This is a genomic window from Microbacterium sp. SYP-A9085 (assembly GCF_009649635.1).
In the GTDB taxonomy this organism is placed as follows: domain Bacteria; phylum Actinomycetota; class Actinomycetes; order Actinomycetales; family Microbacteriaceae; genus Microbacterium.
Genome location: NZ_WJII01000004.1, coordinates 113,872 through 171,542, shown reverse-complemented (window position 1 = coordinate 171,542; position 57,671 = coordinate 113,872). Strand labels below are relative to the sequence as shown.

Sequence of the window (57,671 nt, the reverse complement as noted above, 5' to 3'; positions counted from 1 at the left end):
CATCCTCGTGAACAATGCCGGCATCCAGCGGGTCGCCCCGATCGTGGACTTCGATCCAGACGCGTTCCGGCTCATCCAGCGACTCATGGTCGAAGCGCCGTTCCTGCTCATCAGGGCAGTGCTGCCGGGGATGTACGACCGGGGTTGGGGCCGCGTGGTCAACATCTCCAGCGCGCACGGTCTGCGCGCCAGCGCATTCAAGAGCGCGTACGTGGCGGCCAAGCACGCGCTGGAGGGCCTGTCGAAGGTGACCGCGCTCGAGGGTGCCGCGCACGGCGTGACCAGCAACTGCGTCAATCCGGCGTATGTGCGCACGCCGCTGGTGGAGAAGCAGATCGCCGATCAGGCGGCCGTGCACGGCATCGAGGAGTCGGAGGTGGTCGAGAGGATCATGCTCACCGAGACGGCGGTCAAGCGGCTCGTCGAACCTGAGGAGGTCGCATCGCTGGTGGGCTGGCTGGTGGGGCCGGCATCGGGCATGACCACCGGAGCCTCGTACACGATCGACGGTGGATGGACAGCTCGATGAGCCGTCCCCGCCGCGAGATCGAGGTGGCCGTCGACGGAGGGATGCTTCGGGTCGGCGTCTGGGATGCCGAACGGTCCGATGCCCCCACGGCGCTGCTCGTGCACGGCGTGACATCCTCGCACCTGGCGTGGCAGCAGGTCGCGCAGCGACTTCCGGGGGTGCGGCTGATCGCTCCCGATCTGCGCGGGCGCGGTCGCAGCAACACCGTGCTCGGCGCGGCGGGCATGGCCGCCCACGCAACCGACATGGCAGCGGTGCTCGACGCCCTCGACGTCGCGCAGACACTCGTCGTCGGGCACTCGATGGGCGCCTTCGTGGCAGCGGTCCTGGCCGACCTGCACCCGCGCGCAGTCGCACGGCTGGTGCTGGTCGACGGCGGACTGCCGCTGGACGTGCCCTCGGGGCTGGACCCCGAGCAGGTGGTCGCCCACATCCTCGGTCCCACTGCCGCGCGGCTGCGCATGCGCTTCGCTTCGGTCGGCGACTACCTCGCGTTCTGGCGTGATCACCCCGCTTTCCGCAACGACTGGAGTCCCGAGCTGGAGGAGTACCTCGCGTACGATCTTGTGGACGCGGGGGCTGGGATGCTGCGTCCCGCGACGAGCTACGACACCGTGGTGGACGACACGGTCGACATGACCACCGGCACGGCCCTGCCCGACGCACTCGGGCGGATGCGACACGATGTGCGCCTGATCACGGTTCCGCGGGGGCTGCAGGACGATCCGCCGGGCTTGTACGCCCCGGATTACCTCGAGCGCGTGCTCCCCGCGTACCCCGGCGTCCGCCACCGGCGGGTCGAGGGCCTCAACCACTACACGATAGCCATGTCGCCCGGTGGCGCGGATGTGGTGGCCGGTGCCGTCGCCCACGCGTGGGAAGAGTGATGGTCAGCGACGGACCGCGGCGATCCGCGACGTCAGCTGGTGCGCATGGGCCAGCAGCGTCCGGCCGAGCTCGGACAGCCGATCGGGCCCGAAGCGGAACTCCACGCCGTTCAGGCTCAGCGCCCATTGCGGGTGCCCGTCCCGGCTGAACACGGCTGCGCCGATGCCGTAGCTGCCCTTGACGATCAGCCCGGGGTTGAGCGAGTACCCGCGCTCGGTGGTCTCGCGAAGCCGCCGGCGCAGTCGCGCCTCGTCGTGCGCGGGGCCGTACCGCTCGGCAAGCTCGGGGTGCCGCTCGAAATACGCGTCCACATCGTGGGGCGGCTGGAATGCGAGGATTGCGAGGCCCGCCGACGCCACGCCCAGGGGGAAGCGGACCCCTTCATGCAGCACGAACGACCGGATTGGGAAGCTGCCCTCCTCGTGCACCAGGCACACCGTCTCGTCGCCGCGCCGCACCGAGAGGAACGCGCTCTCCTCGGTGCGCACGGCCAGCGAGCGCACGATGTCCCGCGCAATCTCGGTGATGTCGTAGCGTGCGGCGGCTACGTTGCCCATCAGGAACAGCTCGGGCCCCGGCATCCACGTGCCGGTCCGGTCGTCCTGGTCGACCAGGCCCTCGTGGCGCAGCGCGGTCAGCAGGCGATGCGTCGTCGGACGCGTCAGCTCCGCCTGCCGGGCCAGATCGCTGACGGTCACGCCGCCGGCGCCCGCCGCCGTCACCAGGCGCAGCAGCGACGCCGCGCGGGCGATGGCCTGCGCTCCGGGTACCGCGGTCCTGGTGTCCATTATGTGAACACTAGGGCCGGGTTCATCCACATCGCAAACGGGACGGCGCCGCGACGCCTCTGCGGCGTGATGATGGAGAGGCACGCACAGATGCGCGAGGACGAGGAGGTCACGGGTGATCGACAAACAGGTGGCAAGCGCGGCGGACGCCGTCGCCGACATCCCGGACGGCGCGACGATCGCCGTCGGCGGATTCGGGCTCAGCGGCAACCCCATGGCCCTCATCGACGCGCTGCTCGCGCAGGGCACAACCGATCTGTCGATCATCTCGAACAACTGCGGCGTCGACGACTGGGGGCTCGGCGTGCTGCTGGCCGCCCGGCGGATCCGCAAGATGACGTCGTCGTACGTGGGCGAGAACAAGGAGTTCGAACGCCAGTTCCTCGAGGGCGACCTCGAACTCGAGCTGACCCCGCAGGGCACACTCGCCGAGAAGCTGCGCGCCGGCGGCGCCGGCATCGCCGCGTTCTTCACCCCGACCGGCGTCGGCACGCAGGTTGCCGAGGGCGGGCTGCCGCGCCGTTACGACGGCAACGGCGGCATCGCCGTGGCATCCCCGGTCAAGGAGACCCGCCTCTTCACTGTCGGCGGCCGGGAGCGCGAGTGCGTGCTCGAGGAGGGCATCGTCGCCGACTACGCGCTCGTGCACGCGCTGCGCGGCGACCGGCACGGAAACCTCGTGTTCAACAAGGCCGCCCGCAATTTCAACCCGCTCGCCGCGATGAGCGGCCGGGTGTGCATCGCCCAGGTCGAGGAGCTCGTCGAACCGGGCGAGATCGACGCGGACGCCATCCACCTTCCCGGCATCTACGTGCACCGCATCGTGGAGGTCGGATCCGACATCGAGAAGCGGATCGAGCGGCGCACCGTCGCTGCCCCCGTGGAAGGAGCATGACATGGCGCTGACACGCAACGAGATGGCGGCGCGCGCGGCCCGGGAGTTGCCCGACGGCGCGTACGTGAACCTCGGCATCGGCCTGCCCACGCTCGTGCCCAACTACGTCCCCGAGGACGTCACCGTGGTGCTGCAGTCCGAGAACGGCATCCTCGGCGTCGGGCCGTACCCGACGGCCGAACACGTCGACCCCGACCTCATCAACGCCGGCAAGGAGACCGTGACGCTGCTGCCGGGCGCCGCGTTCTTCGATTCGGCCACGAGCTTCGGGATGATCCGCGGCGGCAAGATCGACGCCGCGATCCTCGGGGCTATGCAGGTGTCCGAGCACGGCGACCTGGCGAACTGGATGATCCCCGGGAAGATGGTGAAGGGCCCCGGCGGTGCGATGGACCTCGTCCACGGGGCCGGCAAGGTGATCGTCCTCATGGAGCACGTCGCGAAGGACGGCTCCGCGAAGATCGTGCACGAGTGCTCGCTCCCGCTGACCGGGAAGCGGGTCGTGGACCGGATCATCACCGACCTCGCGGTGATCGATGTGACAGACGACGGGCTCGTGCTCGTCGAGACGGCGCCGGGCGTGTCCGTGCAGGACGTGTTGGCGGCGACCGAACCGGAGCTGCAGGTGGCAGCGGATCTTAAGGTGGGGGCATGAACAGGGACGACGTCGTCATCGTCGCAGCCGCGCGGACTCCGCAGGGGCGGCTGAAGGGCCAGCTGGCGGGCGTGACCGCGGTGCAGCTGGGCAGCGCCGCCATCGCCGGGGCGCTGGAAAAGGCCGGCATCCCCGCCGACGCCGTGGACGCGGTGCTCGTCGGCCAGGTACTGGCCGCGGGGGCCGGGCAGAACCCGGCGCGGCAGGCCGCCGTCGGCGCCGGGATTCCCTGGACCGTGCACGCGGGCTCCGTCAACAAGGTCTGCCTTTCGGGCCTGACCGCGGTGATCGACGCGGCGCGGATGCTGCGGGTGGGGGATGCCACGGTCGTCGTGGCCGCCGGCATGGAGTCGATGACCCGGGCGCCGCACCTGCTCGCGGGTTCGCGCGACGGATGGTCGTACGGCTCGATCGAGGTGCTCGACCACATGGCGTACGACGGTCTCACCGACGCGTACGACCGGGAGAGCATGGGCGCGTCCACCGAGCGGCTCAACGACCGGTACGAGGTGACCCGCGAGCAGCAGGATGCCGTCGCCGCGCGCTCACACCAGCGCGCCGCCGCCGCGTGGGATGCCGGCGTGTTCGACGCGGAGATAGTGCCGGTCACCATCCCGCAGCGCCGCGGCGAACCGCTCGTGGTCACCCGGGACGAGGGCATCCGCCCGGACACCACGCCTGCGTCGCTGGCGGCGCTGCGCCCGGCGTTCGCGGAGGGCGGCTCGATCACGGCCGGAAACTCGTCGCAGATCTCGGACGGCGCGTCCGCCGTCGTGCTCACCACGCGGTCGCACGCGGACGCCAACGGGTGGGATGTGCTCGCCGTGGTGGGCGCGTCCGGCCAGGTCGCGGGGCCCGACAACTCGCTGCACGCTCAGCCGGCTGAGGCCATCCGCACGGCCCTGCGCAAGCAGGGGATCACGGTGGAGGACCTCGACGTCGTCGAGATCAACGAGGCGTTCGGCGCGGTGGTCGCGCGGTCGCAGCGCGAACTCGGCCTGGACGACGACGTCGTGAACATCCACGGCGGCGGCATCGCCATCGGGCATCCGATCGGCGCGAGCGGCAACCGGCTCGTCGTGCACGCTGTGCACGAACTGACCCGGCGCGGCAGCGGCACCGCCGCAGTCGCGCTGTGCGGAGGCGGCGGTCAGGGCGACGCGCTCATCCTCACCCGCTGAGCGCCCTCAGCGCTCGAGGCGCCGCTTCAGGTACTTCTTCTCGTGGCCGGCCACGGGGGAGTCGGCCGGCGCGAGGTGGCCCGTGCCGGCCCGGCGCACATCGATGATCGAGCCGACCGCCAGCGCGAGCGTGATGGCCCAGCTGAGCCATCCCAGGCCCGCCCGCCACGTGAACCGCTCGCCGTCCCGGAGGCCCCGCAGCAGGGTCATGCCCCCCATCACCGCCCCGATGATGCCGGTGCCGAAGAGGTACTTGCGCATCCGTCCACGCTAGCGCGAACGCCGCGCGGCGTCTTCCCCCGGGTGTCCGGGGGAAGCGCGCTGTTAGCCTGAGAGCACCGCGATACCGAAGGCAGGCGCCCAGATGTCCCATGCAGACCTCGTCGTCGTGGCGAACCGACTTCCCGTGGATCGGGACGACGAGGGCGGGTGGCGGCCATCCCCGGGCGGGCTGGTCGCCGCGCTCGAGCCGGTCATGCGCCACGCCGATGGCGCGTGGGTGGGATGGCCCGGCCAGCCGGATCTGCACGTCGACGAATTCGACTTCAGCGGCATGCACCTGGTCCCGGTCGGCCTGTCCGAGCACGAGGTCGCGGACTACTACGAGGGCTTCTCGAACGGGACCATCTGGCCCCTGTACCACGACGTCATAGCGGCGCCGCGATACCGCCGGGACTGGTGGAACGCGTACGTCGAGGTCAATCAGCGGTTCGCCGACGCCGCCGCCCGCGCGGCCGCACCGAACGCGACGGTGTGGGTGCAGGACTACCAGCTGCAGCTGGTCCCGCAGCTCGTGCGCGCGCAGCGGCCGGACGTCACGATCGGCTATTTCCATCACATTCCGTTTCCGGCATACGGCCTTTTCTCCCAGCTTCCGTGGCGTCGTCAGGTCCTGGAGGGGTTGCTGGGCGCGGACGTGATCGGATTCCAGCGCACGGCCGATGCCAGCAACTTCGCCCGCGCCGTGCACCGGCAGCTGCGGTACGAGACGCGCGCCAGCGGCATCCGGGTCCGCAACGAGGACGGCACGCAGCGGCTGGCGCTGGCCAAGGCGTTCCCCATCTCCATCGACGCGGCCGCATATGTCGAACTCGCCCAGCGCGACGACATTCGCCGTCGCGCCGCCGAGATCCGCGCGGAACTCGGCAACCCGGAGAAGATCTTCCTCGGCGTCGACCGGCTCGACTACACGAAGGGCATCCGGCACCGCATGGAGGCCATCGGCGAGCTGTTCGACGAGGGACGGCTGTCCGTGGAACGGGCGACCCTGGTTCAGGTCGCCAGTCCCAGCCGGGAGCGGGTCGATGCGTACGCCCAGCTGCGCGACGAGATCGAACAGGTCGTGGGCCGGATCAACGGCACGCACGACACCATGGAGCACACCGCAATCCGCTACCTGCACCAGGCGTTCCCGCGGGAGGAGATGGTCGCCCTGTACCTCGCGGCCGACGTCATGCTCGTCACCGCCCTGCGCGACGGGATGAACCTCGTCGCAAAGGAGTACGTGGCCAGCCGCACCGACAACCAGGGAGTGCTCGTGCTCAGCGAGTTCGCCGGTGCCGCCGATGAGCTCAGCACCGCGATCCGCGTGAATCCGCACGACATCGAGGGCATGAAGGACGCGATCATGGATGCCGTGGAGATGCCGCCGACCGAACAGCGCAAACGCATGCGAAAACTCCGTCATCGGGTCCAGGAGCATGACGTGGTCGCGTGGTCCCGCGGGTTCCTCACCGCCCTGGCACGGTCGCGGAAGGCGAACGCCTCGTGACGGCGCGCGCCAGCGCGCTCGCGCGGATGGCGGGCGCGCACCGACTGCTGGTGGCCGTCGACTTCGACGGCACGCTGTCGCCGTTGGAGAACGAGCCGATGGCGGCCCGGATGCTGCCGGCCGCTCGCGACGCGGTCACGGCGCTCACCGCCCTGCCGCGGACGTGGGTCGCGCTCGTGTCCGGCCGGAGCATGTCGGACCTGCGGGTGATCGCCGAGCATCGCGACGGCTCGCCCATTCTTCTGGCCGGCTCGCACGGCGCCGAGTACTGGACGCCCGATGACGGCGCGGTCGAACCGGACGAGGACCCCGCGGACATCGTCCTGCGCGACCGCCTGCGCGCGGCCGCGCAGGAGGCCACCCGACATCTGCCGGGCGTGTTCATCGAGCCGAAGACGTTCGGCTTCGGCGTGCACACGCGCCGGGCCTCCGCCGCGGACGCACGTACCGCGGACGACGCCGTCGACGCCCTCGTGGCCGCCGGCGCTCCGCACTGGCGACGACGGACCGGGCACAACATCGTCGAGTACGCGTTCCGCGACGAGGGCAAGGACACCGCGGTGCGGCACCTGCGCGATCTCACCGGTGCCGACACCGTCCTGTTCGCCGGTGACGACCTGACCGACGAGGACGCGCTGCGCAGCCTTCCCGCGGGCGACGTGGGAGTGCACGTGGGTGTCGGCCAGGCCACCGCGGCCACCGTCGTGGTCCCCGACATCCCCGCGTTTGCAGCGTTCCTGGACGAGCTGGTGACCCTGCGCGCAGCCGCGGCCCAATAGACTGCGACCATGTCTGACTCGCGGACCACGATCGATATCAAGCCGCGCAGCCGCGTGGTGACGGACGGAATCGAGGCGACCACCTCCCGCGGAATGCTGCGGGGGGTCGGGATGGGCGACGGGGACTGGGAGAAACCGCAGATCGGGATAGCGTCCAGCTGGAACGAGATCACGCCCTGCAATCTGAGCCTGGACCGGCTCGCCCAGAGCGCCAAGCACGGCGTGCACGCCGGCGGCGGATATCCGCTGCAGTTCGGCACCATCTCGGTGTCCGACGGCATCTCGATGGGCCATGAGGGCATGCACTTCTCGCTCGTCTCGCGCGAGGTCATCGCCGACTCCGTCGAGACCGTCGTGATGGCCGAGCGCCTGGACGGCACCGTGCTGCTGGCCGGATGCGACAAGTCGATCCCCGGGATGCTGATGGCCAGCGCCCGCCTGGACCTCGCCAGCGTCTTCCTGTACGCCGGGTCGATAGCTCCCGGCTGGGTCACGCTGTCCGACGGCACCGAGAGGGAGATCACGATCATCGACTCCTTCGAAGGGGTCGGGGCGTGCATGGCGGGCCGGATGAGTGCGGAGGACCTGCACCGCATCGAGTGCTCGTTCGCCCCCGGCGAGGGCGCCTGCGGCGGCATGTACACCGCCAACACGATGGCCTCGGTGGCCGAGGCGCTGGGACTGAGCCTGCCCGGTTCCGCGGCGCCGCCTTCGGCGGACCGGCGGCGCGACTTCTACGCCCGGCGTTCGGGGGAGGTCGTCGTCGAGCTGCTGCGGCAGGGGATCACCACCCGCGACATCCTCACCATCGAAGCGTTCGAGAACGCCATCGCCCTCGCGATGGCCCTCGGCGGCTCCACGAACGTCGTCCTGCACCTTCTCGCCATCGCGCACGAGGCCGAGGTCGAGCTGAGCCTGCACGACTTCAACCGGATCGGCTCCCGGGTCCCGCACGTGGCCGACATGAAGCCGTACGGCCAGTTCGTGATGAACGACGTCGACGCCCACGGCGGCATCCCGGTGATCATGAAGGCGATGCTCGACGAAGGGCTGCTGCACGGCGACGCGCTGACCGTTACCGGCAAGACGCTGGCCGAGAACCTCGCGCAGCTGCAGCCGGGACCGGTGGACGGCACCGTGATCCACTCGTTCGACAATCCCATCCACGCGACCGGCGGGCTCACGATCCTGCACGGCTCGTTCGCGCCCGACGGCGCGGTCGTGAAGACCGCCGGGTTCGACGCCGCCGTGTTCGAGGGACCTGCCCGCGTGTTCGAGCGCGAGCGCGCCGCGATGGACGCGCTCGAGGCGGGCGAGATCCACGCCGGCGACGTCGTGGTGATCCGCTACGAGGGTCCCAAGGGGGGGCCCGGGATGCGCGAAATGCTCGCCATCACCGCCGCCATCAAGGGCGCAGGCCTCGGAAAAGATGTATTACTCTTGACAGACGGTCGATTCTCCGGCGGCACAACCGGCCTCTGCATCGGCCACATAGCACCCGAGGCGGTGGACGCAGGTCCTATCGCCTTCGTGCGCGATGGTGATCTGATACGGGTCGATATCGCGGCTCGCACTCTCGACCTACTCGTCGACCCGTCCGAGCTGAGCTCCCGCTCAGTGGGGTGGGAGCCGCTGAAACCGCGCTACACCCGAGGCGTCCTGGCCAAGTACTCCGCGCTCGTGCGCTCCGCTGCGCTCGGGGCCGTCACGGGGTAACGGCCGCGTAGAAGCCCGTCAGTCCGCTCGATCGAGAAAGCATCACCATGCCCGCAGACACCACTGCGGCCGTTCCCCGGCCGCCCGCCCGCACCGCCTCGGCGCCCGTGCTCACAGGTGCGCAGGCGGTCGTCCGCTCCCTCGAGCTGCTCGGCGCCACGGATGTCTTCGGCATCCCCGGCGGCGCCATCCTGCCCGTCTACGACCCGCTGATGGATGCCTCCGGCATCCGGCACATCCTCGTGCGCCACGAGCAGGGCGCCGGACACGCCGCCGAAGGCTACGCGTCGGCATCAGGCCGCGTGGGGGTCGCCATCGCGACTTCCGGCCCGGGGGCCACCAACCTCGTCACCGCGATCGCCGACGCCTACATGGACTCGGTGCCGCTGCTGGCGATCACCGGGCAGGTGTTCAGCACGCTGATGGGCACCGACGCGTTCCAGGAAGCCGACATCGTGGGCATCACGATGCCGATTACGAAGCACTCCTTCCTCGTCAAGCGTCCCGAGGACGTGCCGGTCGCGCTGGCCGCCGCGTATGAGATAGCGTCGACCGGCCGGCCCGGCCCGGTGCTCGTGGACATCACGAAGGATGCGCAGCAGGCCGAGGCCCCGTTCATCTGGCCGCCCAAGATCGACCTGCCCGGCTACCGGCCGGTGACGAAGGCGCACGGCAAGCAGATCCAGGCCGCGGCACGGCTCCTGGCCCACGCCCGCAAGCCCGTCCTGTACGTCGGCGGCGGCGTGATCCGATCCCGGGCCTCGGAGGAGCTGCGCCGGCTCGCCGAGTCGACCGGTGCGCCCGTGGTGACCACGCTGATGGCGCGCGGTGCGTTCCCCGACTCGCACCGGCAGCACCTCGGGATGCCGGGCATGCACGGCACCGTCCCCGCGGTGCTCGCGCTGCAGGAGGCGGACCTCATCGTCGCCCTCGGCGCCCGGTTCGACGACCGCGTCACCGGGAAGGCGGCGCTGTTCGCCCCCGGCGCGACGATCGTGCACGTGGACATCGACCCCGCCGAGATCTCGAAGATCCGCGTCGCCGACGTGCCGATCGTCGGCGACCTGAAGGACGTTCTCGTCGACCTCGACGTGGCGTATCGCGCGGTCGCGGAGACCGACGCGCCCGAGATCGAGGACTGGTGGGCGTACCTGGACGGGATCCGCGAGGAATTCCCGCTCGGGTTCGCGCCGACCAGCGACGGCCTGCTCTCGCCGCAGTACGTCATCCAGCGCATCGGCGAGCTGACCGGCCCCGAGGCGGTCTACGCGGCCGGCGTCGGACAGCACCAGATGTGGGCGGCGCAGTTCATCAAGTACGAGCGCCCGAACGCCTGGCTCAACTCCGGGGGCGCCGGCACGATGGGTTACGCGGTCCCGGCCGCCATGGGCGCGAAGGTCGCCGAGCCCGACCGCGTGGTGTGGGCGATCGACGGCGACGGATGCTTCCAGATGACGAACCAGGAGCTCGCCACCTGCGTCATCAACAACATCCCGATCAAGGTTGCGATCATCAACAACTCGTCGCTGGGCATGGTACGGCAGTGGCAGACACTGTTCTACAACGGCCGCCACTCGAACACCGACCTGAATACGGGCCACGACACGATCCGGGTGCCGGACTTCGTCAAGCTCGCCGACGCATACGGGTGCCTCGCGCTGCGGGTCGAAACGGCGGAGGACGTCGACGCCGCCATCACGACGGCACTGGAGACGAACGACCGACCCGTCGTGATCGACTTCGTCGTCTCGGCCGACGCCATGGTGTGGCCGATGGTCCCGCAGGGGGTCAGCAACAGCTACATCCAGTACGCCCGCGACCACGCCCCGGCGTTCGAGACCGAAGACTGAGGAGGAGGAAGACATGCCCAACCACGTGCTGAGCCTCCTCGTGGAGGACAAGCCCGGTCTGCTGACCCGGGTCGCCGGACTTTTCGCCCGCCGCGGCTTCAACATCTCGTCCCTCGCCGTCGGCGTCACCGAGGTGCCCGGCCTGAGCCGGATCACCGTCGTGGTGGACGTCGAGGAACTGCCGCTGGAGCAGGTGACGAAGCAGCTGAACAAGCTCATCAACGTCATCAAGATCGTCGAGCTCGAGTCCGACGCGTCGGTGCAGCGCGAGCATGCGCTGATCAAGGTGCGCGCCGACAACACGAGCCGGTCGAACGTGATCGAGGTCGTGAACCTTTTCCGCGCCTCCGTGGTCGACTACGCCGCGGACGCGCTCGTGATCGAGGCCACCGGCGACCAGGGCAAGCTGGACGCCCTGCTGCGCGCGCTCGAGCCGTTCGGGATCAAGGAGCTCGCCCAGTCCGGGCTGCTCGCTATCGGCCGGGGCGGCAAGAGCATCACCGAGCGGGTGCTGCGCGGCTGACACCCCATCGCGCCGTCCGACCGGCGCACGAAGACGAAACGACACAACCAAGGAGAATCCCACATGACCACAGAGATCTTCCACGACTCCGACGCCGACCTGTCCGTCATCCAGGGCAAGAAGGTCGCCGTCGTCGGGTACGGCTCGCAGGGCCACGCGCACGCGCTGAACCTGCGCGACTCCGGGGTCGAGGTCGCGATCGCGCTGAAGGAGGGCTCCACGTCCATCCCGAAGGCGCAGGAGGCGGGCTTCGAGGTCAAGACCGTCGCCGACGCCGCCGATTGGGCGGATGTCATCGTCATCCTCGCCCCCGACCAGCATCAGCGCGGCATCTACGCCGACTCGATCAAGGACCACCTGGCCCCCGGCAAGACGCTGCTGTTCGCACACGGCTTCAACATCCGGTTCGGATACATCACGGCGCCGGAGGGCGTGGACGTGGTGATGGTCGCGCCGAAGGGCCCCGGTCACACCGTGCGCCGCGAGTACGAGGCGGGACGCGGCGTCCCGGTGATCGTCGCGGTCGAGGTGGACGCCAGCGGCTCGGCGTGGGACACCGCCTGGTCGTACGCGAAGGCCATCGGCGGCCTGCGTGCGGGCGGCATCAAGACCACGTTCACCGAGGAGACCGAGACCGATCTGTTCGGCGAGCAGGCGGTGCTGTGCGGTGGCATGTCGCACCTGGTCCAGTACGGGTTCGAGACGCTCGTCGAGGCGGGTTACCAGCCGCAGATCGCCTACTTCGAGGTGCTGCACGAGCTCAAGCTCATCGTGGACCTGATGTGGGAGGGCGGGATCGCCAAGCAGCGCTGGTCGATCTCGGACACCGCGGAGTACGGCGACTACGTCTCCGGCCCGCGCGTGATCGACCCGCACGTCAAGGAGAACATGAAGGCGGTCCTCGGCGACATCCAGTCCGGCGCCTTCGCGCAGCGCTTCATCGACGACCAGGACGCCGGAGCGCCCGAGTTCCTCGGCCTGCGCGCCAAGGAGGAGACGCACCCGATCGAGTCCGTCGGCCGGGACCTGCGCGCGCTGTTCGCATGGAAGCAGCAGGACAGCGACTACACGGACGGTTCTGCGGCACGCTGAGCAGGACGTCCGCGAACGGGCCGGGGGAGTGATCCTCCGGCCCGTTCGCGTGTCATAGACTGACCGGCATGCCGGCAGACACCGATCCCCACGACGACGGGGACGCACTGCACTGGGACGGTGACGACGACCCTCGGCCCGTGCTCCCGCCAGGATGGCACGCGAAGGGGAAGGGCGCGGATCGGGTCGTCACGACCGGCGGCCCGGCTGAGCAGCCCGCCACGACCGACACGCAGACAGAGGACGAGCCCGCGCTCGGCAGCGCGGGGCTGGTGGGTGTCGGCGTGCTGGGCGGCGTCTATCTGCTGTTCACGATCGGGTGGGTCGTCGGCGGGGTGCGCCTGCAGGGCGTCGCGTCGTTCCTCGTCAGCCCGGCCGCGTCGGTGCCGGCCGTGTGGCTGGCCGTGCTCGCCCCGGCGATCTGGTTCGCGACCACGCTGTGGCTGACCCGCCGCTCGCGGACCTGGCTGCGGTTCCTCTGGCTGGCCGTGGGCGCCGTGCTCCTGGTGCCGTGGCCGTTCGCGCTTCTGGGCGGAGTCGGGCAGTGAGCGTGCAGACAACGCCGCTGCGCGGCATGCCGACGTGGCTCGCGGCCGTGATCTCGGGCGCCGCCGGACTCTTCTACGCGTACGCGGTGTGGAACGCCGTGGCGTTCCTGATCGCCCAGGCCACCGGCCCGCTGGGCCTGAACGGCGCGGGCTGGGCGCTGCTGCTGTTCGCGTCGGCGTTCCCGATTCTCGTGTTCGCCGCCGCTTTCGCGCTCGGGGTCCGCCGCCCGCCGACGGTCCTGGCGCTGCTGCTGCTGTGCGGGCTCGCGCTGGTCGCCGTGTTCTGGCTCAACGTGCTCGCCTACGCCCTCATCGGCGGGGCCAGCCTCGTCGTCGGCTGACGTCACACTGTCCGGGAGTGCGCCCGCGGCACGGTAGGCTGTGTGCGTCTCGCCCCGAAGGCGTGCGGCGCGGCATCCCCGTCATTTGCCGTCGTGCGCCGTGCGCGGCGCGCCGTCCCGAAGGGTCTGATGTGACCAAGCCCGTCGTCCTGATCGCCGAACAGCTCTCTCCCGCCACCATCGACGCGCTCGGACCGGACTTCGACATCCGCGCCGTCGACGGCACGGACCGGGGAGTCCTGCTGGCCGAGCTCGCGGACGCGGACGCCGTCCTCATCCGGTCGGCGACGAAGATGGACGCCGAAGCCATCGCCGCGGCGCCCAGCTTGAAGGTCATCGCCCGGGCGGGCGTGGGCCTGGACAACGTCGACATCAAGTCCGCCACCGCCGCCGGCGTCATGGTCGTGAACGCGCCGACTTCGAACATCATCTCCGCGGCCGAGCTGACGATAGCCCACATCCTCGGGCTCGCCCGGCACGTCCCCGCCGCCGACGCGTCGCTGACCCGCGGCGAATGGAAGCGCAGCGCCTTCACCGGCATGGAGCTGTACGAGAAGACGGTCGGCATCGTCGGCCTCGGCCGCATCGGCAGCCTCATCACCGAGCGGCTGCGCGGGTTCGGGGTACGCGTGATCGGCTACGACCCGTACGTGACCCCGGCCCGCGCCCAGCAGCTGCAGGTCGAGCTGCTGCCGCTGGACGAATTGCTGCGCCAGAGCGACTTCGTCACCGTGCACATGCCGAAGACCCCGGAGACCACCGGCATGATCAGCACGGAGCAGCTGGCGCTGATGAAGCCCACCGCGTACATCGTGAACGTCGCGCGCGGCGGACTCATCGACGAGGAGGCGCTGCACACCGCGCTCACCGACGGCGTGATCGCCGGCGCGGCGCTGGACGTCTTCACCTCGGAGCCGCCCGCCGAAGGCGGCCCCGCGCAGCGCCTGCTCAGCCTGCCGAACGCCATCGTCACGCCGCACCTGGGCGCCTCCACGTTCGAGGCGCAGGAGAAGGCCGGCATCTCGGTGGCCCGGTCCGTGAAGCTCGCGCTGGAGGGTGACCTCGTCCCGGATGCCGTGAACGTCGCCGGCGGCGTGATCGACCCGTTCGTGCGCCCCGGCATCGCCCTGGTCGAGATGCTGGGCCAGCTGTTCACCGGCCTCAGCGAGGCCGCGCTGACGAGCCTGGACATCGAGGTACGCGGCGAGCTCGCCGGGTACGACGTCAGCGTGTACCGTCTGGCGGCGCTGAAGGGCATCTTCACGAATATCGTCAGCGAGAACGTGTCGTACGTGAACGCGCCGTTGTTCGCCGAGCAGCGGGGCATCGAGACGCGGCTGATCGTGGAGCCGGACAGCCCGTTGTACCGCAACCTCACGGTGCTGCGCGGATCACTCGCGGACGGCACCGTGCTCACGGTGGCCGGGACGCTCGCCGGCACGCGGATGGTGCCGAAGGTCGTCGAGGTGAACGGCTACGAGATCGAGGTGCCGTTCGAGCGATACCACCTTGCGATCCGCTACGCGGACCGCCCGGGGCTCGTCGCCATCTACGCGCGACTGCTCGGGGACGCCGGCATCAACATCGTCGGCCTCCAGGTCGCACACCCCGACGCCGGCGGCTACGCGCTATCGGTCCTCACCGTCGATTCGCCGGTGTCCGACGAGATCGTCGAGGAGATGCGCGCCGCCGTCGGCGCCGATTTCCTCCGTCAGATCGAGATCGTCGAGGTCTGAATCCTCACACGACGTCGTCAGGGGCGGATGTCTCCTCGCGACGGACGGCGTCCCCGCTGCGCGGGTCGACGCTCGTGTGCGAGGTCGCGATGGTGCGGCGACGCCGCATGAGGAATACGAGGCCCAGGATGAACACCACGACGCCGGCGGCCATGAGGATGTAACCCACCAGCTGAAGGTCGACCCACGACACGTCGATGTTGAGGGCGAATGCGAGGATCGCCCCGATGACGAAGAGGACGATGCCCAGTCCGATGCTCATGGTTGCTCCTGTCTTCATGGCGGCCGTCTCGATCGACGCCGCACCGACTTCATCGTGCCGCGGAGTCGCGCGGTCGCGGCAGGATCTTGCCGGGGCCGTGGCGGTGTGCTAGCACCGCCGGCCGTCACCCAGCGGGGAGCGGCCCTGCCGCTGGCTAGGCTGGGGGAGGCGCGGCGTCGCCGTGCCGCAAGCAGAGGAGTGCCATGTCGCGTGTCGTGAAGCTCGCCGTCATCCCCGGTGATGGCATCGGTCCCGAGGTCGTCGCGGAGGCCGAGAAGGTGCTGGACGCCGCGACCGCCGGAAGCGATGTCCGATTCGAGAAGACACGGTTCTCGCTCGGGGCCGGCCGCTACCTCCAGACGGGGGAGACGCTCACCGACGACGACCTGGCCGCCATCGCCGCGCACGATGCGATCCTGCTCGGCGCCGTCGGCGGAACACCCGGCGACGAGCGGCTGAAGGACGCGAACATCGAGCGGGGCCTGCTGCTGAAGCTGCGCTTCGCGCTGGACCACTACGTGAACCTGCGGCCCTCGAAGCTGTACCCGGGGGCTCCCGGCCCGCTCGCCGACCCCGGCGACGTCGACTTCGTGGTGGTGCGCGAGGGCACCGAGGGGCCCTACGTCGGCAACGGAGGCGCTATCCGGCGCGGCACGCCGCAAGAGGTCGCCAACGAGACCAGCGTGAACACGGCGTTCGGCGTCGAGCGCGTCGTCCGCTACGCGTTCGCGCTCGCGCAGCGCCGGCGCCGCACGCTCACGCTCGTGCACAAGACGAACGTCCTCGTGAACGCCGGATCGCTGTGGAAGCGGATAGTGGATGCCGTGGCGACCGAGTATCCGGATGTCGCCGTGGACTACCTGCATGTCGATGCCGCGACCATCTTCCTGGTGACGAACCCCGGCCGGTTCGATGTCATCGTCACCGACAACCTGTTCGGCGACATCCTCACCGACCTGGCCGGCGCGGTCACCGGCGGCATCGGCCTGGCCGCCTCCGGGAACATCAACCCGGACGGCGCCTTCCCATCGATGTTCGAGCCCGTGCACGGCTCCGCGCCCGACATCGCCGGAGCGCAGAAGGCCGATCCCACCGCCGCGATCCTGTCCACCGCGCTGCTGCTGGACCACCTCGGGCTGCGCGACGAGGCCGCCCGCGTCACCCGCGCGGTCGAGCAGGACATCGCCGGGCGCACCGGCGCCCGCCGCACCACGACCGAGATCGGCGACGCCATCACCGCCCGGCTCCAGGCGTAACCTGAAGACAGCCGCGCCCCGCCACCCCGTTTGAAGACTGGACTCCGCCATGACCCCCTCCGCCGAATCCGCCACCGCATCGCTCGCCTTCAGCGTGCAGCACAACCCTCACGCCGCCTCGGACCGGCAGCGCGAGGAGCTTCTGCGCGAACCCGCGTTCGGCACGGTCTTCACCGACCACATGGTCACGATCGCCTGGTCAGACGCGGAGGGATGGCACGACGGGGCCGTTCAGCCGTACGCCCCGATCACACTGGACCCGGCCGCCGCCGTGCTGCACTACGGTCAGGAGATCTTCGAGGGGATCAAGGCCTACCGGCACGCGGATGGATCCGTGCATACGTTCCGGCCGACCGAGAACGGGCACCGGTTGCAGCGCAGCGCACGACGCCTCGCCCTTCCCGAGCTGCCCGTCGACGCGTTCGTGCAGTCGCTGCGGGAGCTGATAGCGGTGGACGCCGACTGGGTGCCCGGCGGCGACGACCAGAGCCTGTACATGCGCCCGTTCATGTTCGCCTCCGAGGCGTTCCTCGGCGTGCGCCCCGCGAACCGGGTCTCCTACTACGTGATCGCCAGTCCCGTCGGGGCCTACTTCAAGGGCGGCGCGAAGCCCGTCTCGATCTGGCTGAGCGAGGACTACGCCCGTGCCGGCCGGGGCGGGACGGGAGCGGCCAAGACCGGCGGCAACTACGCGGCGAGCCTGCTGCCGCAGGCCGAGGCGTACGAGCAGGGCTGTGACCAGGTGGTGTTCCTGGACGGCCAGCGCAACGTCGAGGAGCTCGGCGGCATGAACATCGTCTTCGTCCGCAAGGACGGAACCCTGGTCACCCCGGCATCCGACTCGATCCTCGAAGGCATCACGCGCGCCTCGCTGCTGGAGCTGGCCCGCGATCGCGGTCACGCCGTCGAGCAGCGCCCCGTCGCCCTGAGCGAGTGGCGCGAGGGCGTGGCATCCGGCGACATCGTCGAGGTGTTCGCGTGCGGCACCGCCGCCGTGGTCGCGCCGATCGGCACCCTGAAGGGCCACGACTTCGTCGACGAGCAGCCGACCGGGACGCTCGCGCTGTCGCTGCGCGAGGAGCTCACCGACATCCAGTACGGCCGCCGCGCCGACACGCACGGCTGGCTGGTCCGCCTCGACGGCTGACCGTGATCGCGGGCCGTCGGACCCGTGCTTGACCGCGGACCGTGCCGGGTGTAAATTCCGCGCATGGCCGGGGGAATCCTGGGGCGAACCGGTGCCATGACCATCGCGGGCGCGCTCGTATGCATGGCAGTGCTGGCGGGGTGCACGTCGCCCTCGGCGACCGGACCGGCGGCCGCGACGCGGTCACCGGGGGAGCCTTCCGCCGATTCCCCGAGCCCCACCGCCACCGCCGAGTCCGCGTGGGTCGCGTACACGACGCGGGACGGACTGGCCACCTGGAGCATGCCGGCGGACTGGACGGTGGGCCCGCCCGCTGTCGACGAGCTGGGCACGGCGACATATGACGTGGACGCACCCGGCGGAGCGACGCGACTGGTCTTCCAGGACAAGGTGATGGGCCTCGGCGGACCCGGCTGCATCCCCGGCACGAGACCGGCCTACCCGTACCAGACGCTCGATCACACCGACGTCCCGTTGCCGGTGACGCCCAGCCAGTACCCCGGTGCTGTCCCGCCGCGGGTCGCGTACGAGTCGATAGCGTTCCCCGGCCGCGTGAGCATCGGCCTGGGCATCACCGACGGACTGCAGAGCACGGACGGCACGGCCTGCGAGTTCCTGCACTACGTATCCACGGCCACCGCGGCGCGGATCATCTCCTTCGCGGCGCAGTACGCCGCCGCCGACGGCACCTGGGGTGACCGCACGTTCGCCGACCTCGATGCCGCGCAGGCCTATCGTCAGACGACGGAATACCGCACACTGGTGCGGATCCTCGCATCCCTGCAGCTGCGACCCGCCGCCGCGGGGCTGGAGGGCACGTACGACATCGTCGAGACCGCGCAGTGCGGCATCTTCGATCTGACCGGGCAGGTGCTCACCGTCAGGGCCGGAAGGGCCACGATCACCACGCCGGGGCAGACGCTCGCCGGCACGGCCGTGCAACAGGGCGCCCGCTGGGTGGTCAGCGTGTCCGGTGCCCAGTCGACGCGCGTGGACCTGACCGGCACGGTCAGCGCCGGCGTGTACCGCGGCACCGGTCGGTACGGCGGGATCCATGCCGGCGGGCAGACCGGCTGGACCTGCGACATCCCGTCGTTCACCGCCTCCCCGCGGTGAGCGTCGGCCGCGGGGCATCGCTAGGCTGGGCCGGGTGAGAATAGCGCGCTTCAGCCACCAGGACGGCATCCGCTACGGCATCGTCGACGAGACGGATCTCGTCGTCCTCGCCGGCGACCCGATGTTCGCCGGCTTCGACACCACGGGCGAGCGGATCCCGCTCGCGGATGTCGCGCTGCTGGCGCCGGTGATCCCGCGCTCCAAGGTCGTCGCGATAGCCCGGAACTACCGGGACCACGCGGCGGAGCTCGGCAACGAGGTGCCACCCGCGCCGATGCTGTTCCTGAAGCCGAACACGTCGGTGGTCGGACCGGGGGATGCCATCGTGCTGCCCCCGCAGTCCGCGCGCGTCGACTACGAGGGGGAGCTCGCGGCCGTGATCGGCCGGATAGCGAAGAACGTCCCCGCAGAGCGGGCACTGGAGCACGTGTTCGGCTACACGATCGCCAACGACGTCACGGCCCGCGACCTGCAGCGCGCGGACGGGCAGTGGTCCCGGGCGAAGGGCTTCGACACTTTCTGCCCGTTGGGCCCCGCGATCGAGACGGAGTTCGACCCGGCCGGGTCGGCCGTGATCACCACGCGCGTGGACGGGGAGGTCCGCCAGGAGGGCGCCATCTCCGACATGATCCACTCCGTCGCCGACATCATCGCGTACGCGTCCGCGGCGTTCACGCTGCTGCCCGGCGATGTCATCCTCACCGGCACACCCGCGGGAGTCGGGCCCTTCACTGCGGGACAGACCATCGAGGTCGCCATCTCCGGGCTGGGCGTCCTGCGCAACACGGCTCGAGCGGCGTGACGGCCACGGCGCCCAGCCCACTGCCCGACGCCGAACGGCTGCGGGCGATCCGCGGGCGCACGATCTGGGTCCTCTCGCTCGGGCAGGTCCTGGGCGGTCTCGCGTTCGGCGCAACGGTGTCGCTGGGTGCGGTGCTGGCGGCGCAGATCTCCGGCAGCGACGCCCTGTCCGGCTGGGCCACCGCCTCGGTGACGCTCGGCACGGCGCTGACGGCGGTGCCCCTGGCTGCGCTCGCGCGGCGCCGCGGCCGCCGCCCCGCCCTCGCGACGGGCATGCTCGTCGCCCTCGTCGGTGTGGGGATCGTCGTCACCGCGGTCGGGATCGACGCGTTCTGGCTGCTGATCGCCGGTTTCCTGCTGATCGGTGCGGGGCAGGCCGCGAACCTGCAGTCGCGCTTCGCCGCCGCCGACCTCGCAACCGACGTGTCCCGCGGCCGCGACCTGTCGATAGTGGTGTGGGCGACCACCGTGGGCGCCGTCCTCGGCCCGAACCTCGTGGGTCCGGGGGAGGTGATCGGCCGGGTCCTCGGGATGCCGGAGCTGACCGGCCCGTACGTGTTCACCGTCGTCACGCAGGGCCTCGGCGTCGTCCTCTACTTGGTGGCGCTGCGGCCCGACCCGCTGCTGCTCGCCCAGCGGATCACCGCGCACCATGCGTCCGCGGCGCGGGGAGTCGCACATCCCGACCGTCCGGGCGCCGCCCGCTTCGCGATGCTCGCGATCGCGGGGGCGCACGGCGTGATGGTCTCGGTGATGGCGATGACGCCGGTCCACCTGCTGCACGCGGGCGCCGACCTGGAGATCATCGGCCTCACCATCAGCCTGCACATCGCCGGCATGTTCGCACTGTCCCCGGTGTTCGGCTACGCCGCCGACCGGTTCGGCCGAGTGACGACGATCATCATCGGGCAGGTGCTGCTGGTCGCCGCGCTGGTCACCGCGGCGGTCGGGCAGCACTCCACGGGGGCGGTCACCGTCGGGCTGATCCTGCTCGGGCTCGGCTGGAGCGCGACGACGGTGTCTGGAGCGGCGCTCTTGACCGAGGCCTCCGCCGAGGACCGCCGCACCGGCCGGCAGGGTCGCAACGACCTCGTGATGAGCCTGGTCGGAGCCCTCGGCGCCGTCGTCGCGGGCCTCGTGCTGGCGGGGATCGGCTACGGCGGGCTCGCCCTGTGCGCGCTGGCGGTCGTGGCCGTCGTCGTCCTGCTCGCACCGTTCGGAGCGCGGCGCCGCTGATCCGGGGCCGGTCGGGGCCGCCTCGCGGCATCCGTCGCGCCGGAACTGGCACCGGCGCCCCCGTAGAATCGTAGCGACATGGCTACCGTTCATCCCCTGACCACGACCGCCGCGGGCGCCGATGTGCGCGTCCGCTTCTGCCCCTCTCCGACGGGCCTCCCGCACGTCGGGATGGTGCGCACAGCGCTGTACAACTGGGCGTACGCCCGCCACACCGGCGGCAAGCTCGTGTTCCGGGTGGAGGACACGGATGCCGCACGCGACAGCGAGGAGAGCTACCGGCAGCTGGTCGACGCCCTGACGTGGCTGAAGATCGACTGGGACGAGGGCGTCGAGAAGGGCGGCCCGCACGCCCCGTACCGGCAGTCGCAGCGCACCGAGATCTACGCGGAGGTGCTCGCGACGCTGATCGAGGCAGGCCTCGTCTACGAGAGCTATTCGACGGCTGAGGAGATCGACGCGCGCAACCTCGCGAACGGACGGGCCCGGCAGCTCGGGTATGACAACTTCGACCGCGATCTCACCGACGAGCAGAAGGCGGCGTTTCGCGCAGAGGGCCGGGAGCCGGCATGGCGCGTGCGCGTGCCCGACGAAGACCTCACATACGTCGACCTGATCCGCGGCGAGGTCACGTTCCCGGCGGGGTCGTTCCCGGACTTCGTGATCGTGCGGGCCGGTGGGAAGGCGCTGTACCCGTTTACGAACCCGGTCGACGACGCGCTGATGGGCATCACCCACGTCATCCGCGGCGAGGACATCATGCCCTCCACCGCGCGCCAGCTCGTCCTGTACGACGCGCTGGTGAGGGCGGGTGTCGCGGCGTTCGTGCCGCGGTTCGGGCACATGCCCCTGGTGCTGGGGGAGACCGGCAACAAGAAGCTGTCCAAGCGGGACCCGCACGCGGACCTGTTCCTGCAGCGGGAGAAGGGGTTCATCCACGAGGGGCTGCTGAACTACCTCGCGCTGCTGGGCTGGTCGATCGGCCCCGACCGCGACCTCTTCTCGCTGGAGGAGTTCACCGCCGCATTCGACATCGCGGACGTGAACCCGAACCCGGCCCGGTTCGACCAGAAGAAGGCCGAGTCGATCAACGGGGATCACATCCGGATGCTGAAGCCCGCGGACTTCGCCGAGCGCATCGTCCCGTACCTGCAGCACGCCGGCGTCGTGGGCGCGGATGTCACGGCCGAGCAGCAGGCGCTGATCACAGCGGCCGCGCCGCTCGTGCAGGAGCGCGTCCAGTTGCTGGGGGAGGTGCCGGGGATGGTCGGTTTCCTCTTCAGCGAGACCGTGGAGTACGCGGAGGATGCGATGAAGGCGCTGCCGGAGAACGCCGGCGAGGTGCTCGTCGCATCGGTGAACGCGCTGCAGGACGTGCCGGAGGCGGAGTTCGTCGCCGCACAGGTCCAAGAGGCGCTCGCGGGCGCGCTCGTGGAGGGTCTGGGCCTGAAGCCGCGGGTCGCGTACGGCCCGCTGCGGGTCGCCGTGACGGGTCGGCGCGTCTCACCGCCCCTGTTCGAGTCGATCGAACTGCTCGGAAAATCGGAGAGCATCCGGCGCCTCGGAGCGCTCGTGACCCGACTCGCCCGGTGAGCGCACGGTTTTGGCCGAGGGCCGCGCGTCGTCTAGACTGAGTGACTGTTGCGGCTTCGGCCGGGACCCCTTGGGGTATGGTGTAATTGGCAACACGGCTGATTCTGGTTCAGTTGTTCTTGGTTCGAGTCCAGGTACCCCAGCCAGTCAGATAGCCCCGGAATTCCGCATGAAACGGAGAACCGGGGCTCTTGCTTTTCCGGTCGCGACGACAGTGTGAACGCCCACGCGTAGGACCAAAGGCCCGCATCGGTGCGGGCCGACTGCGGAGGCTGGTGATGCGGCGAGAGGGAGGCATCATGCACGCACTAGTGGTGTTCGAAACGCTGTGGGGGAACACTGAGCAACTCGCCCGAGAGATCGCGGAAGGCATCGGAGTCGAATCCACGGAGGTGATGGATGCGGTCTCGGCACCTGCCGCGCTCGAGCCCGACGTCGGTTTCCTCGTCGTCGGCGGTCCGACCCATGCATTTTCCATGTCGTCACAGAGGACGCGTGAATCGGCCAAGCAGCAGGGTGCGGTGAACATCCCGATCCGCGGCATCCGCGAATGGCTCGCGTCCCTGTCGTCACCGGGTAGAGACATCGCCGTCGCGACGTTCGACACCCGGATCACCAGCCCCCGTCTTCCGGGATCGGCGGCGAAGAAGGCGATGAAGCGGCTCGTCGCGCGGGGCTTCCGCCCCGTCGCGAGGCCGGAGACATTCGGCGTACACGGCTACAGTGGACCCCTCGCCGACGGCGAGCTGGAACGCGCACGGCGGTGGGGCGAGCAACTCGGAGCTGACATGGCACCCCGCTGACCGGCGGGAGCACTCCTCGTCAGCATTCGGTTACCGCCCCTGCCACCACGGCATCATCGGCCAGTCGGCGGGGACGTACACGAAGGCGCGGGAGATGGCGGCGGTCAGGAGCCAGAGGCCGAAGCCTGCCGCGGTGATGATCCACGCGATCATCTTGTGCTGTTCGTAGTCGGGCAGCAGTCGCCCTTCTCTGTCGCGCTGCACACCTGCGAGCGTCAGGATCAGGTCGATGAGCCACCAGATTCCCAAACCTCCGAGCGTCAGCAGCTTCACGACTCCGGTCCCGATCTTGCCGAGATAGAACCGGTCGACCCCGAGGAATCCGAGCAGCCAAGCGAACATCCACGTGGCGATGAACGACCTGTCGGACATCGCAGCGGGCCGGACGGCGCCAAGGCCCGGTGAACCCTCCGGTGGGATTTCGTTCGTGGTCATCGCTGATCCCTTCGTCGTACAAACGATGCGATACCGTCAGCGTCGTGAACGGGCCGAAGGTCCCATCGCTGTCGGATGCGTGCAGGACCGGCCCATGCGTGGCGATCCCCGCCGGGTGACGCGATGGCTCCGAGCCTGTCCGTGCTAGGTCGCGGAATCGGGTTGGGTTCCAGGATCGCTCAGGTAGCTCTCCCACATGACGTCGCCCGGGGTTCAGCCCATGGCGGTGAAGAACCGCTCGATGTCGGCGTACATGGGCCCCAAGCGATCTGCGTCGTATCCCGGTTACGTCGTGCAGGGCCCGCCTGTCGTTCGTCTTCGGGTGCTCTCCGGACGGTCACTCGGAGCGGCGACGCCGGAGGCGGTAGAAGGCCGTGCCGAGCAGGACCAGCGCCCCAGCTGTGCCGATGGCGATCCATGCAGGACCGGGAATTCCCATGGCGATCGCGCTCTCGTCGTCGGACGCCGCGCCGGTAGGGCTTGGATCGGCGTTCGACGGGGCGGTGAGCGGCTCGGAAGCCGTCGGCGGAGAGCCTGTGAGACCCTGCCCGGTCGGCGGCGGGGCGCCGAGTGACGCATAGGGCACGATCTCGACCGCTTCGGGAAGAGCCGGATCCAGGCAGGCGGCCGAGAATCGCAACCGACCACCGACTGCGGGGCTGGCATCTCCAAGCCATGTCGTGACCCGGGGGAGTACCTGCGAGAGTGAAGCCGAGCCTTCCGCATCGGTCGCGAGATTCGGAGCCAGCAGTATCGGGACGCGATGCGGGTCCGCACCCGTTGCCACGTCGAACTCGAAGCTGACCTGCAACCGTGCCCGGCTACCTGGAGCGCAACCCGAGATCACGACCGGGCCGAGACCCTCCGCCGACTCGATCAGCGCGGCAACAGACACGCCGGGAGGCAGTGTGAGGACAGTAGCGGGGGCAGCGGTAAGACCGGGCGACGCCGGCACGAGCGTCGCGAACGCGACGGCAATGCTCCCGAGTGCGATGGTCGGCCAATGTGACACCGTCACGCTCCTCGTCGCTCGGTCGGTGGCCGGCGGCGATCCGCGCAGCGCGACGATCGTACTTGTGGGCCGTAACGTGCGTGCGGAACACGCCGTAGTGCCGTGGCGAGGCGGATCTGGTACCGTGCGAGTGTCTACGGACCGCTCCCGGCGCCAGGCCGACCGGTGAGCGCTTCCTTTCCTGCAAGGATCCCGACGCCAGGCCGGTCGGGGTTTTTCCTACAGGAGGAAGCATGAGTATCGTCATCGACCGCGCCCGGATCGCCGAGCTGACCGCCCGTGAGGGCCGCCGCCTCGACGAGCGGACCGGCGCCTCGCGCGCGATGTACGAACGCGCCCGCACGCACCTGTCCGGCGGCGTCGCCTCGTCGTACCAGCTGCGCGACCCGTGGCCCATCTACATCGAGCGCGGGTCCGGCCCGCGGGTGTGGGATGTCGACGGCAACGGCATGTGGGACTTCCACAACGGCTTCGGCTCCATGGTCCAAGGGCACGCCCATCCCGCGATCGGCGCCGCACTCGCCCGCCGCTACCCGCAGGGCACACACTTCGGCTGCCCGACCGAGGACGACATCGTCGTGGCCGACGAGCTCGCGCGGCGCTTCGGCCTGCCCAAGTGGCGCTACACGAACTCCGGTTCCGAGGCGACGATGGACGCCATCCGCATCGCCCGCGCGCTCACCGGCCGCGACACCGTCATGAAGATCTTCGGCTCGTACCACGGGCACCACGACACCGTGATGGTCTCGATCGGCGTCCCATACGACGAGATCGGCGACCGCGAGAACCTGGCCTCGCTCGCCTACGGCGACGGCATCCCGCAGTCCGTCGTCGACATGACCATCGCGGTGCCGTTCAACGACGCCGGCGCGATGGAGCGCCGCATCCAGCGGCTGGAGTCCGAGGGGCGCAAGCCCGCGTGCGTCATCATGGAGGCCGCCATGATGAACCTCGGCGTCGTGCTGCCCGAACCCGGCTATCTCGAGGCGGTGCGCGAGATCACCCGTCGCCACGGCATCGTGCTGATCTTCGACGAGGTCAAGACCGGGCTGTGCGTGGCCCCCGGCGGCGCGACCGACAGGTTCGGTGTCACCCCCGACCTGGTGACGCTTGCCAAGGCGCTCGGCGGCGGCCTCCCTTCGGGGGCCATCGGCGGCACCGAAGAGGTCATGGCGGTCGTCGAGGACGGCTCGGTGTACCAGGTGGGCACCTACAACGGCAACCCGCTCACGATGGCGGCCGCGCGCGCCTCGCTGCAGGAGGTGCTCACCCCCGACGCGTACGCGCATCTGGATCACCTCAACGACCGCATCGTCACCGGTTGCCAGGCCGTCGTCGACCGGTACGACCTTCCCGGCTACGCGGTCGGAATCGGCTCGAAGGGCTGTGTGACGTTCTCGCCGACGAAGGTCGTGGACTACGAGACGTTCAAGGAGAATCAGGATGCCGCTCTCGCCGACCTCGCGTGGCTGTTCAACCTGAACCGCGGAATCTTCATGACGCCCGGCCGTGAAGAGGAGTGGACGCTGTCGGTCACGCACACCGACGAGGCTGTCGACGCGTATATCGCCGTGTTCGAGGAGCTGGCGGCCGAGCTGACGGCGTGACCGGCCGCCGGGCGTAACCTGGAAGAATGCTGAGTGGCCGTATCCGTCCCGTCGATACCAAGGAGATCACCCTCGAGGCGGAGAGCGTGGCCGCCGCCCGCGCCCGCGCGCAGGCGCAGGTTCCCGCCGGATGGGCGATGACGGATGTCGCCGTCACGATGGCCAAGGCCTCCGTCATGATCTCGCTGAGCGCGCGGTTCGCCCGGCGAGATGGCGCGACGGACATCGAAGCGGAGGACATGGCCTCGCTGCGCGCGCTCGTGCCCGACGGGTGGCAGCTGCTCAGCGTCCGCGAATCCTGATCCGGCTCAGAGGTCGGTGGCGTCGCCTGGCTCGAGCACCAGGAACTCGCCGCCGTGCTGCTCGACGGCCCACTTGAGCCGCTCGCGGCCCATTTCGCGCCCGATCGTCGACAGCGTCATGTCGTGCGTCGCGAAAGCCTGCCGCGGCTGCACCGCGAGGACGAAGTCCATCGCCTCGCTGATCTTCAACCAGGGAGCCCCCACCGGTGCCGCCAGCAGTCCGATGTCGCGCCCCCGGGGCACGGCGTACGAGTCGCCCGGGTAGTAGAACGCCTCGTTCACGAGGACGCCGACATTGTCGACGAGAGGGATCGACTCGTGGATCACGGCGTGCACGCCGCCGAAGAACTCCAGCGCGAACGGGCCCACCCGGACGCTGTCGCCGGCGGAGACGATCGTGATTTCGTAGCCGGGAGCGGATGCGGCGACCCCCGCCGGCGCGTAGATCGGCACCGGACCCGCGGTGCGCAGGATGCGGTCGAGATGCTCCGCCGTCCAGTGGTCCGCGTGCTGGTGGGTGAGCACTATCGCCACGACGTGATGCATGTCGGTGAGCGGATTCGTGAACAATCCGGGGTCGACGACAAGTGCCTTGCCTTCGGTCTCGAGGACCAGCGCCGCGTGCTCGTACTTGGTCACTCGCATGCGTGCAGTCAACCCCGAACGCGGCCTCCACGGCAAGTCCACGGGGGCTCGCCGGCGTGATTTTGCGCGCGCTTTTCCGCATGGCATACTTGAACGGTTGTCTGACGGCCCCATCGTATAGCGGCCTAGTACGCCGCCCTCTCACGGCGGTAACGCGGGTTCGAATCCCGCTGGGGTCACCAGTAAGAAAACCCCCGGTCATCCGGGGGTTTTCTTATTCCTGCCGTTGGGCTCTGTGGAGGCTCTACGCGGCCTTTGGCAACAGATTGGCAACATCTGATTGCATCGCGGCCCGGTTGAGCGCCGTGGCAACATTGTCCAGGTCGTCATCGAACAGGTCCGCGTACACGTCGAGCGTCACCGCGGCCGAGGCGTGCCCGAGCATCCGCTGCACGGCCTTGACGTTCGCCCCCGCGCTCACGGCCAGCGACGCGGCAGTGTGCCGCAGCTCGTGCGGCGTGAGGCCTTTGATCGCGACCGCCGCCGCTGCGTCATCGAACCAGCCGACCCGGTAGACGTGGTTCCGAAGCCAGGTGTCGGTTCGGATGCCGTAGAACACCGGGGCGTCGGCGGGGCGCCCGGCGATCTGCGCGCGCAGCAGCCCGACGAGGAACGCCGGGATGGGGATGCTCCGGTGCTCGTAGTCCTTCGGCGGCTCGATGCGCTGGTAGCCCTTGTCGGCCACGACGGTCTGCTCGACCGTCAGCCGCGGGTGCTTCGCGTCGAGGTCGAGGTCGCCGATCCGCAGCCCCGACAGCTCGCCCCACCGCAGCCCGCAGTAGGCGAGCACGAGCACGACGAGGCCGTAGCCGTACTCGCGGCCGTCCTTCGCCTGGTCGATCGCCTGGGCGAGCGCGGCGACCTGATCGTGGGACAGGTAGCGCTTGCGCGCCTTCGTCGGCTTCGGGAGCTTGAGTCGTGCAGCGGGGTTGGACGGCAGCCGCCCGTCCTCGACCGCGAACCGCAGGGCTCCCGAGAGCACGTTCACGATCTTCCGCACCGTCGCCGGAGCGCCGGGCAGCGCAGAGGCCCACTCCTGCACGCGCAGGCGGGCGAGGTTGCCGATCGGGATGGTGCCGAGTTCGGGGACGATGTGCTTCTCGATGATGTTCTCGACCCGGCTGCGGGTCGTCGCCCGCAGATCGCCGCGCGCCGCCAGCCAGGTCTGGAGCCAGTCGGCCACGGTCACTCTCGCCAGGGACGGGTCGAGGTAGCGGCCCTGGGCGATGTCGACCTCAGTGGTCGCCAGGAACAGCTCCGCGGCTCTCTTGGTGGTGAAGCCGCGCTTCTGCGTCTGCTTCTTGTCGGGTCGCCGGTACAGCGCCCGGTAGCGACGGCCCTTGGCCGTCTCGTATGACTCGATGCTTCCCATGTCCGCCCCGGTCCTACTGCCGCAGCCCGGCAAGGCGCTCGACATCGACGCGCCGATAGACGCGCTTGTGGCGGGTGAGCCGAATCGGCTCCACCGGGGCCTGGCCCGCCAGGGCGAGGGTGCGGAGCGTCGTGCGGTGGATGCCGAGCAGCGCCGCCGTCTCCTCCTCGGAGTAGAACAGCGGGGCGGACTCCCGCGCGTCGAGGGGTGCGACGCTCTCGCCCATCATGACCTCCCGAGAATCTACGATCACAGCCACGATCGCAGCTATAGTCTTAGATTAGATCACACCACGCCAATGACAGCAAGAGTTTTAGATACTCGTGTCGCTCGGTACACTCGGGATGTGACCGCAGCCCCGCACCGACCTGGCGATCAGTCCTATGACGGCCTGATCGTGCAGGCTGACCTGCCGGACGGCTGGCATCTGCCGACCCGGTTCCCCGGCGAGCGCGATGACGACGCCAGCGAGCAGATCGACGCGATCCTCGGCTACAACGATCAGGTGATGACCGAGGTCGACCGGCAGGCGCATGCGACTTCCGAGCAGAACGAGACGATCGACGGCCGCTGGCGCTACATCGAGCACACGGCCACCGCGACCCGCGTGTTCATCCGCCTCCAACGCCAGCAGTTCGCCGTCCCCGAAGAGGTGCGCATCACCGGGGTCGTCTACCTCCCGTGGCGGCCGGGCGATCCCGTCTCCAGCCAAGACCTCCGCACCCTGCCCACCGCGCGCATCGAGGCGGCGATCAACGAGCGCCTATTCGCCATGAAGCGCACGGTGACGATCACCGGCGGGAAGATCGTGCTGCCCTCCGGCCGGAAGGTCAGCGAGCGGGATCTGCTCAAGCCGCTCGGGAACCCGAAGCGGACCCCCGACTTCTACGAACTCGTCGCCCTCCAGTACGGCAAGCTCTCCGCGCAGGGCGACGCGGCCCCGGCGGTCACAATGGCGAAGATCAACGGCGTCGCCCACGCCACGGCGCAGGGCTGGCTCGTGCGCACCCGTTCGCGCGGTCTGCTCCCGGCCGGCCGCCGAGGGTAGTGGTCGGGGGAGCGGCGCGAGGCTAGCCGTGATTTCCGCGCTCCCATTTCTCGGCTAGTTCATCTAAAGTAGAAGTTCACGATGCGGGATCGGAGGCGCTGATGGGTGAGTACGTCGAGCGCCTGTGGCAGCCGGAGGACGCAGCCGGCCTGAGCCGGAAGGACCGGACGGCGGGCCGCTACCTGGCGTATGTGCCGGGCGAGCTGGGCGACCGGCTCCCGGTGCTCAGCGCTGTGGCACAGGGGGCTGCGGAGGACGCGCTGGCGGTGCTGGCGCGGGCGGACGAGAGAATCGGTGAGCGGGGCCGCTACCTGAACCATCTGCTGATCCGCTCGGAGTCCATCTCTTCGTCGTGGATCGAGGGCAACCGGGTCTCCCCGAAGCGGTTGGCGATCGCGGAGCTGTTGCGCGAGGGGCCGCGGCAGGCGCTCGATGTGGTGGCGAACGTGCGCGCGACGGAGGCCGCGATCGCGGAGCTGGCCGACCGGGATCGGGCGATCACGACCGAGGACATTGTGGACCTCCAGCACGTCATCGAGCCGCGCCTTGCGCGGGGGCTGCGCCAGGAGCAGAACTGGGTCGGCGGTCCCGGTTGGTCGCCTCTGCGCGCCGCGTTCGTGCCCCCGCCGGAGGGCGAGGTGGAGCGGCTGGTCGCCGACCTCGCTCGCTTCGCCACCGACACCGCCGGCAACCCGGTGGTGCGGGCAGCGATCGTCCACGCGCAGTTTGAGACGATCCACCCGTTCATCGACGGCAACGGCCGCACCGGGCGCGCGCTGATCCACACGGTGCTGCGCCGGGCGGACGCGCTGCGGAACGCGCTCATCCCGATCAGCACCGTGTTCGCCGGCGACACCGACTCCTACATTGCCGGGCTCACCGACTACCGGGCCGACCCGCCGAGGCTGGACGAGTGGGTGACCGGTTTTGCGCAGGCCGCCGAGCGCGCGGCTGGCAACGCCGTCCGCCTCGCGGAGGACATCGCGGCGTTGGACGCACGGGTGCGCGACGAGCTGGTGGCGCAACGTCGCGCCCGTGGCGCGAGCCCCGCCGTGCCGCGCCGGGATGCGGTGGTGCTGCGCATCCTCGACACCCTGGCCTCCGATCCGGTGCTGACCGCCGAGTCCGTCAGCACTCGCCTGGGTGTGTCGCCAGCCGCCGCGCACCGTGCCCTGACCGAACTGGCGGAGGCTGGCATCCTGAACCGGGCGAAGGAGCGCGGCCGGCTGGTGTGCTGGACCGCCGACCGACACCTGGGCCTGGTCGCCCTGACCGAGCGCAGCAACCGCGTCGGCGCCGAGGATACCCGGAACCGCAGGCCCGCTCGCGGGCCGGCGCTGCCCGACCTCACCCGCTACGGGCTTGGCGGTGCCTCCCACACGTCGCGCCGCGACGCGCCGGGGCTGTAGCGCGGAGCCGCCGGTCAGAGGCCGATGCTGTCCCGCTCGATGCCGGGCAACTGTCGGCTCGGGTCGCGGGTGAAGTCGTGCAGCCCCTCAGCCCGTCGCGTCAGGGCCTCAGCTGCGATGCGCTCGGCCTCAGCGCGTGCCTCGATCTGTGCGGCGGCCTCGGCGACCGGCAGGGCCTCCAGCTCCGCGAGCTGCCGCCGTAGCGCCTCGGCCTGCCGCTGGGCATCGTCTGCCCGGCGGCGCGGGATGTTGGTGCGGTACGGGATGCCGAACAGCCGCGTGTGCAGCAAGCCCCGTTGCGGCTCCTGCCGGTCCCCGGCGCGGCGCTGCTCCTGCCGTACCTGCGCGTGCGTCTGCATCGCGTCGGCCAGCCGCGGGTCGGCCTCGGCCTGTTGCTCGGCCGCCATCTGCGCCCACGCCGGCACCTGCTCCGGCGTGCGCGGGATCGAGCCCCACCGCTGCCGGGCCAGGTTCTCGGCATCGTGGCGCTGACGCTCGGCCTCGGCCAGCGCGCGGTCGGCGCTCCGACGCCTGAGCGCCCCGGACCAGCTCCTCGCGGCGATCGCCGCCTCGTGGCGCTTCCTGACAGCGAGGACCGCAGCGGCGTCCGTACCGGCTTGCTCGATCAGCGGCGGGATCACCTCGGCGCGCGCCTCCTCGACCTGCTGGGCGGCGGCCTCGACCTCGGCCCGCCGCGTCTCGGCCTCGACGCGGTGCGCGGCCGACTGCCGCGCTATCGCCTCGGCCGCCTCCGCCCACCATGCCGCTTGGCGCTCGGCCTGCTCGATGCCCTGCCGCAGTCGGGCGCGCTCGGCGTTCACGACGCGCACCGGCCCGTCCGCGACGATGCCCGCGACGGCGGCCTGCGCCCGCCCGGTGGCCTCGCGCAGTCCGCGGTCGGCGCGGTCCCGCTCGAGCGCGGCTGTGAATTGCTCCCGCGCGTCCCCGAGGTCCGCGGCGACCACATGCAGCCGGTTCTTCTCCTGCCCGCGGGTGAGGCCGACGTAGACGCCGGCCGCGTCGAGCGCGTCCGACAGGACGGTATGCGACGCGGGGGCGGTCATGCCCTGGACGCCGTAGGCGGTCGCAGCGTAGGCCAGGTGCGCGTGCTCTGCGACGTACTCGGCGGGCAGATGCACGGTGCGCTGCTGCTTCCGCTCGCTGGCGGCGTCCCGCACCCACAGGCTGCCGTCGTCCCCGACCTGCTGGACGATCCAGATCTGCCGGTTCGCCACGCCCACCTCCGAGTCGTTGCGGCGGGTCTGGATCAGGTCGCCGGCACCGATGCTCAGTCCGTCCGCGCCGTCGATGCTGCGGGCGTCGTCGACCACGCCCGCGCGCACCCGGTCCTCTCGGATCAGGGCGTTCAGCTCCCGGGCCTCGTCGTTGGTCGCGGCGGTGATCGCGGCTCCATCGATCCGCTCGGCGGCGACCGCGGCGCGCAGCGCCTCGGCGTCCTCGTGGAGCAGCACGAGTCCGAGCGCGTGGAGCCGGTCGAACAGCTCGGCCGGGTTCCGGCCGGTTCGCAGGTCGAGGGTGAGCTGCGCGTAGTCGGGGTCCGCGAAGCGGTGCAGGCTCGTCAGCGAGTAGACGCGCGGCACGAGGTCCGCCGCGATGTCGAGCACGCCGCCACGCCCCACGGCGGGGAGCTGCGCCCGGTCACCGACGAGCGCAAGCGTCGCGCCGGCCTCATCCGCGACGGTCAGCAGGGCGAGGGCGGTGTCCTGGTCGAGCATCCCCGCCTCGTCCACCACGACCCGCTCATCAGCAGCGAGGCGGTTCTCCTTCGCGGGGCCTCGGTAGGTCGCGCCCGTCAGCGGGTCCGTGTCGGCCGCGGCCAGCCGGGTCCAGACCCCATCGGCGTTCCACCGGAACCCGTGGTCGTAGACGAGCGCCGCTACCGAGTCGGTCGGCACGCCAAGCTCGACGGCAGCGACGTCGGCGGCTTTCTTCGTCGGCGTTACCACCCGCACCGAACGGCTCTCCTGTCCGGCGGCGCGGATCGCGGCACCGAGCATGGTGGTCTTGCCTGCACCCGCCGCACCCTCCACAACGACGAGCGGCCGGGTGGAGGCGACCGCGGCGGCGGCGCGCGCCTGGTCCGCATCCAGCCCCGCCTCCTGCACACGCGGGATTGCGCCGTGCGCCGGCCGGGTGGCGCGCGCGGCAAGCCGGTCGCGCAGCTCCGTCTCGACGGCCACGACGTGCAACGTCGTCAGGTGCGCCACATGCTCCGGGCGCGGCGCATCCGGCGGCAGGATCGAGAGGCAGTCATCGGCCGCCAGCTGAGTCGTGATGGTGATGAAATCGCGCAACTCCCCGCGCGTGGCGCGCACACCGGCCTCGGTGACGATGCGCGCCACCTGCTCCTGCACGTCATGCACGCTCCACGCGGACGCAGCAGCCGCGCAGCGGTCGAGCGCACGGGAAGCGACCTGTTGCACAGCCAGTTCGTCCAGCGTGCGCACGGGTTGCACAGTGGCGCGCGGCAGGTCCGGCGTGTAGCCAGCGTCCTGCAACTCGCGCAGCCACCCGGCCTCGCTCCCGAGCACGGAGGGCTTCTTGCTCGGCCGCTCGTGATCCCACGCCTTCGCGTGCAACCGGGCGCGCACCACCGGCCCCGGCGTCTCGCCGGGATGCGCCGCCTCCCACTCCGCCTCAAAGCGAGCGAGGTTACGCGCGACCTGCGCGCCGCGCTTCGACATCACCGCGTTCCACGGCACCAGCTCCGCGACCTCACCGGTCACCGGATCGAGGGTCAGGCCGTGCGCATCGAGCACTGCGGCGAGCTGCGGGTGCGCGGCGATGACCGCCGTGCCGAGAGCGCGGATCGCGCCCTGTTGCCGGAACAGCGCCGCGGTGTAGAGGCCGCGCCAGGCGCCTCCCGCCCACACGCGCGTCCCGATCTGGAAGTGGATGTGCCGGTGCGGGTCACCGGCGCGGGAGGTCTTGTGTGAGACGGCGACGGTTTCGAGCTGTTCGATCGGCATGACGTCCTGCTTCCCACGCGGGCCAATGCGGGTGAGCGAGTGCTGGCCGAGCCAGGACCGGATCTCCGCCACCGCGTCCCGCTGGGCGGCATCCAGGGCCTCAGACACCTCCGGGTGAAGGCCGGCCGCGACCGACAGGGACTTGGGGACGTTCACGACCATCTCCATAAACCGGGGCGATCCGCGCCGACCCTCGCCGGGCAGCCGGGGTCGGCCCATCGACTCCCCGGTGATCGGGTTGATCCAGTCGACCCACTGGCGATACTCGTCCGAGGTCAGCCCGAGTTCGCCGATCACGCGGCCCTCGGCGTCGACCGCGGTGAACTCCGCCAGTGCGGTCCCCGCCTCCAGGTAATACTCGTCCGCCCGCGCCCGGTCGGACTCCAGATACCGCAGGGCATCCGAGCCGGTGCCCCGGAACGGGATCACGCCGCCCTTCATGGCTCGCCTCCCTTCTCAAATGACAGCTATCGTATCAGGTAGAATACGTCCATTCTCTTGGGAGGGGTAGGAGGATGCGGAGTGTTAGGGAAGGGCTTAGGGAGGAGGAGGTCTTGGAGGGGGAGGTTGGGGGGAGGAGTTCTTGAGGTGGAGAGGGCGGTAGTTCTTCTTGAGAGTGTTGTCGGAGGAGGTCTTCGGAGTCGTTCCACGGATCGTTGGCCGCGTGCTCGATCCGGTCGTCAAACCCGCGTAGCGAGCCGAGGTGTCGGACGCCACAGCCCATTCCAGCCGCCCGCTCCCTGCCTCTCACCGGAGCGGTGCGAACGGCGCAACGCGGTTCCGCCGGTCCACGTCCCGCGATCCCGCTTGCGTCGTTCGGGCCGTTCCGGCGCGCTTTCGCGGCGGGCGGGATCGACTTAGCCGGCATAAGCGGAGGTTCGTCCACGACACACCGGAAGGGGTCGGATTTAAGTCATCGCTGTCGGTACGCTGGTCTGGAAGGCTCCAGTCGAGTGCCTCTGTAGCCGAAGGAGCCCCCGATGACCTTGCCCCGTATCGTGAGCCTCTTTTCCGGCGCCGGCGGGCTTGATCTTGGCTTCCACCAGGAGGGCTACGAGATCGCTTTTGCAGTTGACTGGATGGCGGCCGCGGTGCAGACGCATAAGCGCAACTTTCCGACGACCACGTCGGTTGCGGCGGACATCACGGTGCGGTACGAGGCGTCTGGGAGACTCGCCGTCTTGGACGAGATCGCGAAGGTGCTGAATGATGGCGAGGCCATCGGAATCATCGGAGGGCCGCCATGTCAGGGGTTCTCGCGCGCGAACCCGAACTCTCGTGCTGACGATCCTCGCAATCAGATGCCGACCTTCTACATTGAGATCGTCGAGGCATTGCAAGCTCGATACGACGTGCAGTTCGTGCTCTTCGAAAACGTCATGGGTATCCGCGACGCGAAGCACTCGGTGACTTTCCGTAACATCTTGACTCGGTTCAAGGAGTTGGAGCTCACGGCTGGCGTTGATGAGCACTCGGCTCTGGACTACGGCGTGCCCCAGACCCGGAACCGCGTGATCATCTCCGGGTTCAAGAGCGAGGCAGCCGCCAGGGCTTTCAAGCCGAAGACCATCTCTCGCGAGGAAGTCGATCTGACTGTGCGTGGCGCAATTGGTCACCTGCCCCAGCCAGCATTCTTCTCACGAGCTCTCTCGGCGGACGACATCCCGGCGCATCCGAACCATTGGACAATGAATCCCCGGTCCAAGCGGTTCAGCGGCGATTCGGATGACCCCGCGCCCACTAGGAGCTTCCGGCGTCTGTCGTGGGACAAGCCGAGCCCCACGGTGGCCTACGGGCATCGTGAGATTCATGTTCATCCGGACGGAGCGCGTCGGCTCAGCATCTATGAGGCGATGCTCCTGCAAGGCTTCCCGACTTCCTTCGTCCTCGATGGCACTCTCTCGCAGCAGGTGGAGCAGGTTTCGAACGCTGTGCCGCCGCCCGTCGCTCGCTCGCTCGCGGCGGCCACGTCGGCTGCGCTGACTACCACGGCGAGCGATACTCAGACTGTCGCGGCGTAACCTGCATGGGCTTCGCCACCCGCTCAATGTCGGACGCCATCTATACAGTGGAGTGGAATGGTATCGAGCGGGGGAAAAGATGAGCGAGGGGAGGGGGCGGCCGGGGCCGAACGTGCTCCTGAGCCTTGCTGAAGATCCTGAATCCACTCCGGTCCGCTCGTCGTGGATCGGCCCGATCCTCGCTCTTGGAACGAGGCTTGCGCGGAAGGCAGATGACTTCAGCGGTCGACAGTTGATCGTTGCGATCTCTGTGCCAAGTCGCGAGTATGCGGCGGCACTCGTGGGCACCGGATGGACTCTTGGTAGGCCGCCAGTCCAGACGACCATCGACTCTCTGACCGTGCTTCGAGGAGCGGTGCTGCGAGCGCACTATCGCGCTGTGAATGCAACGCACGTCATCTCGGGCCCCTTCCAAGGCCTTGACGAAACCCGATCGCAGGTACGGGCAACGCTGGCCGGCCACTGGGCTATAGACCGCCTGGAGGGTGTCGCTCCTGTGGCCGAGGGTGACCCAGCGGAGAAGATGCCCCGACCGGTGATTGGCAGCATCGGCCGCATGACTGGAATCGACCGCGATTGGGTTCGCCGCCTGGTTGCGCCGGCAGCTGATCTCGCGATCGTCGGTACCAAGAGCTGGCTTAGTGAAGACCTCCAGGCGGTCCTTGCTCGGGGTGACGACGCTGACGGTGACCTCCTATCGACCCTGCTTCTCCCTCGCACGGAGAAGTCGGCAACCTGGTTCTCGCGCATCTACTCGTCTTCGGGCTTTGCTGACCAGCTTCCGCTTCCCGATGACGTATCCCTCACGATTCTGGACGGCCAGGGTGCAATCAGATATCTCAATGACGTTCTAAGCCCGATCGTCGTGTGCGTCTTCGATCGATCCGTTGCTGACGAGAGTGCAGCGGAACAGGTCGTGCAGCTCAGAAACTCGCGCGGCGAGCCGATTGCGTTGTCAACACAGCTCGGTTGGTCTCCTTCTGCCGGTGTCGAGGCACTCGGATTCACGGTGGCGCTATGACGTCGCGGATCATCGGACTCGATCAGCGATACGCGGCCTCGGCTTCGCTCGTGCGGCATGGCGTTGAGATCATTGCTATTCGGGACGAACTCGGTGCAAGGTTCGATTCGGCCACCCGAGGCCTGTTCCGACTGATCCAGCGGGATGGGCCTGGCGTCTGGGATCACCTCGCCGGTGCCGCGAAAGCACTGCGCTGGCGCCTCATCACCGACCCGATGCCGATAGAGCGCAATGCTCAGCTCGCGGCCGCCGCGGGCGAGGTGGGTCGTCAGGCTGGGCGGCTGATCGGCGCCGTCGACGAAGATGCGCTGCTGCGAGAGATCGCTGACGCCGCGGCTGCACTCTGCACCCGCGACCCACTCGTGGGCGCCGTATTGCTTGAGTCGCTGACTGAGGTCGGAGCGGAGTCAGCAATTGTCGTGGCTGCGAGCAGTCGATCGCGAGAAGCCCTGGGCGAATGGCTCGGCTCACTTGGGGTACGAGTTCTCACGCTCGGCGATCTTGAGCGCGCCGATGTTTCCGAGGACATCGCCTACTTCGTGGGTCCACCGCGATTCTTCAAGCCGACGGCGGTCACTGCGCCCCGCACACTGGAGGTGACGTTTATCCTCCCAGCGTGGTTCGGCGATCGGACCGTCCCAAGGTCAGCGATCGCACAGTACGCCGAAGGCGGTATCCAGGTCGCCGCGCGCATCGTCGAGGTTGGCGATGCATTGCCCGCGTCGCCAGAGCCTGCGATGTCGGAGACCGAGCCGATCCGGGAGGAGGACCTCCTTCCGCAACCGGTCTGGGGGAGCCGGGTGAGTGAGGACCGTGCGCCGAACGCGGACGAGGTGGAGGCGCGCAAGGTCCTTCTTTCGGGGAATCGCGCAATCTGGCTTGATGACGATGGTGAGCGCATCCGCGCGCTCGATCCGACGCAACCGCCCGGCGAGCGCGTTGGCTATTCCGAGGTGTCCGCGGTTGCTCCGGGCACGTACCTGCTTCTGCGTGAAGGTGAGGCTGAGCGCGAGTCCCTCCATGCGCGAGCATTTGCGCGAATCGGCCCTCGCGCGTCAGCAATCCAGGCGTCGCGGGCGTCCTGGAAGTCTGCATTGATTGAGCGACTCAGGGCGAGCGGTATCCGTGACTCCGAACGCGCCTTGCGTGCACTCGGGGTTCGCGCGGCTGGCCAGGTCCGTGCTTGGGCATCGCCTCATGTGATCCGTCCGCAGAGTGATAGTGACTTCGAGCGGCTCCTCGAGTGGCTGGGGCTACCGGTGCAGCCGCACTTCGGGCACGCCTCGTTGCTGAGACATGAGGTGCACCGAGCCACTCGGGAGCTGCGTGACCGGCTGGAAGCGGCGGCGGATGTCGCGGACCTTCACGAGCTCGAGCGCGCTGGTCACATGACGCTCGACATTGCCGAGCCGGGTTTTCGGGGCATGTTCGTTACCCGTGTCCTTGCGATCGCGCCATTTACGGAACTGGTCGCCCGTCACGACGCTCGCGTGCCCTTTGCTGACGAGGGTGCTCAATGGCTCGAATGATTCCGGCCTATTGCGCCGTGTCCGCGCCTCCGGGGGAGAAGGCCGTCTTCGCGGCGCTGCGGGATGCATCTGGGACTGAGCACTGGACGGTGCTGCATTCACTTGGGATCGCGCAGCATGAGCGACAAGTCGAAGGTGAGGCGGACTTCGTCATCGTCGCGCCCGATGCCGGGCTGCTGGTGATCGAGGTGAAGTCGCACCTGTCGGTCGCGCGTAGCTCCGATGGCGCCTGGCGCCTCGGTCAGGACCCTCCGACAGTGCGAGGACCCTTTCAGCAGGCGCAGGAGGAGATGCACAGTATCCGGGGCTATCTCCTGAGTAAACGGGTCGAGCTGCGGAATGTCCCGATCCTGCACGCCGTGTGGTTCACGGGAGTGCGTGCGCGAGCGACATTGCCCGACTCACCGGAGTGGCACTCGTGGCAGGTGCTCGATTCGAGCGACCTTCCGAGCGCAGCTCAAGCGGTTGAGCGAGTCATGAGAGAGGGAGCGCAGCACCTCGCCTCCACGATCAAGTACTTCGGCTTTGGCGGATTCGGCCCGGACCAGGCCACCGCTGAACGGATCATCGCCACGCTTCGCCCGCGGTTCGAGGTCGTTATGACTGCCGGGGACCGCCGACAAGCGCGAGAGGGTCAGCTCGCACAGTTCGTCGAGGAGCAGTACCGCGCACTGGACTCAGCCGCCGACAACAGAGGCGTCTTGTTTACAGGCCCTGCCGGAACGGGCAAGACCTTCCTCGCCGCCGAGTCGGCTCAGCGGGAGGTCGCTCAGGGACGAACGGGGCGGCTTCTATGCTTCAACCGCCTGCTAGGGCACAGCCTCCGCGAGAAACTCTCGGATGTCGTGGGGCTCCGCGTGGGCACATTGCACCAGGAGATGCTGCGACTCGCCGGCATGAGCGGCCCGCCGGCAGACGCCGATAGCGACTTCTGGGAGCGAGTGCTGCCCGAACTGGCGCTTGAGGGCCTTGCTGAGCAGAGTGCGGAGGAGGTCGGAGACTTCCTCATCGTCGATGAGATTCAGGACATCGCGACCGACACGTACCTCGACTTCCTCGATCTGCTCGTCAAGGGCGGGCTGCGCGACGGTCGTGTGCTCATGTTCGGTGACTTTGAACGTCAGGCGATCTATGGCAGCGAGAGCGCACGCGAGGTGCTTCGTGCCCGAGCGCCGCATCTGGCGTCGTTCCGACTGTCAGAGAACTGCCGGAACCTCCCCCGCATCGGGTACCAGGTGAATCTCCTCGGTCACCTGGCGCCGGGGTTCACGGAGTTCCGCCGGACCGACGACGGTATCGATCCGACGATCATCAAGTACGTCCGTGGTGAGGACCAGGCTGCCGTACTGCGGAAGGTCGTAGGCGATCTGCGTGACGAAGGCTTCGATCTGACAGAGATCGTCGTGCTCAGCCCGCTTGGCGATAGTTCCGTCGCTGCGAGCACATCCGAGCCCTGGCTTCGTCAAGTGCTGAGTCCCGCAGACGGGTCAAAGCCGATCAAGGGGCGGCTCCGCTATGCCACCATCCACTCGTTCAAGGGACTGGACGCACCGGCTGTCATCGTCACTGACCTTGATGACTCGGGTGGGCCGCACTTCGATGCGCTCGTTTACGTCGGGCTGACACGCGCGACGGATCGCCTAACCGCCCTGGTAGAAACGAAGACGCTACGGCGACTAGTTGGAGGTGAGGCATGAGCGGAATCGAAGCCCGTGAGACTGTCGAGGCGGCCCTACGGCGCGAGCTCTTCGGGCCCCTCGACGGTGATCTCGTGCGGGGGCAGCCGCTGACGATCAACGCTGGAGTCGTGCACTTCGAGACGACGGAGGCCTCCCGGGGCCAGTTCCACGATGCGGACAGCGGCCAGGAGATTCTCACGAGCGGCACCCCGCTCAAGCGCTACGGCGTCGGGGTCTTGTTCGCGGGCGCCACCGTCGGCGGCTCATCGGTGGAGAGCGCCGAAGAGGACGTTTCCGACGCCCTCGACGGAGTCACTGGTCTCGCGCTCTCCGAAGACGACCTGATCGGGCCGCCTGTTGAGATTCAGGGCCACGTCCGTCACGATGTCGCTGACTCGGATGACTTCGATCTCACGGATGCCAACACGTTCAAGCCGTCGGCGATGGCCGTCTCGTTTGAGACTCGCATGGCTGACTCGGGAACCCTCATCGTTGAGGTAGTCGGCGCGAGATACGAGAAGCTGACGGTCCACATCCCAGGTGTCGCCAAACCAGTCGATTGGTGGGCCAGGCGCCCCTTCGAGGCGGTCGGCACGATCTCGGCTCGTACGGTTCTGCGGGAGACGAATCGGCTCAAAATCATTGACGTCGTGCCCCCGAGCGGCGAAGGCGTTGTCCCGCTTGCGGTGCGAGTGTTCAGTCGTCCGGTTCCCGGGGCTGACGACCCGGCTCTCAGGATCGTGACCGTCGCAGTCGTCAATGATGCCCCTGGCTCCGGCCCGTCTGCGGCGGTCTTTCAGGTTGGATTCAAGGTGTCGACTGTCGGCGACGCTGACATCGTTCCCTATCCGGAGGTTGAGCTGCCCGACCGCGACGAGGAGGAGCGATCACTTGACCTCCTCTACCGGAACCAGCGCACCTATGCGATCGGGCATGGCTGTGCAGCCGAGTGGGGGGCAGTCAACGCCGAGGGAGTTGTGCCGTTCGTGCAGGCCGCGGCTCTGCCCGCATATGAGGCCGTCAGCCTCTCACCGAACGTGTACCTGTCTGACGACAACGGGAATCCCGTTTTCGATGCCGATGGCAAGCGGCAGCCGGTGGCCGTCAGTATGGCTGCCCTGGCAAGTGGTAGCGAGGACGGCGCCGCCCAAGTGGAGCTTGTCCTCAGTCAGTATGAGAAGTGGATCGATCGGCGGGAGGCCGAGATCCCCGAGTTGCTTCCGCGCTATCAGGACGCTGCGAGTGAGCACATGCGGCGAGCACGAGCGGCGCTGACGCGGATGCGAACAGGCTGGAGCCTCGTGGCAGCGAACGATCGAGCTGCGCGAGCGTTTCGCTGGGCAAACGAGGCGATGTTGCTCCAGCAGGTCCGATCTGGATTCGAGCTGCGTGAGGCCAAGCAGAGCGACGATGGTCGTTGGAGAGTCGAGGGGGCGCACCCCGCACTGACAGTGCCGACTGGCCGGGGATACTGGCGTCCATTCCAGATCGCGTTCCTACTTGCAGTGCTGCCCGAACTCGTAGAGCCAGAACGCCAGACTCGCAGCGACGTCGATCTGATCTTCTTTCCCACTGGTGGTGGCAAGACAGAGGCGTACCTTGGCGCGGCAGCCGTCAGTTTGCTCTCCCGGCGGCTCCGCAACCCCGAGGACGCCGGAACGGACACGCTCATGCGATACACCCTGCGTCTCCTCACGGCGCAGCAGTTCCTCCGTGCCGCATCGCTGGTCTGCGTGCTCGAAGACATCCGGGAGCAGAACTCTGACACCGTCGGTGCTGCTCCCTTTGGAATCGGGATTTGGCTGGGCGGCAGCTCAACGCCGAACACGTGGAAGCAAGCACTTGACAACTTGCGGGCTCTGCGTAGACAGCCTCACGAACAGAACCTTTTCCTCCTGCTGCGGTGCCCCTGGTGCGGTGCACAGATGGGCCCGAAGCCTAAGAAGGGCGGCGGACAGGAACCGATCGGCTACGAGGAAGCGGCGGGCAAGGTCGTGCTCCGCTGCATTGACGGCGAGTGCAAGTATTCACGCCGTGCTGGTCTGCCTGTCCATGTTGTCGATGACGACATCTATGAAGCTCGGCCTTCGATTGTCATCGGCACTGTCGACAAGTTCGCGATGATGGCGTGGCGACCCAGGGCGAGGAATCTCTTCGGGCTTGACGCGAGTGGCGCGCGAGAAGTGTCTCCGCCCAGCTTGATCATTCAGGACGAGCTGCACCTGATCTCCGGCCCGCTCGGCTCAATGGTCGGAATCTACGAGCCCGTGATCGACGAACTGTGCACTGATCGCCGCGGCGTGAGTCCTGTGTTCCCCAAGATCATTGCCTCCACGGCGACGATCAGGCGATATGAGGAGCAGATCAAGGGGCTTTTCGGCAGGGAGACCGTCGCGCTCTTTCCGCCGCATGGTCTTGAGGAAGGGCGGTCGTTCTTCGCTGAACCCGCGACTTCGAACGACGGAGTCCCGGAACCAGGGCGGCGCTACATCGGTGTGATGAGCGCATCGCTCGGCTCAACCCAGACGGTCCAGGTCCGTGTTGCTGCGGCAACCCTCCAAGCCGCGGTGGACATCCCGGAAGAGGATCGAGACGGCTACTGGACCAATCTCAACTTCCTCAACTCGCTTCGGGAGCTCGGAAACACCGTCTCGCTCGTCCAGTCCGACATTCCGGACTACCTCACCGGACTCCGGCGACGCGACGGGATCGCGCCTCGCTGGCCACATCGGACGATGGAGCTCACATCGCGGCGTCGTTCAGACGAGATTCCAAAGGCGATCGAGCAACTTCAGGTGAAGTACGCCGTCGGCAAGGAGCGTCAGGAGGCATTCGACATCTGCCTGGCGTCGAACATCATCGAGGTAGGTGTGGACATTGATCGACTCGCTCTGATGACGATTATCGGCCAGCCCAAGACCACGGCGCAGTACATACAGGTGAGCGGTCGAGTCGGTCGGAAGCCGGAAGTCAGCCCTGGACTGGTCATCACCATTTATGGAGCCGCAAAGCCGCGCGACCGCAGCCATTACGAACGCTTCCGGACCTACCATCAGCAGCTCTACGCGCAGGTCGAGCCAACTTCCGTCACCCCGTTCGCCATGCCGGTTCTTCGCAGGGCACTTCATGCGGCCGCTGTCGCTTACGTGCGGCAGACCTCTCCGGAGTCACTCGGGCCCGACCCATTCCCCTCATCTGCATATGACGAGGCCATTCGCCTGCTGCGTGAGCGAGCAGAGATCGTAGAGCCTGATGAGGTCCCAGTCCTCGATCGCTTCGCGCGTGATCGTGCCCGTCAGTGGAGTGGCTGGGAGCGTACCGAGTGGGATGCGAACCCCGCTCCTTTCGGTGACCCGCTCCAGGGACTCATGCGGTTCGCGGGAACGCTCCCTGATCTCGACCGCCGCGCGACGATCTGGGATGTGCCGACAAGCATGCGCAACGTTGATGCCGAGTGTCGGCTTGAGGTCAGTCAGGCGTACCTGTTCCAGGACACTGCCCCGGAGGAGCCAGCATGAGTACTGGAGCAATGCGCCGGGCGCAGCTAGTGACGCCCTTCGGCGTGGGTGCCATGAGCGTGCTCGTCAACGGGACCTCGGTGATCACCGCGGGCCTTGACCACTGGTACGAGGTCGTAGATCAAAGCGCCCTCGCGATGGAGGAGTACCAGGAACACGACTGGCGGCTTGAGTCACGCCTCAAGGTCTCCGAGTTCCGGCTACCGCCGGACTACAGGCCGTCGGCCCAGGGCAGCGACCTTCGGAATGTTCGGCTCACTGTTCCAGTGCTGCGCTTCCCGCGGTGGTCGTTCTGCATCTACTGCAAGCGTCTGGAGCTCAGCAAGCTCACGATGAAGACGCTCGTGGAGTGCCAGGACAGAGAGCATGCCGACAAGAAGTACAAGCCGAAGATGTCGCAGGTCCCGTTCGTGGCGATCTGCTCCCGCGGACACCTGGATGACTTTCCATTTGACAAGTGGGTGCATCGGTCGGCCGCCCCATCATGCGCAGGCACCTTGCGCCTCGTATCTCGCGGAGGCGGTGGACTCGAAGGACAGGTTGTCACCTGCGACACCTGTAAGCAGGAGCGCTCACTTCGTGGGGTCACCGAGGCCCGATTCGACAAGAACGGTGAAGAGCACACCAATCTCAGCGATCAGCTCGTCTCGCCGGAACAGCCGTATCTCTGCGGCGGCGCCCGGCCCTGGTTGGCGCAGCTAGAAGGCGTCTGCGATCAGCCGATTCGAGGCGCCCTGCGCGCTGCTGGAAACGTCTACTTCCCAAAGGTGGAGTCCTCGATCTACCTTCCTCGGCGTGAGGGGGCTGTCAGCGAGGAGGTCCATCAGCTTCTCCGGCACCCCGCTGTCAGCACGACCTTCAACAACGTGTTTCAGCTGGGGCTCGATGAAGTATCGGGTGGGCAGTTGCGGAAGCTGCTGGAGAGAAACGTTCCACCGGAGCTCTTCGCTCCTATTTCTGATGAAGAGCTACTCGCGGCATATCAAGACCAGTTCGGTATCGGCGAGAGCAGTGGCGAGGAACTTGCAGAGACTCCAGTCGACGCGGAGAGCCTCACGAGTGACGACATCTGGCGCAACCCCGAGTACGTGAAAATCCGCGAGACACCGAAGGATGACTTCCTCGCCGCATCTGACCCGGGGCTTCACGCCGATCTGACAAGCCATCTTTCTCGCGTGAGGTCCGTCGACGTGCTTCGGGAGACCCGCGCTCTGCGCGGATTCACACGAGTGCGCGATGGGGAACTGAAGTTGACGGAGGGGAAGGCGATGCTCAGGCGGGCCAGGCTGACACCTGCACAGGACTGGCTGCCGGCGTACGTCGTGAAAGGCGAAGGGATCTATTTCGAGCTCGACGCGGCGCGGTTAGCGGCCTGGGAGGGACGCGCTGAGGTCCAGGCTCGCGCCCGGCGAATCACCGATCACTATGGGTCAGTAGCAAGCCAGCGCGGGCTGCAGGGGCGGACGATCAGCCCCCGATTCGTGCTCTTGCATACCTTGTCGCATCTCCTGATCAACGAGCTCATCTTCGCCTGCGGTTACAGTTCTGCATCGCTTCGAGAGCGCCTCTACGTCTCCGACTCGGCCGACCGGAACATGTCCGGGGCACTGATCTACACCGCGGCGGGTGACTCGGAGGGGACGATGGGTGGACTCGTTCGCATGGCCCGCCCGGACAACCTGCGCCAAGTCTTTGCGTCTGCCCTGGCTGACGCCCACTGGTGTTCGACGGACCCGGTATGCATGGACGCGGGCGAAAAGGGCCAGGGGCCGGACTCGTGCAATCTCGCCGCGTGTCACGCCTGCGGCTTACTCCCCGAGACGAGCTGCGAGGAGTTCAATCGGTTCCTCGACAGAGGGCTTGTAATCGGCACTCTCGATGACCCGAACCTCGGCTATTTCTCCGACGCATTCACCGGCTGATACCGCTTCCGAAGGGCGCAACCGTGGCAACAGAATGGCAACAAACGCTGACGACGAGACCCGCCGTCACGCACTCGACGCACGCGGAACCCCTGTAAACACAGAGCAGAACAGGGTCCGGCACGCAGTTGCGGGGGAGCTGATTCCCCTCTCACGGCGGTAACGCGGGTTCGAATCCCGCTGGGGTCACCAACAGGGCCGGTCCGCACGGACCGGCCCTTTTCGCATCCCCGGGCCCGGCTCCCGAGGAAGTCATAGGGTCGGCGCGCATGCTCCTGACGTGACCACCGTCTCTGCGCGCACGGCGCGACCCACCGTCCTGGCAACCGTCGGCATCGGGCTCGCCGCCGTCCTGGGCGTCGCCGCCATCGGACGCCTCATCGTGGCGACTCCCGCCTGGTCGGTGGGGGAGCTGAAGGTGGTGGCCGCCGTCGGCGCAGCGCACAACCCGCTGCTGGATGCGCTGTGCCAGCTCATCGACGGCCTGTTCGGCCCGACCGGCGCGATCCTGCTGGGCGTCCTCCTGCTCGCATGGGCGCTGCTGCTGACCGGCACGTGGCGCGGCGCGCTGCGCGCCGGGGTGCTCCTGGCCGTTCCGTGGGCCGCCGCTGAGGGGATGAAGCTCGTCGTCCGCCGTGTGCGCCCGGAACCGACCGGGCTCACGCGGCTCCTCGTGCCCGATCCGGTCACGTTCAGCTTTCCCAGCGGGCACACCGCGTTCGCAACAGCCCTCGTCTGCGCGCTCGCTCTGTCGATAGCATCCCTCCGCGCACGACGGGCGGCGGCCGTGGCCGGCGCGGTGCTGGTGGTGGCCGTCGCCTGGTCTCGGGTGTATCTGGGCGTCCACTATCCGACGGACGTCGTGGCCGCGGTCATCGTGGTCGTGGCCATCGCGATACCGCTGAACGCGGTGATGACCCGGGTCGGGCCGCTGCGAACCCCGGCGGTATCCGCGTCGCGCACCACCGGCCGCTAGACTGTCCGCAGAGAGGGAGTATCCCGCACACTGCACGTCCGTCATCACGGAGTCCGTCGGAGGACTTCCGGGCGCGCTCCGCTTCGGCGGGGGAGAGACTTTCGACGAGTCACCGACCCTTCGAAAGGCCCCATGGACTTCGTCATCCCCGCGTGGTTCGAGATCACGGCAATGGTCGTGCTCGTGCTCATCCTCGCCGCAGACCTGCTGATCATCCTGAAACGCCCGCACATCCCCTCCATGCGGGAGGCCACGCTGTGGGTCGTCTTCTACGTCACGCTCGCTCTCATCTTCTCGGTGCTCCTGCTGTGGACCACCGGCGACGGTGACGCCGCCGGGCAGTTCGTAGCCGGCTGGCTCACCGAGTACAGCCTGTCCATCGACAACCTGTTCGTCTTCGTCCTTCTGATGACCCAGTTCTCCGTGCCCCGGCGGTATCAGCAGGAGGTACTGATGGTGGGCATCATCATCGCGCTCGTGCTGCGGGGACTGTTCATCCTGCTGGGCGCGGCGCTGATCGAGAACTTCAGCTGGATCTTCTACATCTTCGGGCTGTTCCTCGTGTACACGGCCTGGCGCCAGGCGTTCCCCGGCAAGGTGGAGGACGACGCGCAGACCGAGACGGGCATCGTGCGGTTCCTGCGCCGGTTCATCAACATCAGCGACCACTACGAGGGCTCGAAGCTGCGCACCACTATCGGCGGGGTGAAGGTGTGGACGCCCATGATCCTCGTCTTCGTCGCCATCGGCGTGACGGACCTCATCTTCGCGATCGACTCGATCCCCGCGATCTTCGGCATCACGCACGACGCGTTCATCGTGTTCACCGCGAACATCTTCGCCCTGATGGGTCTGCGCCAGCTCTACTTCCTGCTGGGCGGCCTGCTGGACCGGCTGCGCTACCTGCACTACGGGATAGCGTTCATCCTCGCGTTCATCGGCGTCAAGCTCTTCGCCCACGCGCTGCACGTGAACGAGGTGCCGTTCATCAACGGCGGCGCGCCGGTGGACTGGGCGCCGGAGATCTCCACGATCGCCTCCCTCGTGGTGATCGTCGTGGCGATGGTCGTCGCGACCGTCGCGAGTCTTCTTGCCGCGCGCCGCGAGAAGACGGGGCAGGATGCCGCGTCCCGCTGACCTGTGATGTCGCACGCGGCGTCCTCGGAGGCGGCGGTGATACCCTGGGCCCGTGCGGACCGCCAGGCTTCTCCTTATCGGCCGCGGCGAGCTCTGATCCTCAGCCCAGGCTCGTCGCGGAGGTCGTCGTGGGCTTTCACGCTCCCCGAGGAGAACGAACAATCATGAGCACACCCGCTTCGGTGATCCCCGATCATCCGCGCACCCTGGCCGAGAAGGTCTGGGACGACCACGTCGTGGTCAAGGGCGAGGACGGACAGCCGGACCTCATCTACATCGATCTGCACCTGGTGCACGAGGTGACGAGCCCGCAAGCCTTCGACGGCCTGCGCGCCGAGGGACGCGGCGTGCGCCGCCTGGATCTCACGATCGCCACCGAGGACCACAACACGCCGACGCTCGACATCGACAAGCCGATCGCCGACCTCACCAGCCGCACCCAGATCGAGACGCTGCGCCGCAACGCGGAGGAGTTCGGGGTGCGCCTGCACTCCCTCGGCGACAAGGACCAGGGGATCGTCCACGTGGTCGGCCCGCAGCTGGGCCTGACCATGCCGGGGATCACCGTGGTCTGCGGCGACAGCCACACCTCCACGCACGGCGCGTTCGGCGCCATGGCGTTCGGCATCGGCACGAGCGAGGTCGAGCACGTGCTGGCCACCCAGACGCTGCCGCTGAAGCCGTTCAAGACGATGGCGATCACGGTCGAGGGCGAGCTGCGGCCGGGCGTCACCGCGAAGGACGTCATCCTCGCCGTGATAGCGAAGATCGGCACGAACGGCGGCCAGGGCTACGTGCTCGAGTACCGCGGCAGCGCCATCCGATCCCTCTCCATGGAGGGGCGGATGACGATGTGCAACATGTCGATCGAGGCCGGCGCCCGCGCCGGTATGGTGGCCCCCGACGAGAAGACGTTCGCCTACCTGAAGGGCCGCCCGCACGCGCCGAGCGGCCGCGACTGGGACGAGGCGGTCGCCTACTGGCGGACGCTGCCGTCGGATGAGGGCGCGGTCTACGACGCCGAGGTGTTCATCGACGCCGCGGAGCTCGAGCCGTTCGTCACGTGGGGGACGAACCCCGGCCAGGGCGTGTCGCTGTCCGGTGTGGTGCCCGCCCCGGAGCAGTTCACCGACCCGAACGAGCGCGCCGCCGCCGAGCGCGCCCTGCAGTACATGGATCTTCAGGCCGGCACGCCGCTGAAGGATGTGCGCGTGGACGCCGTGTTCATGGGCTCGTGCACGAACAGCCGGATCGAAGACCTGCGCGCATTCGCGTCGATAGTGCGAGGGCGTCGCAAGGCCGATGGGGTCCGGGTCATGGTGGTGCCGGGCTCGGCGCGGGTGCGGCTGGAGGCCGAGGCCGAGGGCCTGGACACGGTGTTCACCGAGTTCGGCGCCGAATGGCGGTTCGCCGGCTGCTCGATGTGCCTGGGCATGAACCCGGATCAGCTGGCGCCGGGGGAGCGCTGCGCCTCGACGAGCAACCGGAACTTCGAAGGTCGCCAGGGAAAGGGCGGACGCACCCACCTCGTCTCGCCGCTGGTCGCCGCCGCCACCGCGGTGCGCGGCACCCTGTCCAGCCCGAGCGACCTCGACGATACCGCGGACCGCGTCGGCGCGGCCAACCAGGCGAAGGCGGTCTGACATGGAGAAGTTCACGACGCACACCGGCGTCGCCGCCCCGTTGCAGCGCTCCGCCGTGGACACCGACCAGATCATCCCGGCGGTGTACCTCAAGCGCGTCACGAAGACCGGATTCGAGGACGCCTTGTTCGCCAACTGGCGCCAGGACCCGGACTTCGTGCTCAATCAGGAGCGGTACCGGAACGCCTCCGTACTCGTCGCGGGCCCGGACTTCGGGACCGGCTCCAGCCGCGAGCACGCCGTGTGGGCGCTGCGCGACTATGGCTTCCGTGCAGTGCTGAGCCCGAAGTTCGCCGACATCTTCCGCGGCAACGCCGGCAAGCAGGGCCTTGTCACCGGAGTCGTGGCCGAGCCCGACATCGAGCGGATCTGGGCGGCGATCGCCGCCCAGCCCGGTGCGCAGATCACCGTGGACCTGCAGGCGCGCACGGCGACTCTCGGCGAACTCCAGGTCGGATTCGAGATCGACGATTACACTAGGTGGCGGCTTCTGGAGGGATTCGACGACATCGGACTCACCCTCCGCAACGAAGCCAGGATCGCCGCCTACGAGGCGCATCGCGCGGGTTGGAGGCCCCGCACCCTTCCGGTGCAACCGCAGCCCGCTGATTGATTCCGACCCATTGTGAGGCACATCGCATGACACTCCTGAACGGCTTGACGCGGATGAGCGGTGCGACAGGAGGGTCCGGCGAGACGCTCGCGATCCGCGGGGGCAGGCCGCTGCGCGGCCGCGTGGATGTCAAGGGTGCGAAGAACCTCGTTACGAAGGCGATGGTGGCGGCCCTCCTCGGGGAGACCCCCAGCATCCTCCGGGACGTCCCCGGGATCAGCGACGTCGCCGTGGTGCGGTCGTTGCTGGAGGTGCACGGCGTGCGCGTCACGGACGGCGACGAAGAGGGCACGTTCCACCTCGACCCGTCCGACGTCGAGTCGGCGCACATGGAGGAGATCGACGCCCACGCCGGCGCATCGCGGATCCCGATCCTCTTCTGCGGGCCGCTGCTGCACAGGCTCGGGCAGGCGTTCATCCCGGACCTCGGCGGATGCCGGATCGGCGACCGGCCGATCGACTTCCACCTGGACGCCCTGCGCAAGTTCGGCGCCGCGGTCGAGAAGCTGCCCAGCGGCATCCGCCTGTCTGCCCCGAGCGGACTGCGCGGCGCGAACATCCACCTGCCGTACCCGAGCGTCGGGGCGACCGAGCAGGTGCTGCTGACCGCCGTGCGCGCCGAGGGCGTCACGGAGCTGCGCAACGCGGCGATCGAGCCCGAGATCATGGACCTCATCGCGGTGCTGCAGAAGATGGGCGCCATCATCTCCTACGAGCCGAACCGGGTGATCCTCATCGAGGGCGTCGACCGGCTCTTCGGGTACGAGCATCGTGCGGTGTTCGACCGCAACGAGGCCGCCAGCTGGGCCAGCGCCGCGCTGGCCACCGACGGCGAGATCTTCGTGGGCGGCGCCCGGCAGCCCGAGATGCTGACGTTCCTGAACGTGCTGCGCAAGGTCGGCGGCGACTTCGAGATCCGTGAGGACGGCATCCTCTTCCGCCGCGGCGGCGACCTGAAGCCGGTGACCGTGGAGACCGACGTGCACCCCGGGTTCATGACCGACTGGCAGCAGCCGCTGATCGTCGCGCTCACCCAGGCGCACGGCGAGTCCGTGGTCCACGAGACCGTGTACGAGAACCGGTTCGGGTTCACCTCCGCGCTGGTGAAGATGGGCGCGGACATCGTCGTGCACCCGCATGGGCTGCAGGACGGGCCGCGCCGCGTGCCGCGCCGCAACCTGGAGCAGGCCGCAGTGATCACCGGTCCCACCCCGCTCGTCGGTGCCGACATCACGGTGCCGGACCTGCGCGGCGGATACAGCCATGTCATCGCCGCCCTCACCGCGACCGGCGCCTCCACTGTGCACAACGTCGGCATCATCAGCCGCGGCTACGAGAAGTTCTTCAGCAAGCTCACCGCGCTGGGCGCCGACTTCGACGTCCTGGACTGAGCGTGCGCCGCAACAGGAAGCGCCCGCGCGCCTCGACGGAGAAGACCCGCCCGAGCGTGTTCTGGCCGCTCGCCGGCGTCGTGGTCCCGCTGGTCTCGCTGATGGCGCGCATCGAAATCGTCGGCGCCGAGAAGCTGCCCCGCACCGGTGCGTTCGTCCTCGCCGCGAACCACCACAGCGAGATCGACCCGCTGATCGTCGCAGTGGCGGTCTGGCGGATGGGCCGCGCCCCCCGGTTCATGGCGAAGGAGAGCCTCTTCCGGATCCCGGTGGTCGGCTGGGCGCTTCGCGCCACGGGCATGGTCCCGGTCGCGCGGACGGCGTCGTCCGCCGCGGCCCGCGAGACGATCCAGACCTCCCGCACGCTCGTGGAGCACGGGCGCGGCGTCGTCGTGTACCCGGAGGGCTCGCTCACCCGCGACCCCGAGCTGTGGCCGATGCGCGGCAAGACCGGCGCCGTGCGCCTGGCGCTGACGGGAGACATCCCGCTCATCCCGATGGCCCAGTGGGGCGCTCAGCAGCTCATGCCGCGGTACGGACGGCTGCGCCTGTGGCCGCCGCGGCGGAGGATGACGGTGGTCGTCGGCGATCCGGTCGACCTCAGCGAGTACCGGGCCACCGGCACGCAGCGCGATACGCTGACGCGTGCCACGACCACCGTCATGGACCGGATCGCCGAGCTGCTCGCGGGCGTGCGGGGCACACCCGCACCTGCAGAGCGCTGGAATCCGGCAGCCCACGGCCAGAAGGAGACCGGTCGCCTTGACTCCTAGACAGCGCCGTCCGCCGGCCGTTTCGCGCGTGGCCGTGCTGGGGGCGGGCAACTGGGGCACCACGTTCGGCAAGATCCTCGCCGACGGCGGTGCACGGGTGACGATGTGGGCCCGCCGGCCGGAGCTCGCGCACGAGATCGACGAGGCCAAGCGCAACAGCCGGTACCTGCCGGGGATCAACCTGCCGCGCAGCATCTCGGCGACCCCGGACCTGGCCGCGGCCGTGGACGGCGCCGAGCAGATCTACGTGTGCGTCCCCAGCCAGTCCGCGCGCGACAATCTGAAGGCGGTGCGGCCACTCGTCGCGCACACCGACGTGCCGATCGTGTCCCTGATGAAGGGGATCGAGCAGCGCACGGGGCTGCGGATGAGCCAGGTTCTCGAGCAGGTGCTCGCGTGCGACCCGGACCGCATCGCCGTCGCCTCCGGCCCGAACCTCGCGCTGGAGATCGCCCGGGAGCAGCCGACGGCCGCGGTCGTGGCATCCACGAGCCAGGAGACCGCGCAGGCTGTCGCCCGGCGCGCCTGCAACCGCTACTTCCGCACGTTCGTGAACACGGATGTCATCGGGACCGAGTTCGGCGGCGTGCTGAAGAACCTCATCGCGCTCGCGATAGGCATCGTGGACGGTGTCGGCTACGGCGAGAACACGAAGGCGTCGATCATCACGCGGGGCCTGGTCGAGATGACCGACTTCGCCGTCGCGCAGGGCGCGCAGACCGAGACGCTGCAGGGCCTGGCGGGCCTCGGCGACCTGATCGCCACGTGCCAGTCGCCGCTCAGCCGGAACAACACCGCGGGACGCCTGCTCGGTCAGGGATACAGCCTGAAGGACGTCGTCAAGCAGATGCAGCAGACCGCGGAGGGGCTGGCGTCGGTGGCGCCGGTGCTGCAGCTGGCGCGCGCCTCCGGTGTCGAGATGCCGATCGTCGAGCAGGTCAAACGGGTGCTGGACGGCACCATGGACCCCCGCGACATCGCCCCCCACCTGACCACGGACGACGACACACCGAAGGGTGAAAGGACGCAGCATGGACAAGCTCGCGGTGGCGGTGCTCTTTGGCGGACGATCCAGCGAGCATTCGATCAGTTCCGCGACGGCGGGGGGAGTGCTGCGCGCCATTGACCGGGACCGCTTCCGGGTCATCCCGGTGGGCATCACCCGCGACGGCGCGTTCGTCCTGGAGGACGACGACCCGGACAAGTTCACGCTCGACCCCGCGCACCTGCCCGAGGTCGTCGACAACGGCACCCGCGTCGTGTGGCCGGACTCGGTCCGCAGCCGCGAGCTTCGGGTGACCGACGCGGCCGGGACCCGATCCCTGGGCGATGTGGATGTCGTGCTGCCGATCCTGCACGGCCGGTTCGGCGAGGACGGGACGATCCAGGGATTCCTGGAGCTCCTCGACATCCCGTACGCCGGAGCGGGACTGCTGATGTCGGCGATCGGCATGGACAAGAACGCCACGAAGAACGCGCTGCGCGCCGCCGGGGTCCCGGTCGTGCCGTGGGTCGCGGTCACCCGGGCGGGATTGCGCCGGGATCGCCGGCAGTGGGACCAGCGCATCCACGCCCTCGGTCTCCCGGTGTTCGTCAAGCCCGCGCGCGCCGGATCCAGCGTCGGCGTCTCGAAGGTGACCGACTGGGACGCGCTGGACGAGGCTCTGGACACGGCGTTCGCCGAGGACGGCACCGTACTCGTGGAACAGGCCGTCACCGGACGGGAACTGGAGTGCGGCGTGCTCGAGGCCCAGGACGGCGGCCTGCCGCGCGTCAGCGTCGCGGGCGAGGTCGTGATCACCGGACGCGACTTCTACGACTTCGCGGCCAAGTACCTCGACGCGCCCGGTATCGACCTCGTGTGCCCGGCGGCGCTGCACGACGGCGAACTGGCCGAGATGCAGCGGATCGCCGCCCGCGCGTTCGACGCCGTCGGCGGGCAGGGCCTGGCCCGGGTGGACTTCTTCTTCACCGGGACGGAGTTCTTCGTCAACGAGCTCAACACGATGCCCGGCTTCACGCCGATCTCGATGTTCCCGACGTGCTGGATCGCCAGCGGCATGACCTACACCGAGCTGATCACGGACCTCATCGAGACCGCGCACGCCCGCTGAGACTCAGCCTCCGATCGTGTCGGGATTCGTGCATTGCGCGCGCTGGGCGGTCTGCGCGGATACGAGCCGGCCGAGCTGTGCGAGCACGGCGTTCGGATCGACGTTCTTGTCGTGCCCCTGCAGGTACAGCTGCACCGCGGGGGAGCGCCCGTAGCTCGTGATCCGGAAGTTCGGCTCGTCCGACTCGTCGACCAACCAGTCCACCCCGCCCAGTGACACGCACTTGAGCGTGCTCGGGCCGGGCACCGCGACGCCGCAGGCCAGGATGATGCGGGTCGGCGTCCCCCAGGCGGCCGTCGACTGCGCATCCGTCCACACGCGCCGCTGATCGGCGAGCGTCCCGGGCAGGCGCACCATGATCGCCGCGCACGCGGGATCGTTCGCGTCCGGAGCCGGCCGGAGACTGACCGTCGTGGAGCACCCGGTCAGTGCAACGCCGAGCACGGCGAGGACGGCCAGAACGCGGGGGAGTCGGGGCACCCCTCCAGGCTAACCCGGCCGCGGCGTGCCCGGTCCGGGCCATCGGCCAGAATGAGAGGGCGCGCAGATGCGGCAGGAGAGGACGGGTGCGGTGACCGAGGCGGATCCCACTGTCGGTGAGCTGAGCGAGAGCGCCGTGCTCGACGCGATGCTGCAGCGGCTCGGTCCGTCGCACGCACTGGTCGGCCCGGGCGATGACGCCGCGGTACTCGCCGTGCACGGCGGACGCGTGGTCGCCACCGTCGACACGCTCGTGCACGGGCCGGACTTCCGGCTCGCGTGGACCACCGGCGGCGACCTCGGCTGGAAAGCCGCCGCCGTGAATCTCGCGGACGTCGCGGCCATGGGCGCGCGGCCCACGGCGCTGCTGGTCGCCCTCACGATGCCCGAGGACACGCGCCTGTCCTTCGTCCGGGAGCTCGCCGACGGCCTGCGCGAGGCGTGCGCTGCCCTCGCCCCGGGCACGGCCGTCGAAGGCGGCGACCTCACGGTGTCGGACACTCTCACCGTCGCGGTGACCGCGCTCGGCGTCCTCGATGCCGGCACACCCCCGGTGCTGCGCAGCGGCGCCCGCCCCGGGGATGTCGTCGCCCTCGCGGGGACGCTGGGCCTCGCCGACGCGGGGCTGCGCGTCCTGTTCGACAGGTTCCGCGACGGCGACGGGCAGCCCGTCGCGATCGCGCGTGACGCGCTGAGCCGGACCGACGCCGCGGCCCTGGCCGCGCAGCTGCGGCCGACCCCGCCCATCGCGCTCGGCCCGGTCGCGGCCCGGGCTGGCGCCACGGCGATGATGGACGTCTCGGACGGGCTGGCCCTGGACGGTTCCCGCCTGGCGGCGGCATCCCGGGTCACGGTCGACCTCGACCCCGCCGCCCTCGGCGACGATCCGGACCGCGCTCTGGCCGGCGGAGAGGATCACGGCCTGCTCGCGACGTTCCCGCCGGCGGCGGCTCTGCCGGACGGATTCCGCCGGATCGGCACCGTGCGGGAGCGCGCGGCGGCGGCGGTCACCGTGGGCGGCGTCGCCTACACCGGGCGGGGCGGCTGGGACCCGTACCGCGACTGGGACAGCGCCCGCGGCTGACGACGGGTCACGCGGCACGCAGCCACCACACGACGGTGTCGCCGTACCGCTTCTCCCGGTCGTGCACGAGCCCGGGCGTGGCGGGCGGCTCCGGCGAACGGCCCCCGCGCTCCACGACCACGAGGGCCTGCGCCGCCAGCAGCGGCACGAGCGCGGCGAGCCCCGACGCAATCTCGTCCTCGTCCACGTCGTACGGCGGGTCGGCGAACACGAGGTCGAACGGGCCGCGCGCGGTGCGCAGGTACGCCGAGACGGACGCGCGGTGCACGCGCGCGGGGGCCGTGCCGGCGGCCTTCGCCACTCTGCCCGCGTTCGTCCGGGCGACCTGCGCGGCAGCCGCCGCGCGCTCGACGAGATCCGCCGACGCCGCGCCCCGGCTCAGCGCCTCCAGTCCCAGCGCACCCGAGCCGGCGTACAGGTCCAGCACCCGCGCCGCCGCGACGGCATCCGCCGCCTCGAGCGCGGCGAACAGCGACTCCCGGACGCGATCGCTGGTCGGACGGGTGCCGGCGTGCGGGACGTCGAGTCGGATGCCGCGGGCGGCGCCGGCGATGATGCGCGTCACCCCTCCACCCTACAAAGCGTGTCGGCGCGCGTGCCTAGACTCGATGGCATGGCGGCCTACACCCTCGAGACCCGACTGGACGGTGCGCTCGGCGGAAAGACCGCGGCGGCGCTGCACCGCGCGTTCGGGATGCGCACGGTCGCCGATCTGCTCGCGCACTATCCGCGCCGCTACGCCCGCCACGGCGAGCTCACGCCGATCGACTCGCTCGTGGTCGGCGAGCAGGTCACCATCGTCGCGCAGATCCGCAGCGCCACGGAACGGCGGATGCGACAGCGCCACGGCACGCTCCTGGAGGTCGTCATCACCGACGGCCGCGGCGACGTGCAGCTCACGTTCTTCAACCAGAGCTGGCGGCTGCGCGACCTCCAGGTGGGTCGGCAGGGGATCTTCTCGGGGAGGGTCGGCGAATACCGGCACGGCAAGCAGTTCGCCCACCCCGACTACGAGCTTTTCGAGGACGTCGACGCGGCCCGCATGAAGGCCGAGGCCACCGCGAACCTGCCCATCCCGATCTATCCCGCCACCGGGAGCGTGTCCAGCTGGCAGGTGAGCAAGATCATCACGATGATCCTCGACGGGCTCGGGGAACTCGCCGACCCGCTGCCGGACTCGGTCCGAGAGCGATACACCCTGCTGCCCGTGCGAGACGCGCTGGAGCGGATCCACCGCCCGGACTTCGAGGACCAGGTGGACGACGCCCGGCGCACGCTGCGAATGCACGAGGCGCTCGTGCTGCAGACGGCGCTGCTGCAGCAGCGCCAGTTCGTCCGGGCCATGTCGGCGACGGCACGGCCCGCGGGGAAGATGCTCGCCGCTTTCGACGCCGCGCTCCCGTTCGCACTCACGCCGGACCAGGCCGCCGTCGGCGATCGGATA

General features: G+C 69.1%; 52 protein-coding genes and 2 tRNA genes (2 of these 54 only partly in view). 43 read left to right on the top strand and 11 right to left on the bottom strand.

Translation table 11 applies throughout. The features are described from left to right. Both GH740_RS09930 and GH740_RS09925 read left to right on the top strand, forming a co-directional pair. Positions 1-529 carry the 3' portion of a 3-hydroxybutyrate dehydrogenase gene (locus GH740_RS09930; RefSeq protein WP_153745937.1) on the top strand. Its footprint begins 224 nt before the window's first position, so 529 of the gene's 753 nt are visible here — the last part of the coding sequence; its start codon lies beyond the left edge, outside the window; it ends in the stop codon at positions 527-529. Continuing rightward, positions 526-1,416 carry an alpha/beta fold hydrolase gene (locus tag GH740_RS09925; RefSeq protein WP_253941352.1) on the top strand — a complete coding sequence of 297 codons (891 nt, stop codon included), beginning with the start codon at positions 526-528 and terminating at the stop codon, positions 1,414-1,416. The genes GH740_RS09930 and GH740_RS09925 overlap by 4 nt, the downstream gene beginning before the upstream one ends. A gap of 3 nt (positions 1,417-1,419) precedes the next feature. Here GH740_RS09925 and GH740_RS09920 read toward each other — a convergent pair whose 3' ends face one another. Next, positions 1,420-2,205 (bottom strand): IclR family transcriptional regulator, encoded by a 786-nt coding sequence (locus GH740_RS09920; RefSeq protein ID WP_153745935.1) that lies wholly within the window; start codon positions 2,203-2,205, stop codon positions 1,420-1,422. A 115-nt stretch (positions 2,206-2,320) separates the two neighbouring features. Between GH740_RS09920 and GH740_RS09915 the strand changes: the two genes are divergently transcribed. The 3 genes from GH740_RS09915 to GH740_RS09905 are packed head-to-tail and all read left to right on the top strand — an operon-like array spanning position 2,321 to position 4,936. Continuing rightward, a complete protein-coding gene (locus GH740_RS09915) occupies positions 2,321-3,100 on the top strand; it encodes a CoA transferase subunit A (protein WP_367641375.1) in 780 nt (259 codons plus the stop codon). A gap of 1 nt (position 3,101) precedes the next feature. Then, positions 3,102-3,755 (top strand): CoA transferase subunit B, encoded by a 654-nt coding sequence (locus GH740_RS09910; RefSeq protein WP_172978347.1) that lies wholly within the window; start codon positions 3,102-3,104, stop codon positions 3,753-3,755. Beyond that, positions 3,752-4,936, top strand: coding sequence for an acetyl-CoA C-acetyltransferase (locus tag GH740_RS09905; protein ID WP_153745934.1), 1,185 nt, complete (start codon positions 3,752-3,754; stop codon positions 4,934-4,936). The genes GH740_RS09910 and GH740_RS09905 overlap by 4 nt, the downstream gene beginning before the upstream one ends. Before the next feature lie 6 nt (positions 4,937-4,942). On the opposite strand, the gene GH740_RS09900 is transcribed toward GH740_RS09905, so the two are convergent. Beyond that, on the bottom strand, positions 4,943-5,197 hold the full coding sequence (locus GH740_RS09900) for a hypothetical protein (protein ID WP_153745933.1): 255 nt from the start codon (positions 5,195-5,197) through the stop codon (positions 4,943-4,945). 103 nt (positions 5,198-5,300) lie between these two features. Between GH740_RS09900 and GH740_RS09895 the strand changes: the two genes are divergently transcribed. The 9 genes from GH740_RS09895 (at position 5,301) to serA (ending at position 15,292) form a co-directional block, all read left to right on the top strand. Further along, on the top strand, positions 5,301-6,707 hold the full coding sequence (locus GH740_RS09895; RefSeq protein ID WP_153745932.1) for a trehalose-6-phosphate synthase: 1,407 nt from the start codon (positions 5,301-5,303) through the stop codon (positions 6,705-6,707). Beyond that, positions 6,704-7,486, top strand: coding sequence for a trehalose-phosphatase (otsB, locus tag GH740_RS09890; RefSeq protein ID WP_367641371.1), 783 nt, complete (start codon positions 6,704-6,706; stop codon positions 7,484-7,486). The genes GH740_RS09895 and otsB overlap by 4 nt, the downstream gene beginning before the upstream one ends. Positions 7,487-7,495: 9 nt before the next feature. Further along, positions 7,496-9,202: a dihydroxy-acid dehydratase gene (ilvD, locus tag GH740_RS09885; RefSeq protein ID WP_153745931.1), complete on the top strand. Its 1,707-nt coding sequence runs from the start codon at positions 7,496-7,498 to the stop codon at positions 9,200-9,202. Between the two features lie 47 nt (positions 9,203-9,249). Then, entirely contained in the window at positions 9,250-11,052 is a 1,803-nt protein-coding gene (locus GH740_RS09880) for an acetolactate synthase large subunit (RefSeq protein WP_153745930.1), read from the top strand. A gap of 13 nt (positions 11,053-11,065) precedes the next feature. Further along, on the top strand, positions 11,066-11,575 hold the full coding sequence (gene ilvN / locus GH740_RS09875) for an acetolactate synthase small subunit (protein ID WP_153745929.1): 510 nt from the start codon (positions 11,066-11,068) through the stop codon (positions 11,573-11,575). Between the two features lie 6 nt (positions 11,576-11,581). Further along, the gene (ilvC, locus tag GH740_RS09870; protein ID WP_367641458.1) at positions 11,582-12,667 is read left to right on the top strand and encodes a ketol-acid reductoisomerase; all 1,086 of its coding nucleotides are present in this window, start codon (positions 11,582-11,584) and stop codon (positions 12,665-12,667) included. 68 nt (positions 12,668-12,735) lie between these two features. Continuing rightward, positions 12,736-13,215 (top strand): DNA polymerase III subunit gamma/tau, encoded by a 480-nt coding sequence (locus GH740_RS09865; RefSeq protein WP_153745927.1) that lies wholly within the window; start codon positions 12,736-12,738, stop codon positions 13,213-13,215. Further along, complete coding sequence (locus GH740_RS09860) at positions 13,212-13,556, top strand: hypothetical protein (RefSeq protein WP_367641368.1); 345 nt, start codon at positions 13,212-13,214, stop codon at positions 13,554-13,556. The genes GH740_RS09865 and GH740_RS09860 overlap by 4 nt, the downstream gene beginning before the upstream one ends. Positions 13,557-13,687: 131 nt before the next feature. Then, a complete protein-coding gene (gene serA, locus GH740_RS09855; protein WP_367641366.1) occupies positions 13,688-15,292 on the top strand; it encodes a phosphoglycerate dehydrogenase in 1,605 nt (534 codons plus the stop codon). Positions 15,293-15,296: 4 nt separating this feature from the next. Here serA and GH740_RS09850 read toward each other — a convergent pair whose 3' ends face one another. Continuing rightward, complete coding sequence (locus GH740_RS09850; protein WP_153745926.1) at positions 15,297-15,554, bottom strand: DUF6458 family protein; 258 nt, start codon at positions 15,552-15,554, stop codon at positions 15,297-15,299. 203 nt (positions 15,555-15,757) lie between these two features. On the opposite strand from GH740_RS09850, the gene GH740_RS09845 reads away from it, so the two are divergent. The 8 genes from GH740_RS09845 to GH740_RS09810 all read left to right on the top strand — a co-directional run bounded on the left by GH740_RS09845 (position 15,758) and on the right by GH740_RS09810 (position 23,506). After that, positions 15,758-16,810: a 3-isopropylmalate dehydrogenase gene (locus GH740_RS09845; RefSeq protein WP_153745925.1), complete on the top strand. Its 1,053-nt coding sequence runs from the start codon at positions 15,758-15,760 to the stop codon at positions 16,808-16,810. Between the two features lie 49 nt (positions 16,811-16,859). After that, positions 16,860-17,957 (top strand): branched-chain amino acid aminotransferase, encoded by a 1,098-nt coding sequence (locus tag GH740_RS09840; protein WP_153745924.1) that lies wholly within the window; start codon positions 16,860-16,862, stop codon positions 17,955-17,957. 96 nt (positions 17,958-18,053) lie between these two features. After that, the gene (locus tag GH740_RS09835; protein WP_153745923.1) at positions 18,054-19,073 is read left to right on the top strand and encodes a hypothetical protein; all 1,020 of its coding nucleotides are present in this window, start codon (positions 18,054-18,056) and stop codon (positions 19,071-19,073) included. 34 nt (positions 19,074-19,107) lie between these two features. After that, on the top strand, positions 19,108-19,875 hold the full coding sequence (locus tag GH740_RS09830) for a fumarylacetoacetate hydrolase family protein (RefSeq protein WP_367641363.1): 768 nt from the start codon (positions 19,108-19,110) through the stop codon (positions 19,873-19,875). After that, positions 19,872-21,110, top strand: coding sequence for an MFS transporter (locus GH740_RS09825; protein WP_367641361.1), 1,239 nt, complete (start codon positions 19,872-19,874; stop codon positions 21,108-21,110). Before GH740_RS09830 ends, GH740_RS09825 begins: the two co-directional genes overlap by 4 nt. Before the next feature lie 78 nt (positions 21,111-21,188). Then, on the top strand, positions 21,189-22,703 hold the full coding sequence (gene gltX, locus GH740_RS09820) for a glutamate--tRNA ligase (RefSeq protein ID WP_153745921.1): 1,515 nt from the start codon (positions 21,189-21,191) through the stop codon (positions 22,701-22,703). A 71-nt stretch (positions 22,704-22,774) separates the two neighbouring features. Next, positions 22,775-22,849 (top strand) — tRNA-Gln (locus tag GH740_RS09815). Positions 22,850-23,014: 165 nt separating this feature from the next. Next, positions 23,015-23,506, top strand: a complete 492-nt coding sequence (locus tag GH740_RS09810; RefSeq protein WP_367641359.1) for a flavodoxin family protein — start codon at positions 23,015-23,017, stop codon at positions 23,504-23,506. A 30-nt stretch (positions 23,507-23,536) separates the two neighbouring features. On the opposite strand, the gene GH740_RS09805 is transcribed toward GH740_RS09810, so the two are convergent. Together GH740_RS09805 and GH740_RS09800 are read right to left on the bottom strand one after the other, a co-directional pair. After that, complete coding sequence (locus GH740_RS09805; protein WP_216644930.1) at positions 23,537-23,941, bottom strand: TM2 domain-containing protein; 405 nt, start codon at positions 23,939-23,941, stop codon at positions 23,537-23,539. A 337-nt stretch (positions 23,942-24,278) separates the two neighbouring features. Beyond that, a complete protein-coding gene (locus tag GH740_RS09800; protein ID WP_153745920.1) occupies positions 24,279-24,959 on the bottom strand; it encodes a hypothetical protein in 681 nt (226 codons plus the stop codon). A 227-nt stretch (positions 24,960-25,186) separates the two neighbouring features. Here GH740_RS09800 and GH740_RS09795 point away from each other — a divergent pair, with 227 nt between their 5' ends. Both GH740_RS09795 and GH740_RS09790 read left to right on the top strand, forming a co-directional pair. Then, positions 25,187-26,560 carry an aspartate aminotransferase family protein gene (locus GH740_RS09795; protein ID WP_153745919.1) on the top strand — a complete coding sequence of 458 codons (1,374 nt, stop codon included), beginning with the start codon at positions 25,187-25,189 and terminating at the stop codon, positions 26,558-26,560. A gap of 26 nt (positions 26,561-26,586) precedes the next feature. Beyond that, positions 26,587-26,862, top strand: a complete 276-nt coding sequence (locus GH740_RS09790) for a hypothetical protein (protein ID WP_153745918.1) — start codon at positions 26,587-26,589, stop codon at positions 26,860-26,862. 6 nt (positions 26,863-26,868) lie between these two features. Here the strand turns inward: GH740_RS09790 and GH740_RS09785 are convergent, their stop codons facing one another. Then, positions 26,869-27,507 (bottom strand): MBL fold metallo-hydrolase, encoded by a 639-nt coding sequence (locus tag GH740_RS09785; RefSeq protein ID WP_153745917.1) that lies wholly within the window; start codon positions 27,505-27,507, stop codon positions 26,869-26,871. Between the two features lie 106 nt (positions 27,508-27,613). Here GH740_RS09785 and GH740_RS09780 point away from each other — a divergent pair. Continuing rightward, a tRNA-Glu gene (locus GH740_RS09780) sits at positions 27,614-27,689 on the top strand. 62 nt (positions 27,690-27,751) lie between these two features. Here the strand turns inward: GH740_RS09780 and GH740_RS09775 are convergent. Both GH740_RS09775 and GH740_RS09770 read right to left on the bottom strand, forming a co-directional pair. Continuing rightward, the gene (locus tag GH740_RS09775) at positions 27,752-28,879 is read right to left on the bottom strand and encodes a site-specific integrase (protein WP_172978346.1); all 1,128 of its coding nucleotides are present in this window, start codon (positions 28,877-28,879) and stop codon (positions 27,752-27,754) included. Positions 28,880-28,892: 13 nt separating this feature from the next. Then, a complete protein-coding gene (locus GH740_RS09770; RefSeq protein ID WP_172978345.1) occupies positions 28,893-29,132 on the bottom strand; it encodes an AlpA family transcriptional regulator in 240 nt (79 codons plus the stop codon). Positions 29,133-29,225: 93 nt separating this feature from the next. On the opposite strand from GH740_RS09770, the gene GH740_RS09765 reads away from it, so the two are divergent. Both GH740_RS09765 and GH740_RS09760 read left to right on the top strand, forming a co-directional pair. Beyond that, positions 29,226-29,927: a hypothetical protein gene (locus GH740_RS09765; protein ID WP_153745914.1), complete on the top strand. Its 702-nt coding sequence runs from the start codon at positions 29,226-29,228 to the stop codon at positions 29,925-29,927. A gap of 101 nt (positions 29,928-30,028) precedes the next feature. After that, positions 30,029-31,336, top strand: coding sequence for a Fic family protein (locus tag GH740_RS09760; RefSeq protein ID WP_153745913.1), 1,308 nt, complete (start codon positions 30,029-30,031; stop codon positions 31,334-31,336). Between the two features lie 14 nt (positions 31,337-31,350). On the opposite strand, the gene mobF is transcribed toward GH740_RS09760, so the two are convergent. Next, the gene (gene mobF, locus GH740_RS09755) at positions 31,351-34,767 is read right to left on the bottom strand and encodes a MobF family relaxase (RefSeq protein WP_153745912.1); all 3,417 of its coding nucleotides are present in this window, start codon (positions 34,765-34,767) and stop codon (positions 31,351-31,353) included. A 539-nt stretch (positions 34,768-35,306) separates the two neighbouring features. Here mobF and GH740_RS09750 point away from each other — a divergent pair. From GH740_RS09750 to GH740_RS09685, 14 genes are all read left to right on the top strand, one after another. Continuing rightward, positions 35,307-36,347, top strand: a complete 1,041-nt coding sequence (locus tag GH740_RS09750; protein ID WP_153745911.1) for a DNA cytosine methyltransferase — start codon at positions 35,307-35,309, stop codon at positions 36,345-36,347. Between the two features lie 556 nt (positions 36,348-36,903). Continuing rightward, positions 36,904-37,368: a hypothetical protein gene (locus GH740_RS09745; protein ID WP_153745910.1), complete on the top strand. Its 465-nt coding sequence runs from the start codon at positions 36,904-36,906 to the stop codon at positions 37,366-37,368. Further along, the gene (locus tag GH740_RS09740) at positions 37,365-38,897 is read left to right on the top strand and encodes a hypothetical protein (RefSeq protein ID WP_153745909.1); all 1,533 of its coding nucleotides are present in this window, start codon (positions 37,365-37,367) and stop codon (positions 38,895-38,897) included. The genes GH740_RS09745 and GH740_RS09740 overlap by 4 nt, the downstream gene beginning before the upstream one ends. Beyond that, positions 38,885-40,594: a nuclease-related domain-containing DEAD/DEAH box helicase gene (locus GH740_RS09735; protein WP_253941351.1), complete on the top strand. Its 1,710-nt coding sequence runs from the start codon at positions 38,885-38,887 to the stop codon at positions 40,592-40,594. The genes GH740_RS09740 and GH740_RS09735 overlap by 13 nt, the downstream gene beginning before the upstream one ends. Next, positions 40,591-44,094, top strand: a complete 3,504-nt coding sequence (locus GH740_RS09730; RefSeq protein WP_153745908.1) for a helicase-related protein — start codon at positions 40,591-40,593, stop codon at positions 44,092-44,094. The genes GH740_RS09735 and GH740_RS09730 overlap by 4 nt, the downstream gene beginning before the upstream one ends. Next, on the top strand, positions 44,091-46,016 hold the full coding sequence (gene drmB, locus GH740_RS09725) for a DUF1998 domain-containing protein (RefSeq protein WP_153745907.1): 1,926 nt from the start codon (positions 44,091-44,093) through the stop codon (positions 46,014-46,016). Before GH740_RS09730 ends, drmB begins: the two co-directional genes overlap by 4 nt. 280 nt (positions 46,017-46,296) lie before the next feature. Next, positions 46,297-46,992, top strand: coding sequence for a phosphatase PAP2 family protein (locus GH740_RS14330; RefSeq protein ID WP_153745906.1), 696 nt, complete (start codon positions 46,297-46,299; stop codon positions 46,990-46,992). A gap of 132 nt (positions 46,993-47,124) precedes the next feature. Continuing rightward, entirely contained in the window at positions 47,125-48,129 is a 1,005-nt protein-coding gene (locus GH740_RS09715; protein ID WP_153745905.1) for a TerC/Alx family metal homeostasis membrane protein, read from the top strand. Between the two features lie 164 nt (positions 48,130-48,293). Then, entirely contained in the window at positions 48,294-49,772 is a 1,479-nt protein-coding gene (gene leuC, locus GH740_RS09710) for a 3-isopropylmalate dehydratase large subunit (RefSeq protein WP_153745904.1), read from the top strand. Between the two features lies 1 nt (position 49,773). Beyond that, complete coding sequence (leuD, locus tag GH740_RS09705; RefSeq protein WP_153745903.1) at positions 49,774-50,385, top strand: 3-isopropylmalate dehydratase small subunit; 612 nt, start codon at positions 49,774-49,776, stop codon at positions 50,383-50,385. 26 nt (positions 50,386-50,411) lie between these two features. Next, positions 50,412-51,776, top strand: a complete 1,365-nt coding sequence (murA, locus tag GH740_RS09700) for a UDP-N-acetylglucosamine 1-carboxyvinyltransferase (protein ID WP_153745902.1) — start codon at positions 50,412-50,414, stop codon at positions 51,774-51,776. A gap of 2 nt (positions 51,777-51,778) precedes the next feature. Continuing rightward, positions 51,779-52,549 carry a lysophospholipid acyltransferase family protein gene (locus tag GH740_RS09695; RefSeq protein ID WP_367641349.1) on the top strand — a complete coding sequence of 257 codons (771 nt, stop codon included), beginning with the start codon at positions 51,779-51,781 and terminating at the stop codon, positions 52,547-52,549. A gap of 34 nt (positions 52,550-52,583) precedes the next feature. Continuing rightward, positions 52,584-53,675 (top strand): NAD(P)H-dependent glycerol-3-phosphate dehydrogenase, encoded by a 1,092-nt coding sequence (locus GH740_RS09690; RefSeq protein WP_367641457.1) that lies wholly within the window; start codon positions 52,584-52,586, stop codon positions 53,673-53,675. Further along, the gene (locus GH740_RS09685) at positions 53,581-54,663 is read left to right on the top strand and encodes a D-alanine--D-alanine ligase family protein (protein WP_153745900.1); all 1,083 of its coding nucleotides are present in this window, start codon (positions 53,581-53,583) and stop codon (positions 54,661-54,663) included. The genes GH740_RS09690 and GH740_RS09685 overlap by 95 nt, the downstream gene beginning before the upstream one ends. 3 nt (positions 54,664-54,666) lie before the next feature. Here the strand turns inward: GH740_RS09685 and GH740_RS09680 are convergent, their stop codons facing one another. Next, on the bottom strand, positions 54,667-55,143 hold the full coding sequence (locus tag GH740_RS09680; RefSeq protein ID WP_367641347.1) for a DUF3515 family protein: 477 nt from the start codon (positions 55,141-55,143) through the stop codon (positions 54,667-54,669). 148 nt (positions 55,144-55,291) lie between these two features. Here GH740_RS09680 and thiL point away from each other — a divergent pair, with 148 nt between their 5' ends. Beyond that, positions 55,292-56,227: a thiamine-phosphate kinase gene (thiL, locus tag GH740_RS09675; RefSeq protein ID WP_253941359.1), complete on the top strand. Its 936-nt coding sequence runs from the start codon at positions 55,292-55,294 to the stop codon at positions 56,225-56,227. 7 nt (positions 56,228-56,234) lie between these two features. Here thiL and rsmD read toward each other — a convergent pair whose 3' ends face one another. Continuing rightward, the gene (rsmD, locus tag GH740_RS09670) at positions 56,235-56,792 is read right to left on the bottom strand and encodes a 16S rRNA (guanine(966)-N(2))-methyltransferase RsmD (RefSeq protein ID WP_367641345.1); all 558 of its coding nucleotides are present in this window, start codon (positions 56,790-56,792) and stop codon (positions 56,235-56,237) included. 48 nt (positions 56,793-56,840) lie between these two features. On the opposite strand from rsmD, the gene GH740_RS09665 reads away from it, so the two are divergent. Then, positions 56,841-57,671, top strand: the start of a protein-coding gene (locus GH740_RS09665) for an ATP-dependent DNA helicase RecG (RefSeq protein WP_153745898.1). 1,323 nt of this gene lie beyond the right edge of the window; the window shows 831 of its 2,154 coding nt (coding positions 1-831); its start codon is at positions 56,841-56,843; the stop codon falls past the right edge of the window.

Excerpts from the sequence above, each read along its gene's own strand:
- gltX (WP_153745921.1), top strand. The coding sequence starts at position 21,189 with ATGGCTACCGTTCATCCCCTGACCACGACCGCCGCGGGCGCCGATGTG.
- leuC (WP_153745904.1), top strand. The coding sequence starts at position 48,294 with ATGAGCACACCCGCTTCGGTGATCCCCGATCATCCGCGCACCCTGGCC.
- GH740_RS09685 (WP_153745900.1), top strand. The coding sequence starts at position 53,581 with ATGGACAAGCTCGCGGTGGCGGTGCTCTTTGGCGGACGATCCAGCGAG.
- murA (WP_153745902.1), top strand. The coding sequence starts at position 50,412 with ATGACACTCCTGAACGGCTTGACGCGGATGAGCGGTGCGACAGGAGGG.
- leuD (WP_153745903.1), top strand. The coding sequence starts at position 49,774 with ATGGAGAAGTTCACGACGCACACCGGCGTCGCCGCCCCGTTGCAGCGC.
- ilvN (WP_153745929.1), top strand. The coding sequence starts at position 11,066 with ATGCCCAACCACGTGCTGAGCCTCCTCGTGGAGGACAAGCCCGGTCTG.
- GH740_RS09925 (WP_253941352.1), top strand. The coding sequence starts at position 526 with ATGAGCCGTCCCCGCCGCGAGATCGAGGTGGCCGTCGACGGAGGGATG.
- GH740_RS09910 (WP_172978347.1), top strand. The coding sequence starts at position 3,102 with ATGGCGCTGACACGCAACGAGATGGCGGCGCGCGCGGCCCGGGAGTTG.
- GH740_RS09840 (WP_153745924.1), top strand. The coding sequence starts at position 16,860 with ATGACCCCCTCCGCCGAATCCGCCACCGCATCGCTCGCCTTCAGCGTG.
- GH740_RS09895 (WP_153745932.1), top strand. The coding sequence starts at position 5,301 with ATGTCCCATGCAGACCTCGTCGTCGTGGCGAACCGACTTCCCGTGGAT.
- GH740_RS09835 (WP_153745923.1), top strand. The coding sequence starts at position 18,054 with ATGACCATCGCGGGCGCGCTCGTATGCATGGCAGTGCTGGCGGGGTGC.
- GH740_RS09845 (WP_153745925.1), top strand. The coding sequence starts at position 15,758 with ATGTCGCGTGTCGTGAAGCTCGCCGTCATCCCCGGTGATGGCATCGGT.
- GH740_RS09715 (WP_153745905.1), top strand. The coding sequence starts at position 47,125 with ATGGACTTCGTCATCCCCGCGTGGTTCGAGATCACGGCAATGGTCGTG.
- GH740_RS09805 (WP_216644930.1), bottom strand. The coding sequence starts at position 23,941 with ATGACCACGAACGAAATCCCACCGGAGGGTTCACCGGGCCTTGGCGCC.
- GH740_RS09785 (WP_153745917.1), bottom strand. The coding sequence starts at position 27,507 with ATGCGAGTGACCAAGTACGAGCACGCGGCGCTGGTCCTCGAGACCGAA.
- GH740_RS09795 (WP_153745919.1), top strand. The coding sequence starts at position 25,187 with ATGAGTATCGTCATCGACCGCGCCCGGATCGCCGAGCTGACCGCCCGT.
- GH740_RS09775 (WP_172978346.1), bottom strand. The coding sequence starts at position 28,879 with ATGGGAAGCATCGAGTCATACGAGACGGCCAAGGGCCGTCGCTACCGG.
- GH740_RS09880 (WP_153745930.1), top strand. The coding sequence starts at position 9,250 with ATGCCCGCAGACACCACTGCGGCCGTTCCCCGGCCGCCCGCCCGCACC.
- mobF (WP_153745912.1), bottom strand. The coding sequence starts at position 34,767 with ATGAAGGGCGGCGTGATCCCGTTCCGGGGCACCGGCTCGGATGCCCTG.
- GH740_RS09905 (WP_153745934.1), top strand. The coding sequence starts at position 3,752 with ATGAACAGGGACGACGTCGTCATCGTCGCAGCCGCGCGGACTCCGCAG.
- ilvD (WP_153745931.1), top strand. The coding sequence starts at position 7,496 with ATGTCTGACTCGCGGACCACGATCGATATCAAGCCGCGCAGCCGCGTG.
- GH740_RS09850 (WP_153745926.1), bottom strand. The coding sequence starts at position 15,554 with ATGAGCATCGGACTGGGCATCGTCCTCTTCGTCATCGGGGCGATCCTC.
- GH740_RS09735 (WP_253941351.1), top strand. The coding sequence starts at position 38,885 with ATGGCTCGAATGATTCCGGCCTATTGCGCCGTGTCCGCGCCTCCGGGG.
- GH740_RS09740 (WP_153745909.1), top strand. The coding sequence starts at position 37,365 with ATGACGTCGCGGATCATCGGACTCGATCAGCGATACGCGGCCTCGGCT.
- GH740_RS09730 (WP_153745908.1), top strand. The coding sequence starts at position 40,591 with ATGAGCGGAATCGAAGCCCGTGAGACTGTCGAGGCGGCCCTACGGCGC.
- GH740_RS09865 (WP_153745927.1), top strand. The coding sequence starts at position 12,736 with ATGCCGGCAGACACCGATCCCCACGACGACGGGGACGCACTGCACTGG.
- GH740_RS09790 (WP_153745918.1), top strand. The coding sequence starts at position 26,587 with ATGCTGAGTGGCCGTATCCGTCCCGTCGATACCAAGGAGATCACCCTC.
- GH740_RS09750 (WP_153745911.1), top strand. The coding sequence starts at position 35,307 with ATGACCTTGCCCCGTATCGTGAGCCTCTTTTCCGGCGCCGGCGGGCTT.
- GH740_RS09900 (WP_153745933.1), bottom strand. The coding sequence starts at position 5,197 with ATGCGCAAGTACCTCTTCGGCACCGGCATCATCGGGGCGGTGATGGGG.
- GH740_RS09760 (WP_153745913.1), top strand. The coding sequence starts at position 30,029 with ATGGGTGAGTACGTCGAGCGCCTGTGGCAGCCGGAGGACGCAGCCGGC.
- drmB (WP_153745907.1), top strand. The coding sequence starts at position 44,091 with ATGAGTACTGGAGCAATGCGCCGGGCGCAGCTAGTGACGCCCTTCGGC.
- thiL (WP_253941359.1), top strand. The coding sequence starts at position 55,292 with ATGCTGCAGCGGCTCGGTCCGTCGCACGCACTGGTCGGCCCGGGCGAT.
- GH740_RS09745 (WP_153745910.1), top strand. The coding sequence starts at position 36,904 with ATGACTGGAATCGACCGCGATTGGGTTCGCCGCCTGGTTGCGCCGGCA.
- GH740_RS09920 (WP_153745935.1), bottom strand. The coding sequence starts at position 2,205 with ATGGACACCAGGACCGCGGTACCCGGAGCGCAGGCCATCGCCCGCGCG.